This is a genomic window from Pseudonocardia sp. (genome assembly GCF_025465255.1).
GTDB lineage: Bacteria > Actinomycetota > Actinomycetes > Mycobacteriales > Pseudonocardiaceae > Pseudonocardia.
Genome location: NZ_JAODNI010000142.1, coordinates 1 through 48964, shown reverse-complemented (window position 1 = coordinate 48964; position 48964 = coordinate 1). Strand labels below are relative to the sequence as shown.

55 protein-coding genes, 1 tRNA gene and 2 pseudogenes are annotated in these 48964 nt (G+C 73.3%); 28 read left to right on the top strand and 30 right to left on the bottom strand.

The window, feature by feature from the left end; genetic code table 11:
• Together JWP64_RS17690 and JWP64_RS17685 are read right to left on the bottom strand one after the other, a co-directional pair.
• The coding region (locus tag JWP64_RS17690; protein ID WP_297498319.1) for a hypothetical protein at positions 1-594 on the bottom strand (594 nt) is incomplete at its 3' end.
• A 418-nt stretch (positions 595-1012) separates the two neighbouring features.
• A tRNA-Asn gene (locus tag JWP64_RS17685) sits at positions 1013-1085 on the bottom strand.
• A gap of 151 nt (positions 1086-1236) precedes the next feature.
• Between JWP64_RS17685 and JWP64_RS17680 the strand changes: the two genes are divergently transcribed.
• Positions 1237-1425, top strand: a complete 189-nt coding sequence (locus JWP64_RS17680) for a hypothetical protein (RefSeq protein WP_297498316.1) — start codon at positions 1237-1239, stop codon at positions 1423-1425.
• Between the two features lie 463 nt (positions 1426-1888).
• Positions 1889-2164 (top strand): hypothetical protein, encoded by a 276-nt coding sequence (locus JWP64_RS31575; RefSeq protein ID WP_366890145.1) that lies wholly within the window; start codon positions 1889-1891, stop codon positions 2162-2164.
• On the opposite strand, the gene JWP64_RS17670 is transcribed toward JWP64_RS31575, so the two are convergent.
• Genes JWP64_RS17670 through JWP64_RS17655 form a run of 4 tightly spaced genes read right to left on the bottom strand, consistent with a single transcriptional unit; the run spans position 2161 to position 5612 of the window.
• Entirely contained in the window at positions 2161-2928 is a 768-nt protein-coding gene (locus JWP64_RS17670) for a trans-aconitate 2-methyltransferase (protein WP_297498313.1), read from the bottom strand. The two genes, JWP64_RS31575 and JWP64_RS17670, sit on opposite strands and share 4 nt — an antisense overlap.
• 59 nt (positions 2929-2987) lie before the next feature.
• Positions 2988-3500 (bottom strand): hypothetical protein, encoded by a 513-nt coding sequence (locus tag JWP64_RS17665; protein WP_297498310.1) that lies wholly within the window; start codon positions 3498-3500, stop codon positions 2988-2990.
• Positions 3497-5377, bottom strand: coding sequence for a DNA primase (gene dnaG, locus JWP64_RS17660; RefSeq protein WP_297498307.1), 1881 nt, complete (start codon positions 5375-5377; stop codon positions 3497-3499). Before dnaG ends, JWP64_RS17665 begins: the two co-directional genes overlap by 4 nt.
• A 43-nt stretch (positions 5378-5420) precedes the next feature.
• Positions 5421-5612: a hypothetical protein gene (locus JWP64_RS17655; protein WP_297498304.1), complete on the bottom strand. Its 192-nt coding sequence runs from the start codon at positions 5610-5612 to the stop codon at positions 5421-5423.
• Between the two features lie 118 nt (positions 5613-5730).
• Here JWP64_RS17655 and JWP64_RS17650 point away from each other — a divergent pair.
• From JWP64_RS17650 to JWP64_RS17640, 3 genes and pseudogenes are all read left to right on the top strand, one after another.
• Positions 5731-6044 (top strand): annotated as a pseudogene (locus JWP64_RS17650) (sigma factor); the annotation flags it as partial.
• 113 nt (positions 6045-6157) lie between these two features.
• The gene (locus tag JWP64_RS17645) at positions 6158-6904 is read left to right on the top strand and encodes an HNH endonuclease family protein (protein WP_297498301.1); all 747 of its coding nucleotides are present in this window, start codon (positions 6158-6160) and stop codon (positions 6902-6904) included.
• Between the two features lie 29 nt (positions 6905-6933).
• Positions 6934-7626, top strand: coding sequence for a DUF732 domain-containing protein (locus JWP64_RS17640; protein ID WP_297498298.1), 693 nt, complete (start codon positions 6934-6936; stop codon positions 7624-7626).
• Here JWP64_RS17640 and JWP64_RS17635 read toward each other — a convergent pair whose 3' ends face one another.
• The 5 genes from JWP64_RS17635 to JWP64_RS17615 form a co-directional block, all read right to left on the bottom strand.
• Positions 7627-7893 (bottom strand): hypothetical protein, encoded by a 267-nt coding sequence (locus JWP64_RS17635; RefSeq protein ID WP_297498296.1) that lies wholly within the window; start codon positions 7891-7893, stop codon positions 7627-7629. It abuts the gene before it with no gap.
• Positions 7894-7984: 91 nt separating this feature from the next.
• Positions 7985-8404: a YccF domain-containing protein gene (locus JWP64_RS17630; protein WP_297498294.1), complete on the bottom strand. Its 420-nt coding sequence runs from the start codon at positions 8402-8404 to the stop codon at positions 7985-7987.
• A 115-nt stretch (positions 8405-8519) separates the two neighbouring features.
• The gene (locus tag JWP64_RS17625; protein WP_297498290.1) at positions 8520-9824 is read right to left on the bottom strand and encodes a deoxyguanosinetriphosphate triphosphohydrolase; all 1305 of its coding nucleotides are present in this window, start codon (positions 9822-9824) and stop codon (positions 8520-8522) included.
• Positions 9821-10483 (bottom strand): YdcF family protein, encoded by a 663-nt coding sequence (locus JWP64_RS17620; RefSeq protein ID WP_366890148.1) that lies wholly within the window; start codon positions 10481-10483, stop codon positions 9821-9823. Before JWP64_RS17620 ends, JWP64_RS17625 begins: the two co-directional genes overlap by 4 nt.
• Before the next feature lie 113 nt (positions 10484-10596).
• Positions 10597-11634, bottom strand: a complete 1038-nt coding sequence (locus tag JWP64_RS17615) for an XdhC/CoxI family protein (protein WP_297498287.1) — start codon at positions 11632-11634, stop codon at positions 10597-10599.
• Positions 11635-11885: 251 nt separating this feature from the next.
• Between JWP64_RS17615 and JWP64_RS17610 the strand changes: the two genes are divergently transcribed.
• Positions 11886-13256 (top strand): hemolysin family protein, encoded by a 1371-nt coding sequence (locus JWP64_RS17610; protein ID WP_297498279.1) that lies wholly within the window; start codon positions 11886-11888, stop codon positions 13254-13256.
• Complete coding sequence (locus JWP64_RS17605; RefSeq protein ID WP_297498277.1) at positions 13253-14233, top strand: hemolysin family protein; 981 nt, start codon at positions 13253-13255, stop codon at positions 14231-14233. The genes JWP64_RS17610 and JWP64_RS17605 overlap by 4 nt, the downstream gene beginning before the upstream one ends.
• A gap of 238 nt (positions 14234-14471) precedes the next feature.
• On the opposite strand, the gene JWP64_RS17600 is transcribed toward JWP64_RS17605, so the two are convergent.
• A complete protein-coding gene (locus tag JWP64_RS17600; RefSeq protein ID WP_297498274.1) occupies positions 14472-15869 on the bottom strand; it encodes a glycine--tRNA ligase in 1398 nt (465 codons plus the stop codon).
• Positions 15870-15969: 100 nt separating this feature from the next.
• Positions 15970-16320, bottom strand: a complete 351-nt coding sequence (locus JWP64_RS17595; protein WP_297498272.1) for an antibiotic biosynthesis monooxygenase — start codon at positions 16318-16320, stop codon at positions 15970-15972.
• Positions 16321-16419: 99 nt separating this feature from the next.
• Here JWP64_RS17595 and JWP64_RS17590 point away from each other — a divergent pair, with 99 nt between their 5' ends.
• Genes JWP64_RS17590 through JWP64_RS17580 form a run of 3 tightly spaced genes read left to right on the top strand, consistent with a single transcriptional unit; the run spans position 16420 to position 17934 of the window.
• Positions 16420-16803 (top strand): metalloregulator ArsR/SmtB family transcription factor, encoded by a 384-nt coding sequence (locus JWP64_RS17590; RefSeq protein WP_297498269.1) that lies wholly within the window; start codon positions 16420-16422, stop codon positions 16801-16803.
• A complete protein-coding gene (locus JWP64_RS17585; protein WP_297498266.1) occupies positions 16800-17228 on the top strand; it encodes a transcriptional repressor in 429 nt (142 codons plus the stop codon). Before JWP64_RS17590 ends, JWP64_RS17585 begins: the two co-directional genes overlap by 4 nt.
• Positions 17229-17286: 58 nt before the next feature.
• A complete protein-coding gene (locus JWP64_RS17580) occupies positions 17287-17934 on the top strand; it encodes a hypothetical protein (protein ID WP_297498264.1) in 648 nt (215 codons plus the stop codon).
• 169 nt (positions 17935-18103) lie between these two features.
• Here the strand turns inward: JWP64_RS17580 and JWP64_RS17575 are convergent.
• The 3 genes and pseudogenes from JWP64_RS17575 to JWP64_RS17565 form a co-directional block, all read right to left on the bottom strand.
• Positions 18104-18901, bottom strand: a pseudogene (locus JWP64_RS17575) (Bcr/CflA family efflux MFS transporter); the annotation flags it as partial.
• Positions 18902-18908: 7 nt separating this feature from the next.
• Positions 18909-19319 (bottom strand): hypothetical protein, encoded by a 411-nt coding sequence (locus JWP64_RS17570; protein WP_297498262.1) that lies wholly within the window; start codon positions 19317-19319, stop codon positions 18909-18911.
• On the bottom strand, positions 19316-20113 hold the full coding sequence (locus tag JWP64_RS17565) for an isoprenyl transferase (protein ID WP_297498259.1): 798 nt from the start codon (positions 20111-20113) through the stop codon (positions 19316-19318). The genes JWP64_RS17570 and JWP64_RS17565 overlap by 4 nt, the downstream gene beginning before the upstream one ends.
• Before the next feature lie 67 nt (positions 20114-20180).
• Here JWP64_RS17565 and JWP64_RS17560 point away from each other — a divergent pair, with 67 nt between their 5' ends.
• Positions 20181-20414 carry a hypothetical protein gene (locus JWP64_RS17560; RefSeq protein WP_297498256.1) on the top strand — a complete coding sequence of 78 codons (234 nt, stop codon included), beginning with the start codon at positions 20181-20183 and terminating at the stop codon, positions 20412-20414.
• Entirely contained in the window at positions 20411-20833 is a 423-nt protein-coding gene (locus tag JWP64_RS17555; protein ID WP_297498253.1) for a type II toxin-antitoxin system VapC family toxin, read from the top strand. The genes JWP64_RS17560 and JWP64_RS17555 overlap by 4 nt, the downstream gene beginning before the upstream one ends.
• 6 nt (positions 20834-20839) lie before the next feature.
• Here JWP64_RS17555 and recO read toward each other — a convergent pair whose 3' ends face one another.
• The gene (gene recO / locus JWP64_RS17550) at positions 20840-21619 is read right to left on the bottom strand and encodes a DNA repair protein RecO (RefSeq protein WP_297498251.1); all 780 of its coding nucleotides are present in this window, start codon (positions 21617-21619) and stop codon (positions 20840-20842) included.
• Between the two features lie 49 nt (positions 21620-21668).
• Here recO and JWP64_RS17545 point away from each other — a divergent pair, with 49 nt between their 5' ends.
• A complete protein-coding gene (locus JWP64_RS17545; RefSeq protein ID WP_297498248.1) occupies positions 21669-22379 on the top strand; it encodes a DUF2470 domain-containing protein in 711 nt (236 codons plus the stop codon).
• 67 nt (positions 22380-22446) lie between these two features.
• On the opposite strand, the gene era is transcribed toward JWP64_RS17545, so the two are convergent.
• From era to hrcA, 11 genes are all read right to left on the bottom strand, one after another.
• Positions 22447-23373 carry a GTPase Era gene (era, locus tag JWP64_RS17540; protein ID WP_297498245.1) on the bottom strand — a complete coding sequence of 309 codons (927 nt, stop codon included), beginning with the start codon at positions 23371-23373 and terminating at the stop codon, positions 22447-22449.
• 76 nt (positions 23374-23449) lie between these two features.
• Positions 23450-24673, bottom strand: a complete 1224-nt coding sequence (lhgO, locus tag JWP64_RS17535; protein WP_297498242.1) for an L-2-hydroxyglutarate oxidase — start codon at positions 24671-24673, stop codon at positions 23450-23452.
• The gene (locus JWP64_RS17530; RefSeq protein ID WP_297498239.1) at positions 24670-25032 is read right to left on the bottom strand and encodes a cytidine deaminase; all 363 of its coding nucleotides are present in this window, start codon (positions 25030-25032) and stop codon (positions 24670-24672) included. The genes lhgO and JWP64_RS17530 overlap by 4 nt, the downstream gene beginning before the upstream one ends.
• Positions 25019-26440 carry a hemolysin family protein gene (locus JWP64_RS17525; protein WP_297498237.1) on the bottom strand — a complete coding sequence of 474 codons (1422 nt, stop codon included), beginning with the start codon at positions 26438-26440 and terminating at the stop codon, positions 25019-25021. The genes JWP64_RS17530 and JWP64_RS17525 overlap by 14 nt, the downstream gene beginning before the upstream one ends.
• 37 nt (positions 26441-26477) lie before the next feature.
• Positions 26478-27029 carry an rRNA maturation RNase YbeY gene (gene ybeY, locus JWP64_RS17520; RefSeq protein ID WP_297498234.1) on the bottom strand — a complete coding sequence of 184 codons (552 nt, stop codon included), beginning with the start codon at positions 27027-27029 and terminating at the stop codon, positions 26478-26480.
• A gap of 185 nt (positions 27030-27214) precedes the next feature.
• A complete protein-coding gene (locus JWP64_RS17515; protein WP_297498231.1) occupies positions 27215-28240 on the bottom strand; it encodes a PhoH family protein in 1026 nt (341 codons plus the stop codon).
• 172 nt (positions 28241-28412) lie between these two features.
• Entirely contained in the window at positions 28413-28946 is a 534-nt protein-coding gene (locus tag JWP64_RS17510) for an isochorismatase family protein (RefSeq protein ID WP_297498228.1), read from the bottom strand.
• Between the two features lie 86 nt (positions 28947-29032).
• Positions 29033-29848, bottom strand: a complete 816-nt coding sequence (locus JWP64_RS17505; RefSeq protein WP_297498223.1) for an alpha/beta hydrolase — start codon at positions 29846-29848, stop codon at positions 29033-29035.
• A 359-nt stretch (positions 29849-30207) separates the two neighbouring features.
• Positions 30208-30978 carry a 16S rRNA (uracil(1498)-N(3))-methyltransferase gene (locus tag JWP64_RS17500; protein ID WP_297498220.1) on the bottom strand — a complete coding sequence of 257 codons (771 nt, stop codon included), beginning with the start codon at positions 30976-30978 and terminating at the stop codon, positions 30208-30210.
• Positions 30979-31007: 29 nt separating this feature from the next.
• The gene (gene dnaJ / locus JWP64_RS17495; protein WP_297498218.1) at positions 31008-32177 is read right to left on the bottom strand and encodes a molecular chaperone DnaJ; all 1170 of its coding nucleotides are present in this window, start codon (positions 32175-32177) and stop codon (positions 31008-31010) included.
• 59 nt (positions 32178-32236) lie between these two features.
• Complete coding sequence (gene hrcA, locus JWP64_RS17490) at positions 32237-33256, bottom strand: heat-inducible transcriptional repressor HrcA (RefSeq protein ID WP_297498215.1); 1020 nt, start codon at positions 33254-33256, stop codon at positions 32237-32239.
• A gap of 68 nt (positions 33257-33324) precedes the next feature.
• Between hrcA and JWP64_RS17485 the strand changes: the two genes are divergently transcribed.
• The 4 genes from JWP64_RS17485 to JWP64_RS17470 all read left to right on the top strand — a co-directional run bounded on the left by JWP64_RS17485 (position 33325) and on the right by JWP64_RS17470 (position 36533).
• Positions 33325-33510 carry a hypothetical protein gene (locus JWP64_RS17485; protein ID WP_297498211.1) on the top strand — a complete coding sequence of 62 codons (186 nt, stop codon included), beginning with the start codon at positions 33325-33327 and terminating at the stop codon, positions 33508-33510.
• Positions 33511-33631: 121 nt separating this feature from the next.
• Positions 33632-34744: a hypothetical protein gene (locus JWP64_RS17480; RefSeq protein WP_297498208.1), complete on the top strand. Its 1113-nt coding sequence runs from the start codon at positions 33632-33634 to the stop codon at positions 34742-34744.
• On the top strand, positions 34741-35706 hold the full coding sequence (locus JWP64_RS17475; RefSeq protein WP_297498205.1) for an ABC transporter ATP-binding protein: 966 nt from the start codon (positions 34741-34743) through the stop codon (positions 35704-35706). Before JWP64_RS17480 ends, JWP64_RS17475 begins: the two co-directional genes overlap by 4 nt.
• Positions 35703-36533 carry an ABC transporter permease subunit gene (locus tag JWP64_RS17470; protein WP_297498202.1) on the top strand — a complete coding sequence of 277 codons (831 nt, stop codon included), beginning with the start codon at positions 35703-35705 and terminating at the stop codon, positions 36531-36533. Before JWP64_RS17475 ends, JWP64_RS17470 begins: the two co-directional genes overlap by 4 nt.
• 76 nt (positions 36534-36609) lie before the next feature.
• On the opposite strand, the gene JWP64_RS17465 is transcribed toward JWP64_RS17470, so the two are convergent.
• Both JWP64_RS17465 and hemW read right to left on the bottom strand, forming a co-directional pair.
• Entirely contained in the window at positions 36610-37413 is an 804-nt protein-coding gene (locus JWP64_RS17465) for a lipase (RefSeq protein WP_297498199.1), read from the bottom strand.
• A gap of 100 nt (positions 37414-37513) precedes the next feature.
• Positions 37514-38689 (bottom strand): radical SAM family heme chaperone HemW, encoded by a 1176-nt coding sequence (gene hemW, locus JWP64_RS17460; protein WP_297498196.1) that lies wholly within the window; start codon positions 38687-38689, stop codon positions 37514-37516.
• A gap of 1334 nt (positions 38690-40023) precedes the next feature.
• On the opposite strand from hemW, the gene JWP64_RS31570 reads away from it, so the two are divergent.
• The 11 genes from JWP64_RS31570 to JWP64_RS17410 all read left to right on the top strand — a co-directional run.
• Entirely contained in the window at positions 40024-40125 is a 102-nt protein-coding gene (locus tag JWP64_RS31570) for a putative leader peptide (RefSeq protein WP_341337772.1), read from the top strand.
• Between the two features lie 135 nt (positions 40126-40260).
• Positions 40261-41937 carry a nitrite/sulfite reductase gene (locus tag JWP64_RS17455; RefSeq protein ID WP_297498194.1) on the top strand — a complete coding sequence of 559 codons (1677 nt, stop codon included), beginning with the start codon at positions 40261-40263 and terminating at the stop codon, positions 41935-41937.
• A 150-nt stretch (positions 41938-42087) separates the two neighbouring features.
• Positions 42088-42276, top strand: a complete 189-nt coding sequence (locus JWP64_RS17450; protein WP_297498191.1) for an Insertion element protein — start codon at positions 42088-42090, stop codon at positions 42274-42276.
• The gene (locus JWP64_RS17445; RefSeq protein WP_297498188.1) at positions 42273-42977 is read left to right on the top strand and encodes a phosphoadenylyl-sulfate reductase; all 705 of its coding nucleotides are present in this window, start codon (positions 42273-42275) and stop codon (positions 42975-42977) included. Before JWP64_RS17450 ends, JWP64_RS17445 begins: the two co-directional genes overlap by 4 nt.
• Before the next feature lie 61 nt (positions 42978-43038).
• Positions 43039-43941, top strand: a complete 903-nt coding sequence (gene cysD / locus JWP64_RS17440) for a sulfate adenylyltransferase subunit CysD (protein WP_297498186.1) — start codon at positions 43039-43041, stop codon at positions 43939-43941.
• Positions 43941-45221 (top strand): GTP-binding protein, encoded by a 1281-nt coding sequence (locus JWP64_RS17435; protein WP_297498182.1) that lies wholly within the window; start codon positions 43941-43943, stop codon positions 45219-45221. Before cysD ends, JWP64_RS17435 begins: the two co-directional genes overlap by 1 nt.
• A gap of 84 nt (positions 45222-45305) precedes the next feature.
• Entirely contained in the window at positions 45306-46016 is a 711-nt protein-coding gene (locus tag JWP64_RS17430; protein ID WP_297498178.1) for a sirohydrochlorin chelatase, read from the top strand.
• A 243-nt stretch (positions 46017-46259) separates the two neighbouring features.
• Positions 46260-46406, top strand: a complete 147-nt coding sequence (locus JWP64_RS17425; protein ID WP_297498176.1) for a hypothetical protein — start codon at positions 46260-46262, stop codon at positions 46404-46406.
• 89 nt (positions 46407-46495) lie between these two features.
• A complete protein-coding gene (locus tag JWP64_RS17420) occupies positions 46496-47392 on the top strand; it encodes a sulfite exporter TauE/SafE family protein (RefSeq protein ID WP_297498173.1) in 897 nt (298 codons plus the stop codon).
• Positions 47393-47419: 27 nt separating this feature from the next.
• The gene (locus JWP64_RS17415; RefSeq protein ID WP_297498170.1) at positions 47420-48496 is read left to right on the top strand and encodes an ABC transporter substrate-binding protein; all 1077 of its coding nucleotides are present in this window, start codon (positions 47420-47422) and stop codon (positions 48494-48496) included.
• Between the two features lie 5 nt (positions 48497-48501).
• A partial coding sequence (locus tag JWP64_RS17410) for an ATP-binding cassette domain-containing protein (protein ID WP_297498167.1) occupies positions 48502-48964 on the top strand: 463 nt, incomplete at its 3' end.

Here is a 48964-nt window from a genome sequence, read left to right as displayed (position 1 = left end):
TTCGACCCGCTCCCCAGAAGGCGAGCCGGTCAGATAGCCGAGGGGCACGCCGAAGAGATCCGCGAGACGCGCAGCCGCGCCCGCGGCCTGCCCGCCTGCTCCGGCCCGGATCCGCTCGATCGCCTCGCCCAGGCTGTCCCAGTCTTCGGCCTGGCCGATGCCTCGGGTGAGATCTCGAGCCGTCATCGGCTCGCCGCCTCGGGGAAACACGGTCGCTGGTGTCTTGTGCCTCGTCGACGAGAAGCTCATCGAACCGTGCAGCGACTGCCCGGGCGACCACGGGGTACCCCCGAAGCACCTGCAATGACCAGAACACATGGCGTCGTCGAAGGTCGGCCGCCCCGACGCTGCGGTCTGTCTCGTGAGCGACAGCGCCTGCACCTGGCCCGCTGCGGCGACCCGCTCACGCGACCATCCCCGCGGCGGTGTGCCGCCGAAGCAGGGCGTGCCGTCCGGACGGAACCGGAAACCCGACAAGCCTGCTCGGTACCGGCTGTCCCCGGCGAGGACGACATCATCACCGGAATAGTCCTTGTCGACCAGGTGTGGAGCTGTGCGACAGCCCATGACCAGATGCGTGAAGGGGTAGAACACGTAGCGGAGCAGGAACTGGTGCAGCGTCCCGATGAAATGGGCCGTCCCGACGGTCCTACCGAGCTCGCACCGATGACCTGGCGAATCTGCCGGACCCCGACGTTCGTGTACGAGGTCGCGGCAACTCGCAGGCCCTCATCGCTCCGCAACGACCGTCAAGATCGACGGCGAGTGGTACGTCAGCGGCTTCTACACGCTCGCGGACTACGCGCTGAAGGACGCCGGCACCCCCTGGCCGACGACGTCGACCCCGCTGCGAGGCAGCCGCCGGCTTGAGGATCCTCAGCCTGCACACGTGGCCACTTTCGAACGCGTGTGCGAAGGCTACGACGACCGGCAGCCGAATCCAAAGGTGGGAGTAAAGTGGGAGTTGATCTCACTCAGGAGAGCGAAGCGGTAGCGAAACCGCGGGTGGGAGCTCCTCCGACTGGACTCGAACCAGTAACCCTGCGATTAACAGTCGCATGCTCTGCCAATTGAGCTACGGAGGACCGCTGCCTGGAGCGGTACTCCGCTCACCGGCAGGCCGAACTTTACAGCACCCCTCCCGTGCCCCGATCGAGGCCCCCTCCCCCACAGCGCCGCCGCAGGTCGGCTGGGGCAGGATGGCGGTTCCCGCACTTCCCCGCTCCCGGAGGCGTCATGCTCAAGTTCCTGCTGGGTGTCGCGGTCGGCTACGTGCTCGGTGCGCGGGCCGGCCACGAGCGGTACGAGCAGCTCGTCCGCACCTACCAGCGGGTGGCGGACCACCCCGCCGTCCAGGGGGCCGCCGGTGTCGTGCGGGCCCGGGTCGACGAGGCCGTGCACAGCGCGAAGGGCGACCAGCACTGAGCCCCGGCCTCTTCCTCCGCTACGTCGAGATCGACGAGCAGGAGACCGCGGCCGGGTACCCGTTCGGTCTCCCGGTCGTCGCCGCGCTGCGGGGGCGCCGGCTGGAGTTCGACCCAGGGGTCACGTTCCTGGTAGGCGAACGGCTCCGGGAAGTCGACGCTCGTGGAGGCCATCGCCGTCGCCGCCGGGTTCAATCCCGAGGGCGGCTCCCGCTCGTTCGACTTCGCGACGCGGCCGAGCGAGTCCTCGCTGGGCGTCGCGCTGCGGATCGGGCGGGCGCCGGGGCGCGAGCGGAGTTCGTTCTTCCTGCGGGCGGAGTCCTACTACAACGTCGCCACGGAGATCGAGAACCTGAGGCTCGACAGGGTCGACGCCTACGGCGGCGTGTCCCCCACGAACGCTCGCACGGCCAGTCGTTCCTGGACCTGCTCGTCCACCGCTTCCGCCCCGCGGCCTCTACCTGATGGACGAGCCCGAGGCCGCGCTCTCGACCCAGGGCCGCCTCGCGGCGCTGACCCGTATGCACGACCTCGCGCAGCAGGGCTCCCAGCTCCTCGTCGCCACCCACTCACCGATCCTGCTGGCGGTGCCGGGCGCGCGGATCCTGGAGATCGCGACGACGGCCGTCTCCGCACGATCCGCTACGACGACGCCCTGCCCGTGCACAGCACTTGCCGGTTCCTGGCGGACCCCGCACGCACCCTGCGCGCCCTGCTCGAGCACGGGCGGACGCGACTAGGGTTTCCGGGCCACCGCGAAGATCCGACGGAACGGGAACCACGTCGCGCCGTCCCGCTCCCGCGGGTACGCCTCGCGCAGCCGGGGCGCGAGCCGGGCGCTGAACCGTGCGTAGTCCGCGTCGTCGAGCGCGTCCCGGACCGGGCGCATCGCCGTCCCGCTGATCCAGTGCAGGACCGGGTTCTCGCCGGTGAGGCGCTGCACGTAGGTCGTCTCCCAGGCGTCGACGTCGGCGCCGGCTGCGGACAGCAGCGACGCGTACTCCGTCGGTTCGAGCACCGCGCTCTCTCCCCGCAGGAGGACCCGGCCACGCCACTCGTCCTCACCGGCGAGCTCGCGGAGCAGGGCATGGGAGGGCGCGCCGAAGTTCCCCGGCACCTGCATCGCGAACGACGCCCCGGCGGGCAGCGCGGCGATCCAGCGCGGCAGCAGGTCCGGGTGCGACGGCACCCACTGCAGCACGGCGTTCGTCACGACGACGTCCGTCTCCGGGGTCGGCATCCAGTCCACGACGTCCTGCTGCACGGCCTCGACCCCGCTCGCCCGGGCTGCGGCGACCATGTCCGGGGACGAGTCGATCGCGTCGACGACCGCGTCCGGCCAGCGCGCGAACAGCACCGACGTCAGGTGGCCCGGCCCGCACCCCAGGTCGACGACGCGACGCGGGTCCTCGGCGCGCACCCGCGCGAGGAGGTCGTGGAAGGGGCGGGAGCGATGGTCGTCGAAGTCGAGGTAGAGCGAGGGGTCCCAGGTCGTGCTCGTCACCGGTGAAGCACCTCCGCGGGGTCGTGCGCGGAAATCGTCGCCAGGGCGACGGTTTTCGCTCACGGGGCGAGTTTGCGAGCCACATCCTGGGCGAGAGTACGGACGGCGTCCACATCGGTGCCCGGATCGGGGCGGACCTGCAGGACGGTGCCGTCCCGGCCGGGGACCTTGCGCTGGAGGAACCACGCACCGCCGGTGGCCAGGTCCCGGTGGTGCCGCGAGCGGATCGACTCGGTGACGCGGCGGTGCACGGCCTCGGGGACGGAGCCCGGCTCGGCGAGGCGGTAGCGGCGGGGCGGCAGGTCCGTGAGCAGCACGGCGCCGTCGAGATCCTCCTCGACGGCCTCGACGACGCTCAGCGCGCCGTCCCCCCAGGTCGCCTTGCTGACCAGGTGCCAGCCGATCCGCCGCGCCGGCGGGAGCCAGATCCCGCGGTTGGTGACGACGAGGTGGCCCCCGCCCGTCAGCGCCCCGACGGCGACGACGTGCTCCTCGGTCTCGAGCTCGCCCGCGAACCCCTCCGGCAGCTCCGCCTTCCCGAGCAGGCGCGCGAGCAGACTCGGCCGGATCATTGCGCGGCTCCGGACGCCTTGTCCCGCAACGCGATCCGGTACTGCTCCAGCGGGACGAGGTCCCCGAACAGCTCGTTGTAGACCTCGAACTCCTCGACCGGGTTCGTCCGCTGCAGCCGCGACTTCACCTCCGCGATCTGCTGGTCGACGAGCGCGAGCCGGACCCCGGCCAGCACGCTCGCGATGTAGCGGGACTCGTCCGTGGCGGCGTCCCCGTTGCGGCGTCGCGGCAGCTCGAGGGGCTCCACGGCGAGCTCGCTGACCAGCCCGCGCTCCTCCGGCCCGCACTCCGCCGCGGCGGCCTCGATCCACGCCGAGCCTTGCATCCCCGAGCACACGCCGCCGGCGGCCTGGATGCCGCGGTGCACCGCCGCGAAGGCGGGGTGGGTGAAGGCCTGCTCGGGCAGCTCGTCGTAGGGCGGGCCGGCGACGGCGGGGATCTGCAGTGCGGCCTTCAACGCCTCCCGCTGCAGGTGCAGTCGCGGGTCGTCCCGGCTCGGCAGCGGCGCCGACGGGCGGCCCTTGCGGGAGCCGCCCGAGGAGCCTCCGCCCGCGCTCTCCCGCACCCGCCGCACGACCATCGCGATGTCGTCCCAGCTGGTCCAGCCCGCGAGCCGGCGCGCGTACTCGTCCCGCAGGTCCTCGCGGCGGATCTGCGCGACCAGCGGGACGCAACGCTGCAGGGCGGCGACGCGGCCCTCGGCGGTGTCGAGGTCGTGGTCCTTGAGGATCGAGCGGATCGCGAACTCGAACAGCGGCTCGCGGCGGGCGACGAGGTCGCGGACCGCGGTGTCACCGTGGCTCTGGCGCAGCTCGCAGGGGTCCTGGCCGTCCGGCGCGATGCAGACGAAGGTCTGCGCGGCGAAGGACTGGTCCCCCTCGAACGCCTTGAGCGCCGCCGCCTGCCCGGCCGCGTCGCCGTCGAAGGTGTAGATGACCTCGCCGAGGTCGAACGAGTCGTCCCCGAGGAGCCGGCGCAGCACGCTGACGTGCTCGGACCCGAACGCCGTCCCACAGGAGGCGACGGCGGTGGGCACTCCCGCGAGGTGCATCGCCATGACGTCCGTGTACCCCTCGACGACGACCACCTGGCGCCGCTTGGCGATCTCGCGCTTGGCGAGGTCCAGGCCGAAGAGCACGTGCGTCTTGCGGTAGACGGGGGTGTCGCTGGTGTTGAGGTACTTGGCCTCGATCTGGTCGTCGTCGAACAGCCGGCGGGCGCCGAAGCCGACGACGTCCCCGCCGAGGTCCTTGATCGGCCAGAGCAGGCGGCGGTGGAACCGGTCGATCGGGCCGCGGCGGCCCTCCTTCGACAGCCCGGCCTTGGTCAGCTCCTCGAAGGTGAAACCCTGCTTGAGCAGGTGCTTCGTGAGCATGTCCCAGCCGGCGGGCGCGTAGCCGCACCCGAACTGCTCCGCCGCGGCGGTGCCGAACCCGCGGGCGGTGAGGAACTGGACGGCGGGCGCGGCCTCGGGGGTCCTGAGCTGCGCGGCGTAGAACTCGGCCGCGCGCTTGTTCGCCTCGAGCAGCCGGGACCGGGTGCCCCGGTCCCGCTGGACGGAGCTGCCGCCGCCCTCGTAGGTCAGCTTCAGGCCGATGCGGTCCGCGAGCCGCTCGACGGCCTCCGGGAAGCCGACGACCTCCATCTTCATGATGAAGTCGATGACGCTGCCGCCCTCGCCGCAGCCGAAACAGTGGAACGTGCCGTGGGTGGGGCGGACGTTGAACGACGGGGACTTCTCGTCGTGGAAGGGGCACAGGCCCTTCAGCGACCCGGCGCCCGCCCGGCGCAGCGAGACGTACTCGCCTACGACCTCCTCGATGCGGGTGCGGTCACGGACCTCGGAGATGTCACTGTCCCGGATCCGGCCTGCCACGCGGCGGAGTCTAGTTCGTGCCACGCGACGGGTGGGGCGCGCGTCAGCCCTGCGGGGTGAGGATCGCGGGGCGGGTGCTCCCGGCCGCGCGCTGGGCCGGGAGGTGCGGCACGGCGTGGGCCGGCAGGGCCGGTCTCCGGCGGTTCGGGAGGTCGGCGAGCAGGGGTGTGACGGCGAGGACGGCGATCACCAGGATCCCGGTCCAGGCCCCGACGGCGGTGAGGATCTCGTTCATGTCCTCGAGGCTGCCCCGTTTTCCTGTGCGTCACCTCGGCCGGAGGTAGGAATCCCGGGCGAAGCCTCGGCCGTTCGGCCGACCCCGGCACCGGCGGTCGCCGCGCTAGGGTCGCGCCGTGGCGGACGGGTTCGAGGAGCACCGGGCCCATCTCCTGCGGGTCGGCTACCGGATCACCGGCAGCCTCGCGGACGCCGAGGACGCCGTGCAGGACGCCTGGCTGCGCTGGTCCCGCCTCGGCCCTGACGCCCGCGCCGACATCCGGGAGCCCCGTGCCTGGCTGACCACCGCCGTCGGTCGGCTGTGCCTGGACCGCCTGCGCTCCGCCGCCGCCCGCCGGGAGACCTACGTCGGGCCCTGGCTGCCGGAACCCCTGTCACGACCGGCGACGAGAGCGACCCGCTGACCGCCGTCGTCCGGGACGAGAGCGTGCACGATCCATCAGGTGCTGAACCCGGACAAGCTCAGGGTGTAAGGAAACGCATCCGCCCGCGTCCGGCGTGTCACGCACAGTGATCACAGCGCGTCGGCGAGGATCTCGCCTCGTGCGAACGGCCCGAGTGATCCCAGCCCTGCTGATGGTGCTCCTGACGGCGACCGGATGCGCCTCGCTGGCGGACCGGTTCCCTGTCGAGTTCCCGGACGTCTCCGTCGAGACGGCCGCCGCGGCCGCACCGTCCGGCGGGGCCGCCGACGTGCTCGCCACGCTGCCGGTCAAGGGCCGCGCACCGAAGACCGGCTACACCCGGGACGAGTTCGGGCCCGCCTGGGCTGACGTCGACCGCAACGGCTGCGACACCCGCAACGACGTCCTGGCCAGGGACATGACCGGCGAGACCTTCAAGCCGGGCACCCACGAGTGCATCGTCCTCACCGGCACGCTGAACGACCCGTACACCGGGAAGGCGATCCCGTTCACCCGTGGCCAGGGCACCAGCGAGAAGGTGCAGATCGATCACGTCGTCGCGCTGTCCGACGCCTGGCAGAAGGGCGCCCAGCAGCTCGACGCCGCCGCCCGACGCAACCTCGGGAACGACCCGTTGAACCTGCTCGCCGTCGACGGCCCGACGAACAACGCCAAGCGCGACGGCGACGCCGCCACCTGGCTCCCCCCGGTCAAGGCCTATCGCTGCGACTACGTGGCACGCCAGGTCGCCGTCAAGGCCAAGTACGCGCTGTGGATCACGCAGGCCGAGCACGACACGATCGTCGACATCCTCGGCACCTGTCCCGGCGAGCCGGTTCCGGTGGACGACACCGTGCCCGGTCCGGTTCACTCGACGGGGACGTAAGTCCTCACCGGCGGTGCGCGATGTCCCCGGTGACGTCCGCAGAGCGGGGGGAACGGATGGACGCGCAGGGGACCTGGGGGCAGCGCCGGCAGGGTGCGATCCCCGCGCAGCGAGGCGCACCGGACCGGAGCACGCCGGATCAGGGGCCGGGGTACCGCCCGGGCGGGCCGGGCATCCCGCAGCAGCACGTCCCGCCGCAGGGATTGGGCCCCCAGGGGCAGGGCCTGGGTCAGGGCCTGCCGCCACAGGGTGCGATCCCGCACCAGGCCGGTCCCCCGACCGGGTGGCGGCCGCCCGCCGGGCCGCAGTTCGGCCCGCCTCCGCCGGTCCACGGGCGTGCCCCGCACCTCCCGCCGCCGCCGAAGCAGCGGCCGGCATGGATCCTGCCGTCCGTGCTCTCGGGCGTCGTCCTGCTCGCCGGTGGCGCTCTCGCCGGCATCACCACGACGGCGTTGGGCGCGACGAGCGCGCTCACCGCCTCGGCGAACGTCCGCGGGGACGCCGCCTACCTCGCCGCCGTCGCGGACCGGCCCTCGTTCCAGGACTACACCGACACCCAGCTAGTCGATCTCGGGCACCAGGTGTGCACGTCGCTCGAGTCCGGGACGTCCCGCAGCACCCTGGTCGGCTCGGCGGTGTCCGCCGGTGTCGGCGCCCGGGACGCGCTCGTGCTGGTCGATGCCGCGAGCGACTCGTACTGCCCGGCCTACTCGCGCCACTGATCAGCCGGTCCGCACCCGGCACGCCGCGTCGAAGCCCTGCTCGGTGATGCCGAGCGCCTGGTTCGCGCGGGCGCGCATGTTCTCCAGCCCGATCGCCTGGGTCAGCTCGACGACGCCCGCCCGGCCGGCCGGCCGAAACAGCTTCGGGTGGTGCCGGGTCACCGCGAACGGCTCGGGCATGGCGCCGAACCGTCGCCGCGCGAACCGGTAGGCCAGCCGGCCCAGTACTCCGGCGTCCTGTTCGGCCACCGCGGGAATGCGCGCCATCACGTCCTCCTCGATTCGTCCTGACCGGAGGACGGGACCGCGCTCCGGGATGTGACGACGAGTGGCCGGCGTCACCCCCGCGGTGGGGAGCTCAGCGGTGGGCGAGCGGGCGCGGCTCGGCGTAGCCGTACCGCAGCGCGTCGACGGGCGCGATCCGTGCCCCCAGCGGGACGAGCGCGGCGACGGCCAGCTTGAACGACGCGAGGCCGAACGGGATGCCGACGATCGTCACGATCATCGCGATCCCGGCCGCGACGTGGGCGAGCGCCAGCCACCAGCCGAAGAGCACGACCCACAGCACGTTGCCGATCACCGACGGCACCCCGGCGTACCGGTCGTGCGCGATCGTCCGGCCGAACGGCCAGAGCGAGTAGCCCGCGAGCCGGAACGAGGCGATGCCGAACGGGAGGGTGACGACGAGCAGGCACGCGACCACGCCGGCCGCGAGGTAGGCCAGGGCGAGCCACCAGCCGACGAGGACGAACCACAGGACGTTACCGATCGTGCGCACGCCTTCACGATGCCCGTGATCGCCGGTTCGTGCCGCCGGCCTGGCGGATTCTCAGGGGACCCACAGAGTGGTGTGCCCGACGCGACGGCGCGACCCGCCGTCGGTGCGTGAGCCCTCAGCGGGGCAGGCGCGCGTGCCAGGCGACGGCCTGCTGGTCCGTGAGCATCGCGATCTGGTCCACGACGACGCGCAGGTGGGCGGCGTCGTCCGGCGCCGCGGCCCAGTCCTCGGCCCGCACGGGGTCCAGGCTCTCCGGGGCGCCGCGCAGCAGGGCCTCCCCCAGCTCGTGCAGGAGCTCCCGCTGCCGGGCCTGCATCGCGAGCCGCTCCGGGTCGCTCATCACGTACCGCAGCGCGACGGACTTCAGCACGGCCACCTCCGCGGCCGCCCGCGGCGGGACGACGAGGTCCCCGGAGTGCCGGATCAGCGGGGCCTCGCCGTGGACGTCCAGGGTCGCATCCGTGGCGATCCGCACGAACCGGCCGACGAGCTCGCTGGTCAGCCGCTTGAGGGCGACGTGCCCCTCGGTCCGCGCGGTGCCGACGTCGAACCCCCGCACCGCCTCGACGGCCGGCAGCGTCGACAGGTCCGCGGCGACCTCCTCGCACGCCGCCCGGTCGGCACCGAAGTGCCTGCTCGCGAGCTCGGCCAGCGCGCGGCGCTCGGCGGCCGAGCCCAGGGCCGCGAGGTCGATGCGGCCCGAGAGGATCCCGTCCTCGACGTCGTGCACCGAGTAGGCCACGTCGTCCGACCAGTCCATGACCTGCGCCTCGATACAGCGGTGGCCCTCCCGCGCGCCGTCCCGGATCCAGCCGAAGACGTCCGCGTCGTCGGCGTAGGCGCCGAACTTCCGCTCGCCGCCCCGCCGCGGCCACGGGTACTTGCAGGACGCGTCGAGGGTGGCGCGGGTGAGGTTGAGCCCGCCCGCGGTCTCGCCGTGGCCGATCTTCGGCTCGAGCCTGGTCAGGATCCGCAGGGTCTGGGCGTTGCCCTCGAACCCGCCGCAGGCCGCGCCGAACTCGTCGAGGGCCCGTTCCCCGTTGTGCCCGAAGGGCGGATGGCCGATGTCGTGGGCGAGCCCCGCGGTGTCCACGACGTCCGGGTCGCAGCCCAGTTCCTCGGCGATCCCGCGGCCGATCTGCGCGACCTCCAGCGAGTGCGTCAGCCGGGTGCGCGGGATGCCGCTGATCTCGGCGCCCTCCCCCGGCCCGACGACCTGGGTCTTCCCCGCGAGCCGGCGCAGCGCGGCGGAGTGCAGGACTCGGGCGCGGTCCCGGGAGAACGGGCTGCGGCGCTCGCGGCGGACGCGTTCGCCCAGGCCCGAGCCCTTCGGCGGTTCGGGGAGGAGGCGGGCGCGGGCGCGCTCGTCGTAGGAGTCCGCAGCGGGGTGCGAACCGCCCCGTTCGACGGAGAGCGTCATCCGAGCCCGGTGTTCTCGGTCTCCGCCGACGCGTGGGTGAGCCGGTAGTAGAGCAGCGCCCCGGTCTCCCGGAAGATGTAGCGCGCCTGCGTCTCCCGGGTCTGCACGACCGGCCCGCTGCGCGTCGGCGACGTCCAGGCGTCCAGCCCCGCGTCCCGGGCCATGGTGCGGGCGCGCAGCGAGTGCCACGGGTCGCTGACGACGAGCACGCTGCTCCAGCCCTCCTGCCCGGCCCGGGTGGCGACGGACTTGAGGCTGCCGAGGGTGTCCGTGCCCTCGTCGACCATGTCGATCGCCGCGGCCGGGACGCCCCGCGCGGTCAGGTAGCGGCGGCCCGCCTCGGCCTCGGTGTAGAGGTCCCCCGCCTGCTTGCCCCCGACCGTGACGATCCGCGGGGCGAGGCCGTCCTGGTAGAGCGCGAGGGCGTGCCGCAGCCGGGCGGCGAGGACCGGGCTGGGCTCGCCGTCGTACTGCGCGGCGCCGAGCACGACCACGGCGTCGACGGGCCGGTCCCCGTCCACCCGCGCGACCTGCCAGACGCGGAACGCGGTACCGCCCACGATGATCACCGCCATCAGCACCGTGCCGACCAGCAGCCGCCGGATCCAGCACGGCGCGGCGCCGGTGACGGCGCGCGCCGGTGCCGACTCGGGGCCCATCGGCACGGTCTCGCCCTCGGACCAGGGCAGGCGTTCGGTGACGGGATCGGCGTCCGCACTCTCGTAGCGGCGCCGCGGCCTCCCTCGTGCGGCCGGTCGACGAAGGGGCGTGTTCACCCCCCGATCCGTCCCTGTGAGGCGCCCAGCGTGGTGGCGGCGCGGCCCGCCCGGGCCGCGATCACCTCGGCGACGATCGACACCGCCGTCTCGGCCGGGGTGCGCGCGCCGAGGTCCAGCCCGACCGGGCCGTGGATCGTGGCCAGCTGCTCCTCGGACACCCCGGCGGCCAGCAGCCGCTCCCGGCGGGCGGCCTGGGTGCGGCGCGAGCCGAGCGCGCCGAGGAACCCGTGGCCGTGCTCCAGCCCGGCGAGCAGCATCGCGTCGAAGCGGGGCGAGTGGTCAAGCAGGACGACGACGTCCGCGTCCGTGAACGCCGCGACGGCGTCCCGCGCCTCGTCGAGCTCGGTGACGGTGCGGCCGGCCCAGCCGAGCAGCGCGGCCTGGGCGAGCAGCGCCTCGCCGATCGCGCCCGCGCCGACGACCAGCACCGACGGCACCGGCACCCACAGGTCGAGCAGCAGCTCGGTGTCCCCGGCGGTGACGCGTTCGGTGACGGTGCCGCCTCGGCGGAGGAGCCAGCGGGCGGCGTCCGCGCCTTCCTCGTCCAGCTCGGCGGTGCCGAGCGAGCCGTGCACGACGTCCAGCGCGGGGCCGGTGAGGACGAGGGCCGCGGCGCCGTCGAGCGTCGAGAGCAGCGCGGCCGGGCTCGCGTGTTCGAGGGCCTTCCCCAACGCCTCGGCGAGCGGGCCCGGGAGCGGGTGGCCGAGCAGGGTGGCGCCACCCGCGCAGGCGAGCCCGGCCTCGACGGCGCCGGCCTCGGCGACGTGCGCCTCGCGAACCTCCGGACGCTCGGCGGCGGCACTCGCGAGCGGGACGGCGGTGTCGTCCAGCACGCGCCGGTAGAGGACGCCGGAGGTCTCGCCGGAAGAGGTGCCCGCCACGATCTGGCCGGACTCGACCGTGCCGAAACCGTGCCGGCCCAGCACCCGGACCACGCCGATCGAGCCGGCCCCACCCGCGCTCCAGCGGCGCAGGGCGGACCCCAGCTCGCGGAGGGTCTCGGAGGTGGACGGCACGGAGGTCGCGGTCACGAGGATCAGCGTAGCCACCACCCCCGACAGTCCGCGCCGACCTGGCGCCCCGGCGGGTCGCGCGCCGCCCCGGACGTGAAGGACGTCCGGGTGAACCGGCGGGCGCCCGGGGAACCCGCACGGCATGATCGCCGTTTAACCGGACGTACCACCCACTACAGACTCCCCGGAGCCATGGACCCCTCCTGCAGTACCGGCACCGTCCCCCATGGACGGACCTCCCCCACCGCTGACCGTCGCGCGGTGACGTCATGATCGTCCTCAACATCCTCCTCGGCGTGCTCGTCGTCGTCGCGATCACCGCGCTGACCGGGTACTTCGTCGCCCAGGAGTTCGGCTACATGGCCGTCGACCGTTCGCGGTTGAAGGCGAGCGCCGCTGCCGGTGACGCCGGCGCGAAGCGCACCCTGGCCATCACGAAGCGCACCTCGTTCATGCTGTCCGGCGCGCAGCTCGGCATCACCGTCACCGGCCTGCTGGTCGGCTACGTCGCCGAGCCGCTGATCGGCGACGGCATCGGCGAGCTGCTCGGCGGCGTCGGCGTCCCGACCGCTGTCGGCGTCACGATCGGCGTGATCTTCGCGCTGCTGCTCTCCACCGTCGTGCAGATGGTGTTCGGCGAGCTCTTCCCGAAGAACCTCGCGATCGCGCGGCCCGAACCGGTCGCCCGGCGGCTCGCGTTCTCCACGAACCTCTACCTCGGGCTCTTCGGCTGGCTGATCACGCTGTTCGACGCCGCGTCGAACCTGCTGCTCAAGGCCCTGCGGATCGAGCCCGTGCACGACGTCGAGCACGCCGCCACCCCGCGGGACCTCGAGGCGATCATCGACGACTCCCGGGACAGCGGGGATCTCCGCCCGGGCCTGTCGACGCTGCTGGACCGCGTCCTGGACTTCCAGGACCGTCCGGCGCGGGCCGCGATGATCCCCCGCCCGCGCGTGACGTCGGTCCGGCCGGACATCACGATCGTCGAGCTGTCCGACGCGATGGCAGCCGGCCACTCGCGCTACCCCGTCGTCGACGGGGAGGACCCCGTCGGCGTCATCTGCCTGCGGGACCTGCTCGCGATCGACGGCCGGGACGCCGCGACGCTGCGGGTCTCCGAGATCATGCGCCCGGCCGTCATCGTGCCCGCGTCGCTGCCGCTGCCCGCGGTGCTCGACGCGCTGCGCGAGGCGGACGACGAGTTCGCCTGCGTCCTCGACGAGTACGGCGGCCTCGCCGGCGTCATCACCACCGAGGACATCGCGGAGGAGCTGGTCGGCGAGATCACCGACGAGCACGACGTGGGCGTCGACGACGACCCGCACGCCCTGGGCGACGGCTGGACCGTCCCCGGCGCGCTGCATGTCGACGAGGTCGGCCGGCTGCTCGACGCGGACCTGCCCGAAGGCGACTACCAGACCGTCGGCGGCCTGGTCATCGCCGAGCTGCAGCGCCTCCCCGAACCCGGGGACGTCATCACCGTGACCCTGCCCCGCGAGGCGGGCGCGGAGGACGACGAGGACGAGCACCGGCTCGAGATCGAGGTGTGCGAGGTGGAACGGCGGGTGCCGGAGACGGTGCGGCTGCGCCTGGTCACCGTGCCCGCGCCGCGTCGCGAGGCGGAGGAGAGGGCATGAGCGCCGGAGTGATCGTCACGTCGATCGCCCTGGTGGCGCTGTCGGCGTTCTTCGTCGCCGTCGAGTTCGCGCTCGTGGCGGCCCGCCGCTACCGGCTGGAGGAGCTCGCCGACACCAGCGCGTCGGCCCGTGCCGCGCTGCGCAGCGCGAAGGACCTGTCCCTGCTGCTCGCCGGGTCCCAGCTCGGCATCACCCTCTGCACGCTGGGCCTCGGCGCGGTCGCCAAGCCCGCCGTCGACGCCGCGTTGCAGCCGGTGTTCGAGGGCTGGGGGCTGCCGTCGGGCACGGCGGGCGTCGTGTCGTTCGTGCTCTCCCTGATCGTCGTGACGTTCGTGCACCTCGTCGTCGGGGAGATGGCGCCGAAGTCCTGGGCGATCTCGCACCCCGAGCGCTCGGCCACGCTGCTGGCCCTGCCGATGCGCGGCTTCATGATCGTGACCCGGCCGCTCCTGCTGGGGCTCAACGGGATGGCGAACTGGTGCCTGCGCCGGGTCGGCGTCGAACCCGTCGACGAGATGGCGTCCGGCCGCACCCCTGCGGACCTGCGCGAGCTCGTCGACCACTCGGCGCGGGCCGGGGCGCTGGACGACGACCGCCGGAACCAGCTCGTCACCGTGCTGGAACTGGAGGACGCCCCGCTGCGGCAGTTCGTGCACCGCGCGCTGACCGGCGTCTCCGCGGACGACGACGTGGCCCGCATCCGCGAGACCTCGCGGGAGAGCGGGCACCTGCGGCTGATCGTGTGGGACGCCGGCGAGCCCGTCGGGTTCGTCCACGTGCGGGACGCGCTCGGCCGGGAGGGCACGGCCCGGGATCTGGTGCGTCCGGTGCTGCGGCTCAGCGCCGACAAGCCCGTCTACCAGGCGCTCGCGACGATGCGGGAGACCCGCAGCCACCTCGCGCTCGTCGAGGACGGGTCCGAGCTGCTCGGCCTGGTCACCCTGCACGACCTGGTGGACCGGCTGCTGCCGGCCTGACACCACCCGCCCGGGACGTCGGCCTCACGGCCCGCCCTCTCACCGCACTCGAGACGGCCGCAGCCCTCCGGGACGGCTCCGCGTTCCCGGACCGGGCGTTGCAGCGCCACGTCCGCTTCCCTGAGCAGCGCCCCCGGCACGGGTGGCCACGGCATCGGACAGACCCTCGCACGGGCGGCATGATCAGCCCGTGGGACCGATTTCAGCCGGTGACGGCCGAATCGGTCCCACGGAGCGATCAGGCGCCGAGCAGGCGGGTGGCGAGGTACGTCTCGACCTGGTCCAGGCCGATCCGCTCCTGGGCCATGGTGTCCCGCTCGCGGATCGTCACCGCGTTGTCGGTCAGGGTGTCGAAGTCCACCGTGATGCAGAACGGGGTGCCGATCTCGTCCTGCCGGCGGTAGCGGCGGCCGATGGCGCCGGCGTCGTCGAAGTCCACGTTCCAGTTCTTGCGGAGCTGCGCCGCGAGGTCGCGCGCCTTGGGCGAGAGGTCCGCGTTGCGCGAGAGCGGGAGCACCGCGGCCTTGACCGGCGCGAGGCGGCGGTCCAGCTTCAGCACGACCCGCTTGTCGATGCCGCCCTTGGCATTCGGCGCCTCGTCCTCGGTGTAGGCCTCGATGAGGAAGGCCATCATCGAGCGGCCGACACCCGCCGCGGGCTCGATCACGTACGGGCGGTAGCGGGTGCCGCTGGCCTGGTCGTAGAACGAGAGGTCGACGCCCGAGTGGTTCGAGTGCGTCGTCAGGTCGAAGTCCGTGCGGTTGGCGATGCCCTCGAGCTCGCCCCACTCCTGGCCGGTGAACTCGAACCTGTACTCGATGTCCACGGTGCGCTTGGAGTAGTGCGAGAGCTTCTCCTTGGGGTGCTCGAAGTGCCGCAGGTTCTCCGGCGAGATCCCCAGGTCCGTGTACCAGCGCGTGCGCTCGTCGATCCAGTACTGGTGGATCTCCTCGTCGGTGCCCGGCTCGACGAAGTACTCCATCTCCATCTGCTCGAACTCGCGGGTGCGGAAGATGAAGTTGCCCGGCGTGATCTCGTTGCGGAAGCTCTTGCCCATCTGGCCGATGCCGAACGGGGGCTTCTTGCGCGAGGTCGTCTGCACGTTGAGGAAGTTGACGAAGATGCCCTGCGCCGTCTCCGGCCGCAGGTAGGCCAGGCCCTCGTCGCTCTTCACCGGGCCGAGGTGGGTCTCCAGCATCATGTTGAAGTCCTGCGGCGCCGTGTACTGGCCGCGCGTGCCGCAGTTCGGGCACGGGACGTCGGAGAGGTCGTCCTCGGTGGCCGGCTTGCCGGTGCGCTCGGTGTACTCCTCGGCGAGCTGGTCGGCACGGAACCGCTTATGGCAGGAGAGGCACTCGACCAGGGGGTCGTTGAACACGCCGACGTGGCCCGAGGCGACCCACACCTGGCGGGGCAGGATCACCGAGCTGTCGAGCCCGACGACGTCGTCGCGGCCGGTGACCATCGACTTCCACCACTGCCGCTTGATGTTCTCCTTGAGCTCCACGCCCAGGGGCCCGTAGTCCCACGCCGAGCGGGTGCCGCCGTAGATCTCCCCCGAGGCGAAGACGAAGCCGCGGCGCTTGGCGAGCGCGACGATGGTCTCGATCTTGGCGGAACTGGGCTTGCTGGCCACGGAGGTACTCCTGGGAGGGATCAGACGGAACTCACCCCCGCCGGATGCGAGGGGCTTCCCAGACTATCCGCCGCCGAGGTGTGCCCGCCGCGGGGCACCGTCACCGAGAGTGCCGGTCCGGTCCCTCCGCGAGCAGGCTCTCCCGCTCGACGACGACGCCGTCGACGCCCGTCAGCAGGGTCTCGTACGCGGACGGCTCGTCCGCCAGAGCCTCGGAGAGCAGCGGGATGACGTGCTCGCGCACAGGGAAGGGCGACAGCGCCCGGCGGTAGGCGTCGACGGAGTCGAACCGGACCGTGAGCACCCACCGTTCCGGGTCGTCGACGGCGCGTCCCGCCTCGCCGCCCCGGCAGCCCGGCGCGGCGCCCAGCAGCTCGAGGGCGCGGCGGGCCCGGGCGGCGAACGCCGGAGCCTCCGGGGCGGGCACGGCGAAGCGACAGACGAGCAGCACACCGGAACCTTAGTGAAAACGACTACCATGCGAGATGCGGCCCGGCGAGGTCTGTCGAACCACCGCGGGTGCGGCCGCCGCCCACGGGACTGGATGGTCATGCCGATCACCGAGCCGATCGCGGAGCCCGTCTCCGGAGACGAGCACGACGGGCACCCCTGCCCGGACGTGCGCCCCGCCCCCGCTCCGGTCGTCCGCACCCCGGCCACTCTCGCGGCGGCGGGAGACCTGCTGCGCGCGCTCGCCGCCCCGGTCCGGATCGCGATCGTGCTGCAGCTGCTGGAGTCCTCGCGCTGCGTGCACGACCTGGTCGACGCGCTGCAGGTCACCCAGCCGCTGATCAGCCAGCACCTGCGGGTGCTGAAGTCCGCGGGGGTCGTCGAGGGCACCCGGCAGGGCCGCGAGGTCGTCTACTCCCTGGTCGACGACCACCTCGCGCACATCGTCGTCGACGCCCTGGCGCACGTCGAGGAGGACGAGTGAGCACCACGCAGCCGGCGGCGGTCGCCGGGAGCCGTGTGCAGCGCGCGACGAAGCAACGCGCCGCGGTGTCCGCGCTGCTGGACCGGCTCGACGACTTCCGCTCCGCCCAGGAGATCCACGAGGAGCTGCGGCGCACCGGTGAGGGCATCGGCCTGACGACGGTCTACCGGACGCTGCAGGTCCTGGCGGACGGCGGCGAGGTCGACGTCCTGCGCACCGGCTCCGGCGAGGCCGTCTACCGGCGCTGCGAGACCGACGACCACCACCACCACCTGGTCTGCCGGCGCTGTGGCGCGGCGGTCGAGATCGAGGGCCCGGCCGTCGAGAGCTGGGCGCAGCGGATCGCCGAGGAGCACGGGTTCACCGAGCTCAGCCACACCGTGGAGATCTTCGGGCTGTGCCGGCCCTGCGGCGACACCCGGTGACCGGCGTCTCATAACGAGATCTCCGCACGTCTCCCGGGCGGTTAGCGTCCTCCCCGACGTGCGCGACGGTGCGTACGGCGCCGAGCGTGGGGAGGCCGTCATCGTGAGCGACGACGGAGGCAGCATCGGGACCGAGGCCGCGCCCAGCACGGTGCGCGCGCTCGACAGCCCGGAGTCCGGCGAGCTGGCGCAGCTCGCCGCGGTGTTCGAGGACCTGCAGTACGTGCTGCGCTGCTGCGAGCACCTCGTGTCCGCACTGGCCGCGCCGGAGCCGGACCAGGTACTCGTCGAGGCGTTGTGGACCGGGGCGCTCGTCGGCTACGTCCGCTGCTTCTCGGGCCGCACGAAGGTCCTGACCGAGGACGACGTCAAGTCCCTGGACCTCGACGCGGAGATGGCAGGCCTGCACCCGCTGTTCCCGAAGCTGCGGGACCACTACGCGTCCCGGCACGTCAACCCCCGCGAGGCGTTCACGATCGGGATCGCGCAGGCCAACGACGGGCACCCGACGGGCGTCGCGATCGTGTCCGCGCCCCGCCCGCCGGTCGACGACCCGACGGTCCGGGTGCTCGGCCGGATCGCCTACGGCCTCTCCGGGCTCGTCGACTCGAAGATGACCGCCGCTCAGGAGCGGGTGCTCGCGGCCGCCCGGGAGATGACGGCCGCGGACCTGGCCGGTCTCCCCCTGGTGCGCCTGGACGACTGACCGACCTCCGCTGCCTGAGTGGCTCGAGCGCCACTGATCGACGCTTGAGCCACTCAAGCAGCGGCTCGTGCCCGCAGACACCCCGCCCGTCACGGACACCGCGACCGCCACGACGAGCGTCCGCGGCCCCGATCCGCCGGACGAGCGCGGCGCTGAGCCGGCTCGCGAGCGCGATCCCCACCGCGTTGACGGCGAACACGATCCCGTACGCCTGCGCCCCGAGTGCGTACGGCGCACCCTGCAGCACGTAGCTGCCCATGGCGATGTAGACGAACATCCCGCAGCACACCAGCGCCAGGATCAACGTCGGGACCAGGAACGTCCGGTCCCGCAGCACCCCCGCCAGCGCCCGGCTGGTGTCGGCGAACCCTCCGGCGCGAGGACGGGCGGGCGGCAGCGTCTCCCGCTGCGTGAGCGCGGCGAGGAGGAGCACGGCCCCGATCAGCGCCAGCGCCACGAACAGCCCGCGCCAGTCCGTGATCCGCAGCAGCTGGCTCCCGAGCACCGGCGCGATCACCGGCGCCATCCCGCCGACCACCATGAGCAGCGCGAACGCCCGCGCCGCGGCGTCCCCGGAGTAGAGGTCCCGCACCATGGCCCGGGAGACGACGAGCCCGACCGCGCCGGCGAGCCCGCCGATCAGCCGCAGCACGAGCAGCGCCTCGATCGTCGGGGCGAACGCGCACAGCAGGGATGTCACGGCGTACAGGGCGACGCCGACGAGCAGCGGCCGTCGCCGTCCGATCCGGTCGCTGAAGGGCCCGACCAGCAGCTGCCCGACGGCGAGCCCGATCATGCAGACGGACATGGACGCCTGGCCGAGCGCCTCGGTGGTGCCCAGATCGGCCGTGAGCCGGGGCAGCGCGGGCAGGTAGAGATCGAGCGAGAGCGGCCCGAAGGTCGAGAGGCCGCCGAGGGCCAGGACGCGGCCGAGCGGGATCTTCGGCCGTGCGGTCTCCGAGGTCATCGGCGGGTCACGCCGGCTCACCCACCAGCTCCGCCCGCATGCTCGACGCGCTGCTCACCACCAGCATCAGCAGCGTCCCCATCGGCCCCTCGGTCAGGCCGGCGGCCGGGAACGCGTACCGCATCGTGACGTCCCAGCCCGCCTCGCCCCGCACCACGCGCGGGGTGCCGAACAGCCCCTCGCCGACGCCCAGGGCGACCCGGGTGGGGACGTCCTGCGCCGGATCCTCGGCGACGGGCAGGTCCCAGGCGACGACGCAGGTCAGGTTGAGGACCGGCAGGCCCTCCTCCAGCTCCGTGCCCTGGACCACGCACAGCACGCCGCCGTGGGCGAAGGTGAGCGAGCCGTCGTCGTCTGCCTGGACGTCGTGGAAGCGCTCCAGGGCGGCCCGGGCGACGTCGATCATGGGGGCGGTCATCGGGTGCTCGTCTCGGGCGTGTCGAGGGCGCCGCCGAACCGGCGGTCGCGGCGGGCGTAGATCTCGATCGCCTGCCAGATGTGGCGGCGGTCGAAGTCCGGGAAGAGCGTGTCCAGGAAGACCATCTCGGCGTAGGCGGACTGCCAGAGCAGGAAGTTCGACGTCCGCTGTTCGCCCGACGAGCGGACGAACAGGTCCACGTCGGGCATGTCCGGCTCGTCGAGGTAGCGCGCGATCATCCGCTCGTCGATCTTCTCCGGCTTGATCCGGCCGTCCCTGACCTGCTCGGCGATCTGCTTGACGGCATCCGCGATCTCCGCGCGGCCGCCGTAGTTGACGCACATCGTGAGGGTGAGGACGTCGTTGTCCCGGGTCTTCTCCTCGGCGACCTCCAGCTCCCGGATCACCGATCGCCAGAGGCGGGGCCGGCGCCCGGCCCAGCGGACCCGCACCCCCATGGCGTGCATCTCGTCGACGCGGCGGCGGATGACGTCCCGGTTGAAGCCCATCAGGAAGCGCACCTCGTCCGGGCTGCGCTTCCAGTTCTCGGTGGAGAAGGCGTAGGCGGACAGCCACTTCACGCCGATGTCGATGCATCCGCGGGCTACGTCCATCAGCGAGGCCTCGCCGCGCCGGTGGCCCTCGATCCGGGGCAGCCCGCGGGCGTTGGCCCAGCGGCCGTTGCCGTCCATGACGAGCGCGACGTGGTTCGGCACCAGCTCCGGCGGGATGGCCGGGGGCCGGGCACCCGAGGGGTGGGGCGGCGGTGGCTGGAAGGGCCCTGCGGTCGGCACAACAGGAGACCCTACGACCGTGCCGGATCCGGCCGCCTTCCGGCGCCGGTGCAGCTAAAATGCATGCATGCCCGCCATCACGATCCGCAACGTGCCCGAGCAGGTCCGCGCCGAGCTCGCCGCCCGGGCTGCGCGGGCCGGGCGGTCGCTCCAGGAATTCCTGCTGAGTGAGCTCACCGAGCTCGCCGCGCACACCGATCCGGAGGACTGGCTCGCCAGGGTCCGGGAGGACGCCCGAGCCGCCGGGGGGCGCCTGTCCGCCGCCGACATCGTCGAGGCACTCGACGCCGACCGCCGGTGAGCTCCACGGCCCCGGAGCCCACGATCGTCGACTCCTCGGTGATCGTCGCCCTGCTGCTCGACGCCGGGCCGCTCGGGGACTGGGCGGGCGAGACCGTCCGGGGGCGTGCGCTGCACGCGCCGCAGTTGCTGCCGTTCGAGGTCGGCAACGTCCTGCGCCGCCAGGAGCTCGCCGGCACGGTCGGCGCGACCGGCGCGAGGAAGGCCCACCACGCTCTGGGCCTGCTGCGGATCGAGCTGTGGCCGCCCGGGCCGATCGCCGGCCGCACCTGGGATCTGCGCGGCGCCGTCGGCTACTACGACGCGTCCTACGTCGCGCTCGCGGAACTTCTCGACGCCCCGCTGGTCACCCTCGATGCCCGGCTCGTCCGCGCGCCCGGCCCGCGGTGCACGTTCGTGGTCGCGCCCGCCGGGACGTGACGCCGACTATCCGGGAGGTCGGGGGACGGCGGGTTCCCGCCGCTCCGGGGCCCTGCGCTCCACCAACGGCAACGACCGCAGCTGGCGCTCCATGTGCCATTGCAGGTGCGCCGCGACCAGGCCGGACGTGTCCCGGCGGGTGAACGGCTCGGCGGCGTCCGCGACGTCCCAGTCCCCGTGCAACAGGGCGTCGAGCAGCGCGAACGTCTCCGGCGACGGCGTCACCGAGCCCGGCGGGCGGCACCGCTCGCACACCGCTCCCCCGCCCTGCACGCTGAACGCCCGGTGCGGGCCCGGCTCCGCGCACCGCGCGCACTCCGAGATCGACGGCGCCCAGCCTGCGTGGCTCATCGCGCGCAGCAGGAACGCGTCGAGGATCAACGAGGCGTCCCGCTCGCCGCCGGACAGCGCCCGGATCGCCCCGACGAGCAGCAGGTAGACCCGCAGCGACGGTTCGCCGCCCTCCTCGGAGACGATTCGGTCCGCGGTCTCCAGGATCGCGCAGCCGGCGGTGTAGCGGGAGTAGTCCGCGACGACGCCGGAACCGAACGCGTCGACGGTCTGGCACTGGGTGACCACGTCCAGGCTGCGGCCGGCGTAGCACTGGACGTCGACGTGGTTGAACGGTTCGAGCCGCGCGCCCCAGCGGGAGCGGGTGCGGCGCACGCCCTTCGCGACCGCGCGGATCTTGCCGTAGCGCTTGGTGAGCAGCGTGACGATCCGGTCCGCCTCGCCGAGCTTCTGCACGCGCAGCACCACGGCGGTGTCGCGGTACAGGGTGCTCACGCCGACGAGCCTACGACTCCTTCGGGAACGGCGCCGTTAGCCTGGCGGCATGAACGATCCGGAACTGGCCCGCACGCTCGCCTCGCACGCGGCGAGCGGCGTGCTCTCGACGCTGTCGAAGGACCCGGCCGGGTTCCCGTTCGGCTCGGTGGCCGCACTCGCCGTCGACGCGACGGGTTCGATCCTGCTCCGGCTCTCCGACCTCGCCGAGCACAGCCGCAACCTCGCGGCGGATCCGCGGGCGTCCGTGCTGGTCACGGAGGCCGGGGAGGGCGATCCGCTCGCGCTCGCCCGGGTCACGCTCCTCGGGACGGTCCGGGTCCTCGACGGCGCCGAGCGCGACGCCGCCCACGAGGTCTACCGCGCCGTCCACCCGAACGGCGTCTACGCGGACTTCCACGACTTCCGGACCTACCGCCTCGACGTCCGGGCGGTCCGCTACGTCGGCGGATTCGCCCGGATGAGCTGGGTCTCCGCCGCGGACTACGCCGCCGCCGAGCCGGACCCGCTCTTCCCGTACCGCGCCCGGATCGTCGGGCACATGAACGACGACCACGCGGACTCGCTCGTCGCCTTCTGCCGGACCCTGGCGGACCTGCCCGGGACGACACGGGCGCGGATGCTCGACGTCGACCGGCAGGGGTTCGGCATCTCCTCCGACGCCTCGGACGAGCCCGTCCGGATCGGGTTCGACGAGGAGTGCCGCACACCCGACGCCGTCCGGGCCGCGATGGTCGCCCTGGTCCGCCGCCTGCCCTGACCCTGTGCGCGTGAAACCTCGTTCTAGCGAGGTTTCACGCGCCCAACCCGGGTTGACCTGCGAAAACTCAGAAGCCCAGCTTGCGGAGCTGCTTCGGGTCCCGCTGCCAGTTCTCCGCGATCTTCACGTGCAGCTCCAGGAACACCTTCGTCCCGAGCAGCGCCTCGATCTGTCGGCGCGCGTCCGTCCCGACCTGCTTGAGCCGGGCGCCGCCCTTGCCGATGACGATGCCCTTCTGGCTCGAGCGCTCGACGTAGATCAGCGCGTGGATGTCCAGCATCGGCGCGGCCTTGGGGTGCCGGTCCTCGCGCGGGATCATCTCCTCGATCACCACGGCGATCGAGTGCGGCAGCTCGTCCCGGACGCCCTCGAGCGCAGCCTCCCGGATGAGCTCGGCGACGAGGGTCTCCTCCGGCTCGTCGGTGAGCTCGCCGTCCGGGTAGAGCGGCGGCCCCTCCGGCAGCTTCGAGACCAGCAGGTGCCGCAGCTCGTCGACCTGGAAGCCGTCGACCGCGGAGACCGGGATGACGTCCGCGAAGTCCATCAGGTTCGTCAGCTCGGTGAGCCGGGTGACGATCTGCTCCTGGCTCGCCTTGTCGGTCTTGGTGACGACACCGATCACCGGCGTGCGCCCGGCGACGGACTTCAGCTCGTTGACGATGAACTCGTCCCCGCGCCCGACGGGCTGGTCCGCCGGCACGCAGAAGCCGATCACGTCCACCTCGGCCCAGGTCTCGCGGACGACGTCGTTCAGCCGGGAGCCGAGCAGCGTCCGCGGCTTGTGCAGACCCGGCGTGTCGACGACGACGAGCTGCGCGTCCGGCCGGTGCACGATCCCGCGGATCGCGTGCCGCGTCGTCTGCGGCCGCGACGAGGTGATCGCGATCTTCTGCCCGATCAGCGCGTTGGTCAGCGTCGACTTGCCGGCGTTGGGCCGCCCGACGAAGCAGGCGAAGCCGGACCGGAAGTCGTCCGGCCAGGAGAAGCTGGTCATGAGTGCACCTCCGGTGCTTGTGCGCGGAAATCGACGCCCTGGCAACAGTTTTCGCGCACAGGCCCGTCAGCGCGGATCACAGCGCACCCAGCGTCTCGCCCGTGAGCCGGTGCAGGATCTCCCGGCCGATCGGCAGGGCGGCGGTGGCGGCGGGCGACGGCGCATTGAGCACGTGCAGAACCGAGCCGCGGCCCGTCCCCTGGTCCACGAACAGGAAGTCGTCGACGAGCGTGCCGTCCGCCTTCACCGCCTGGGCCCGGACCCCGGCGCCCGCGGGCACGAGGTGCTCGGCCCGGACGTCCGGCAGCATCCGCTGGATCTGCTTGACCATGGCCTTCTTCGACAGCGAGCGGTGCACCTCGCCCAGCCCGTAGCGCCAGTGCTGCTTCACGATCCTGAGCATGCCCGGGTAGACGAGGGACCCGAGCAGCTCCTTGGGCTTGATCGTCCCCCAGGAGTAGCCCTCCCGGGCCAGCGCGAGGACGGCGTTCGGGCCGGCGTGCACGTGCCCGTCGATGCCGCGGGTGACGTGCACCCCGAGGAACGGGAACGCGGGGTCCGGGACCGGGTAGATCAGGCCCTTGACCAGCTGGGCCGCCTCCTCGGTGAAGCCCGAGTACTCGCCGCGGAACGGGATGATCCGGACGCCCGGGTCCGCGCCCGAGGCCTTGGCCAGCTCGTCGCAGCGCAGCCCGCCGCAGACGACCACCTGGGTGCCGAGGAGGTCCCCGCCGTCCGTGCGGACCACGACGTCGTCCGGCCGGCGGACGATGCGGGTCACCGCGCGGCCGAGGTGGACCTCACCGCCCTCCTTGACGATCAGCTCGCCCAGCTTCTCGGCCACCGCGCGGTAGTCGCAGATACCGGTCGACGGCACCCACAACGCCGCGATGCCGCGGACGCCCGGCTCGTGGTCGCGCATGCCCTCGGCGTCGAGGCGGCGGGTCTCCACGCCGTTGGCCCGGCCGCGGCGCTCCAGCTCCGCCATGCGCGGGAGCTCGTCGTCGTGGGTGGCGACGACGAGCTTGCCGCAGACGTCGTGCGGCAGGTCGTGCTCGCGGCAGAACGCGACGGTCTCCGCGCAGCCCGCGACGGCGAGGCGCGCCTTCAGCCCGCCCGGCGCGTAGTAGAGCCCGGAGTGGATCACGTTGGAGTTGTTGCCGGTCTGGTGGTTCGCCAGCTGCGGCTCGCGCTCGACGACGGCGACGCTGCGCCCGGTGCGGACGACCGCGTGCGCGGTGGCCAGGCCGACGATGCCACCACCGACCACGACGACGTCGTACTTGGGGGTGGTGCTCATGCGGAGGCTCCTTCGAGCGTCGTGAGGACGGTGCCCGCCGGGTCGGCGACGATCACGAGGGCGGACGGGGAGAGGTCCCGGACGGCGGCGACGGACGCGTCGTCCGCGGCTCCGGACCCGGTGACGACGGCGGCGGCCTCCAGGCCCGGGGCACCACTGGACACCGCGGCGGCGACGGCCGCCTGCAGCGCCGTGAGCCGCAAGGACGGCAGGTCGACGGACGCGGCGGCGTACGTGCGGCCGTCCGTGTCCCGCACCGCGGCGCCCTCGGCGGCCCCGGTGCGTGCCCGCGACGACCGCGCGAGCGTCACGATCTTGGCGTCCTCGGGGTCGAGTGTGGCGCCCTCACTGCCGGACATCTGATTCCTCCCGCTGCAGGGCCTCGGTGGTCCGGGCCCCTCCGTCCTCGTCGTCGGTCCGGTCGTTCTCGGACCGGTCCTCGTCCTCGTCCTCGTCGTTCTCGTCCGGCGGATCCAGGGGCGTGACCAGCACCGTCGTGATGCGGATCCGGCCCCGCGCGTCCTTGCCGCCCTCGCCGCGCAGGTGCAGCAGGCCCTCCACCTCGGTCTCCGCCCCGGGGAGCGGGACCCGGCCGAGCCGCTGGGCCAGCAGCCCACCGACGGTGTCGACGTCCGCGTCCTCGAGCGCCTCGGCGAGTGCCGCCTCCCGGTCGGTGCCGGCGAACTCGTCCTGGAAGAGCTCCTCGAGGTCCTCCACCGGCAGCCGGGCGGCGAGCCGCAGCGTCCGTCCGTCCAGGTGCTCGACGTCCGGCACCTCGTCGCGGTCGTACTCGTCGGTGATCTCGCCGACGATCTCCTCGAGGATGTCCTCGATGGTCACGACGCCGGCGGTGCCGCCGTACTCGTCGACGACGATCGCCATGTGGATGCGCGTGCGCTGCATCTCGCGGAGCAGCTCGTCGATCCGCTTGGAGTCCGGCACGAAGAAGGCGGGCCGCACGACCTCCGGGAGCGGGGCGTCCGGCCGCTCGTAGCTCGCCCGGACGAGGTCCTTGAGGTACGCGACGCCGATGATGTCGTCGATGCCCTCGCCGAGCACCGGGATGCGTGAGTACCCGCTCTTCAGCGCCAGCCGGACGACCTTCTCGACCGGGATGTCCCGTTCGGCCCAGACCAGGTCCGGCCGCGGCACCATGACGTCCCGGACGATCGTGTCCCCCAGCTCGAAGACCGAGTGGATCATCTGGCGCTCGTCCTCGTCGACGACGCCGCGGGTGCTGGCCATGTCCACGAGCTCGCGCAGCTCGACCTCGGACGAGAACGGACCCTCGCGGAACCCGGGGCCGGGGGTGATCGCGTTGCCGACCAGGATCAGCAGCGACGCCAGCGGCGACAGGACCGTCGCGAGCATCCGCACCGGGACCGCGACGACCAGCCCGACGGCGTAGGGATGCTGGCGGCCGACGGTGCGCGGGCCGACGCCGATCAGCACGTAGCTGACCACGACCATGATCACTGCGGCGAGCAGGACGCCCAGGCCGGGCGGCGTGATCCAGCTGGCGAGGGCGACGGCGAGCAGCACGGTGGCCGCGGTCTCGGCCATCAGCCGGAGCAGGAGCAGCAGGTTGACGTGCCGGGGCCGGTCCGCGACGACCTTCGACAGGGCGCGGGCGCCCGCCTTGCCGCTGCGGACCAGTGCGTCGACCCGGGCCCGGGAGACGAAGGTCAGCGCGGCGTCGGCGGCGGCGAACAGCCCGGCCAGCGGAACCAGGACGATGGCGATGACCAGGAAGCCGACGGCGTTCATCGGGCGGGGTCCCGGTCGCCGGTACTCGGGGCGTCGCTCATGGGGTCGCGGGGCGGTCGTCCTCGAGGCCGACCGTGCCGAGCAGCCGGGAGTCGTTGCGGCGCTGCGCCTCCCGGGCGGCGGTGCGCGCGCGGTCCGTCCGCCAGTCCGCGAGGAGCTTGTTCTGCAGCGCGAACATCTCGCGCTCCTCGTCCGGCTCGTGGTGGTCGTAGCCGAGCAGGTGCAGGACGCCGTGCACGGTGAGCAGGTGCAGCTCGTCGTCCAGCGTGTGCCCGGCCAGCTTGGCCTGGTCCTTCGCGAACGCCGGACAGAGCACGACGTCCCCGAGCAGCGCGGGGCCGATGTCCGGCGCGTCCGGGCGGCGCGTGTCCTCCGCGAACTCGTCCATCGGGAACGCCATGACGTCCGTGGGCCCGGGCTCGTCCATCCACCGCTCGTGCAGCTCGGACATCGTCTCCAGGGTCACCGCGGTGATCGCGAGCTCGACGGCCGGGCTGACCTGCATGACGTCGAGCGCGTACCGGGCGACGGAGACGATCAGCGACTCGTCCACGGCGATGCCGGACTCGTTGACGATCTCGATGCTCACTGACCAACCTCGGGGATCACGGCTACCTCTGCTTCGGGTGCCGGGGCCCCCGGCACTCACCGGTGCGAGGGTAGTCGCCGCGGGGCGGGAGGGGTCCCGACCCCCACCCGGCACAGGTTTCCCGGTCCTCGCACAGGTCCGGACCTGTGCGAGGACGCCACTTCCTGTGTCAGGTCGCCGGTCGCTCAGCGGCGCCGCGAACGCCGGTCCTGCGGCGGTCCGGTCCGCGGCGCCGCGCTGCGCAGGTCGGGCCGCTGCGAGGCGGCGTCGAAGCGGGCGTAGGCGTCGACGATGTCCCCCACCAGCCGGTGCCGCACGACGTCGCTGCTGGAGAGCTCCGCGAAGTGCACGTCGTCCACGCCGAAGAGGATGTCCTGCACGACCTGCAGCCCCGACCGCGCGCTGTTCGGCAGGTCGATCTGCGTGACGTCACCGGTCACGACGATCTTCGAGCCGAACCCGAGCCGGGTGAGGAACATCTTCATCTGCTCGGGCGTGGTGTTCTGCGCCTCGTCCAGGATGATGAACGCATCGTTGAGCGTGCGGCCACGCATGTACGCGAGCGGCGCGACCTCGATGGTCCCCGCGGCGATGAGCTTGGGAATCGACTCGGGGTCGAGCATGTCGTGCAGCGCGTCGTAGAGCGGGCGCAGGTACGGGTCGATCTTCTCGTAGAGCGTGCCGGGCAGGTAGCCGAGCCGCTCCCCCGCCTCGACGGCCGGCCGGGTCAGGATGATCCGGTTGACCATCTTGGCCTGCAGCGCCTGCACGGCCTTGGCCATGGCGAGGTAGGTCTTGCCGGTACCGGCGGGGCCGATGCCGAAGACGATCGTGTGCGCGTCGATCGCGTCGACGTAGCGCTTCTGGTTGAGGGTCTTCGGGCGGATGGTCTTGCCGCGCCGGGACAGGATGTCCAGGCTCAGCACCTCCGCCGGGGACTCGCCGCGGATCGTGGCGGTGGCGGGGTCGTCCTCGGTGAGCATCTCGACCGTGCGCCGGACGGTGTCCGAACCGACGTGCTGGCCGCGCTCGGCGAGGGTGATCAGCTCGGTGAAGACGCGCTCCGCGAACGCGACGTCCGCCGGGACACCGGTGAGGGTGAGCTCGTTACCGCGTACGTGGACATCCGCCTCGAGCAACTCCTCGGCGGTGCGCAGGCTCTCGTCGTGGGAGCCGAGCAGCGCGAGCAGGGCGGTGTCCGGGACGGCCATGCGGGACTGGACGGAGTCCGGCTGTGTCTCAGGTGTCCGGGTCTCAGGGGTCCGCTGGCTCTCGGGAATCCGCTGGGTCAACTGCTTCGTCGCCTGCTCTCGGTCTCATGACGGGGACGGCATCAATGGTACCGGCCGGTACCGACACTTCGCCGCGCATTCTCCGAGCGGCTCAGCGGATGAGTTTCTGCACGTCCCGGAACTGGGGATGGGTGCTGGCGCCCATCCATTCGAACAGCACCATCTCGGTCGTGACGACCTCGGCGCCGTGTTCGCGGGCCCGCGTCAGCGCCGCGTCCCGGTTCACCGGGACCCGGGACCCGACCGCGTCGGCCACCACGACGACCCGGTGCCCCTCCTCGCGCAGCCCGATCACGGTCTGCAGCACGCAGACGTGCGCCTCCGCCCCGGCGACGACGATCTCCTTCGTCCCGGGTGGCAGCAGCATCGCGAACCCGGGCTCGCCGACCGCCCCGAACGCCGTCTTGGGCAGCACCAGCTGGGGATACGCGGCCAGCTCGGGAACGGTCGGGCCGAGGCCCTCCGGGTACTGCTCGGTGGCGGCGACCGGCACGCCGAGCAGCCCGGCGCCCTCCGCGAGCCGCACCGCGTTCGCGACGACCGCCTCGCCGCCGGAGATCGCCGGCATCAGCCGTTCCTGCAGGTCGACGAGCAGCAGCAGGCAGCCCTTGGCCGATATCAACATCGTTGTCCTCCCGGATCGGCCCCTAGTTTCCCGCGCCCGGGGCGTTCCCGGCACCGAGTCGTCGGTTTCCGTGTCGGACGCCGGGGCTACAGCAGGCGGGCGAGGGCCTCGGTGCAGACGCGCCAGGCGTCGGCGGCCGGGTCGATGACGGCGAAGTGGTCCGCGCCGTCGAGCGTGACCAGTTCCGCGGGGTCCCCCGCGGTCTGCGCGCGCTCGACGTACCGGCGGCTCTGGCGCAGCGGCACATTGCCGTCCGCCGTCCCGTGCACGCAGATCACCGGCACCCCGACGGGCAGCCGCTCGGCCGGCGAACCGAGGGCGTAGCGGCCCGGGATCCGGGCGGGCGGGCCGCCGAGGAGGTCGGTGGCCGCGCCGCCCCCGAGGGCCGCGCCGTCGACCAGGTCGAGCACGCCCGCCTGGCTGACCGCCCCGCGCAGCACGACCCGCGGGGAGGCACCGGGCGCACCGGCGGGCAGGCCCGGGCGGGCGACGAGCCACGCGACGAGGTGCCCGCCCGCGGAGTGCCCGAGCCCGACGACGCGGGCCGGGTCTAGGCGGGGTTCGCGCAGGTCGGCGAGGTGGTCGACGGCCGCGGCGACGTCGTCGAAGGTCGCGGGCCAGCCGCCCTCGTCGGGACCGCCGCCACCGGAGATCCGGCGGTACTCGACGTTCCAGGCCGCGTACCCGGCGTCGGCGAGGTCGATCGCGAGCGGGCGGCCGAGCTCGAGGCCGTAGCTGCTGCGCCAGAAGCCGCCGTGCACCACGACGACCGTGCCGCGCACCGGGCCGTCGCCGGCGGGGAGGGAGAGCTCCGCGAACTGGCTCGGCCGGTCCCCGTACGCGATCCGACGGGGCGCGGGGGCGCCGGCGGCGGGCCGCGGGTCCGAACTGCGGGCGGTCATGAGCGAGGCCGATCGGAGGAGGGGGAGCAGGCCGCGTCGGGAGAGGAGCACACGTGACGTTCGTAGCGCAAGACGCGTGGGATCGTCCGGATGCAGCACGGATGTACCGCGACTCGGTGACGGAAATACCGCGACTCGCGGGGAACGGGGAGGACCACGTCGCGGCGGACTTGGGGGGACAATCACCGCGACGTGGTGGCCACCGGCCGAGGGGGGCTCCTCCGGCGGCCTCGTGGACGCGAACGGCCACGAGCCTCTCCCGCCACATGGCAGGCGCGGCCCGACGATAGTCCCTACCGGCCGCCGAGCGGGGACCTTCCGGACTCGGAATCGATACGGCCGTGCGTGTCGCGCGGGGGCTAGCGGGAGGGCTCGGCGAACGGGTCGGGGCGCGCGGTCCAGCGGTCCGTCAGCGCCCCGATCGCCCCGAGGGCGACGGCCGCGGCGGTGGACGCGCGCAGAACGTCCGGGCCGAGCCGGACGGTCCGGGCACCGGCGGCGACCAGCGTGTCGAGCTCGGCGTCGGAGATCCCGCCCTCCGGCCCGACCACCAGCAGGACGTCCCCGCTCGCAGGCAGGTCGGAGGCGCGCAGGACGTCGTCCGCGCTCTCGTGGAGGACGAGCGTCCGCTCGACCTCGCCCACGCGACGGGCGAGCTCGGCCGTGGAGACGGGCGCGGACACCGTGGGCACCCAGGGGCGCCGGGCCTGCTTCGCCGCCTCCCGCACGGTCGAGCGCCAGCGCGCGAGCGCCTTCTCCCCGCGCGGGCCCTGCTCCCACTTCGCGACACAGCGCGCGGCCCGCCACGGAATCACCCCGTCGACGCCCGCCTCGGTGGCGGTCTCGACCGCGAGCTCGCCGCGGTCGCCCTTCACCAGGGCCTGGGCGAGCAGCACCCGCGGGGCCGGCGGATCGAGGCGGACCGCATCGAGGACGTCGAGCTCCAGGGAGTCCTTACCCGCCTCACCTGCCGCGGCGCGCGCCAGCCCGCCCCGGCCGTCGGCGAGCAGCACGATCTCGCCCGGGCGGATCCGCTTCACCGTGGCCGCGTGCCGGCCTTCCGCACCGGTCAGGGTGTGCGCTCCGACCTTCGGCAGTTCCTCGACCAGGAAAAGGGGCGCCGTGCTCATGCGCCGGCCGTCCGGGCCACGAGCTCCACTCAGCGACCGCCGAAGGAGTCCCGCAGCCGGGAGAACAGCCCGTGCCCGTTGCGCGCCCCGACCGCCAGGTCCGGCTGCTCCTCGCCGCGGAGCTTCGCCAGCTGGCGCAGCAGCTCGGTCTGCTCCTTGTCCAGCTTGGTGGGCACCGTGACGTCGATGTGCACGATGAGGTCCCCGTACCCGTCGATCCTGCCGGTGGAACGCAGCCGGGGCATGCCCTTGCCGCGCAGCGTCCGCATCGCGCCGGCCTGGGTGCCGGGCTCGATGTCGAGGTCCTCGAGCGCGCCGTCGAGCATCGGGAGCGGCAGCGTCGCGCCGAGCGCGGCGGCCGTCATCGGGAGCGGCAGGGTGACGTGGAGGTCCGTGCCGTCGCGCTGGAAGACCTCGTGCGGCACCTCCTCGACCTCGACGTACAGGTCACCGGCCGGGCCACCGCCCGCGCCGACCTCGCCCTGTCCGGCCAGTCGGACGCGCATCCCGTCGGCCACGCCGGCGGGGATCCGCACGCCGACGCTGCGCCGCGAGCGCACCCGGCCGTCCCCGGCGCACTGCCGGCACGGCTCCGGGATGACCTCGCCGAGGCCGCGGCACGTCGGGCACGGGCGTGAGGTGACGACCTGGCCGAGGAACGAGCGCTGCACGCTCTGGATCTCGCCGCGGCCGTCGCAGATGTCGCACGTCTGCGGGGAGGTGCCGGGCGCGCAGCCGGAGCCGGAACACTCCGAGCAGAGCACCGCGGTGTCGACGGTCAGCTCGCGCTGCACGCCGGTCGCGCATTCCTCGAGGGTGAGCTGCATCCGGATCAGCGCGTCCGCACCGGGCTGGACCCGGCTGCGCGGGCCCCGGCCGCGGCCGCCCCCGGCGCCGCCGAAGAAGGCGTCCATGATGTCGCCGAAGCCGAAGGCGCTGAACGGGTCTCCCCCGCCGGCGCCACCGCCGCCGCCGCGCCCGTTGTCCAGCGGGTCGCCGCCGAGGTCGACGATGCGCCGCTTCTCCGGGTCCGTCAGCACCTCGTAGGCGGTGCTGACCTCGCGAAACTTTTCCTGCGCCCCCGGTTCCGGATTCACGTCGGGATGGAGCTCCCGGGCGAGCCTGCGGTACGCCCGCTTGATCTCGTCGGGACCCGCGCCCTGTTCGACGCCCAGGATCCCGTAGTAGTCGCGTGCCACCCTCGAATTCCCCATGATCCTTCAGCTCGACAGCTCGTATCCCGACCGCGCGGAGAAGCTCAGCGCCCCGTCAGGATCTCACCCACGTAACGGGCGACGGCATGCACCGCCGCGATGGTTCCCGGATAGTCCATCCGGGTGGGCCCGACAACGCCCATTCCGCCCAGCACCGTGCCCGGCCCGTAGCCGATCGACACGACCGAGGCGGTGTGCAGGTCCGAGGACTCGTTCTCCTCGCCGATCCGTACCGTCACCAGGCCCGGGTCCTTCGCCGAGGCCAGCAGTTTCAGCACCACGACTTGCTCCTCGAGCGCCTCGAGGATCTGCCGCATCGACCCCGGGAAGTCCGCGGTGTTGCGGGTCAGGTTGGCCGTGCCGCCGAGCACCAGCCGCTCCTCGGGGTGCTCCACCAGCGTCTCGATCAGGACCGTGGACAGCGTCACCACGACGTCCCGCAGCTCGCGCGGCGCGGACTCCGGCAGCTCCGCCACCTCGGCGGACGCGTCCGCGAGCTTCCGCCCGACCAGCGCTCCGTTGAGGAGCGAGCGCAGCCGTCCGACCTCCTCCTCGCCGACGACCTGCCCGAGATCGACCACCCGCTGGTCCACCCGGCCGCTGTCGGTGATCAGCACCAGCATCAGCCGCGCGGGCGTGAGCTGGACGACCTCGAGATGGCGGACGGTGGAGCGGGTGAGCGTCGGGTACTGCACCACGGCGACCTGACGGGTGAGCTGGGCCAGCAGCCGGACGCTGCGGCGCAGCACGTCGTCGAGGTCGACCGCGCCCTCCAGGAACGACTGCACGGCCTTGCGCTCGGGCCCGGACAGCGGCTTGACCGAGGCCAGCCGGTCGACGAAGAGCCGGTAGCCCTTGTCCGTCGGGATGCGGCCGGCGCTGGTGTGGGGCTGGGCGATGAGCCCGTCCTCCTCCAGCGCGGCCATGTCGTTGCGCACGGTGGCGCTGGAGACGCCGAGATTGTGCCGCTCCACGATCGCCCTGGAGCCCACGGGCTCCTGGGTGGACACGTAGTCCGCGACGATCGCCTGGAGGACGGCGAAGCGACGTTCGTCCGAGTTCACCGGGCACCTCCTCGCGAAAATCGGGGACCGCAGACGGTCACCCACGTCATCGGTATGCGCTCCAGTCTATGCGGACGCAACCGCGTACCGCCCGGATCGCGAGGTGTGACCCGCTCGACGTCCGCGCCCGCGACCGGGCAGGATCCGCAGCCGTGCTGCTGCGCCGCGACAGGCTCAAGGAGCTGGGGCTGACGGAGAGCCTGGAGGTCGGCTTCCGGCTCTCCGCCCGCGGCCGGGCCCATCTCAGCCGGTGACGAGGGCGTCGAGCTTGGTCCACGAGCTCTCCCAGCCGAGCGCGGGTAGCTGGCTCACGCGTCGCTCGTCAACAGCCTGACCACACCCGGGTCACACGCAGGGCGCGGCATGGTCGGCGCGATGGGTGGTCCGCCTCGGTTCAGCCGGCGCTGGGTGTTGGTGGCCGCCGGCTCCGCCGCCCTGCTCGGAGCCGGACCCGCGGGCGGGCTGCTGCCCGTCGGCGCGGACCTGCCCGCCGAGGACCTCCGCGCCCGGGTCCTCGCCGGCCATCCGCCCTTCACCGGCCTCGCGCGCAGCACCGGGCGCCTCGGCCTCCCCGAGATCCCGCAGCTGCAGTCGACGACCGCCCTGCTGACCGGCACGACCACGATCCGCTCCTACCGCGCGGGCCCCGACCGCTGGCGCGTCGACGAGCTGACGCCGGCCGGCGAGCGGGACACCTACCACCGCGACGGTGTCGAGTACGTCTGGGACTTCGGCGCGAACCAGCTCACGACCGTCTCCGGCAGCACTCCGGTCCGGCTCCCCCGCCCGGCCGACCTCGACCCGCCCGAGCTGGCACGCCGGCTCGTCGGCCTGACCAGGTCGGATCCGGTCTCGACCATCCCGGGCCGGCGGGTCGCGGGCATCGGCGCCTCGGGGTTCCGGGTGACGCCGGGCGACCCGGACACGACGGTCGCCCGGATCGACGTCTGGCTGGACCCGGACTCCGGGCTGCCGCTGCGCGTCGAGGTCGCCGGGCGCACCGATCCGGGCCTGCCCGTGCTGTTCACCGAGTTCCAGGAGGTCTCCCTGACCGCGCCCGACGACCGCACCCTCACCCCCGCCCTCCCGCCCGGCGCGGGCTCGGTGACCGCGGACGCCGCGGACCTCGCCGGCGCCCTGCGCCAGCTCGACGCGCCCGACCCGCCTGCCCGGCTGGCGGGCCGCGACCTCGTCCCGCTGGGGGACGCCACTCTGCCGGGCGTCGGCCTCTACGGCTCCGGGGTCGCCGGGTTCGCGCTGGTCCCGGCCAGCCGCGGCATCGCGGACCGGGTCATCGAGGGCGCGGCGATCGCGGGCGGCGTGGCCGTCGAGGTGCCGGTCGGGCGCGCGGTGCGGGTCAGCTCGCCGCTGATCACCGTCGTGGCCCGCGGGGGGATCCGTCGGGGCGGGAGGCTGCTGGTCGGGACGGTCGCGCCCGCGGTGCTGGAACAGGCCGTGCGCGAGCTGCCGGCGAGGGGCCGGCCGTGATCATCGCGACCGCCGGGCTCACCAAGCGCTTCGGCCGGGTGACCGCCGTCGACGGCGTCGACCTCCGGGTGCCCGAGGGCGTCCGGTTCGGCCTGCTCGGGCCCAACGGCTCCGGCAAGACGACGACGGTCCGGATGCTGCTCGGGCTCGTCCACGCGACGTCCGGCTCGATCGAGGTGTTCGGCGAAGCGATGCCGCGCCGGGCCGCGAACGTGCTGCCGCACGTCGGGGCGCTGGTGGAGGGCCCGGCCGCGTGGGGCCACCTGTCCGGGCGGGCGAACCTGCGGCTGCTCGACGCCGCCGGCCGCGGGGGCCGTCTGCGGGACCGGCGCCGCCGCGTCGAGGACGTGCTGGAGCAGGTCGGGCTCGGCGGGGTCGACCGCCGCCCGGTGCGTGCCTACTCCCTCGGCATGCGCCAGCGCCTCGGCATCGCCGCGGCCCTGCTGCGCGGCCCGCGCCTGCTCCTGCTCGACGAACCCACGAACGGCCTCGACCCGCGCGGGATCCAGGAGATGCGGTCGCTGCTGACCGAGCTGAACGAGGCCGGGACGACGGTCGTGCTGTCCAGCCACCTGCTCAGCGAGGTGGAGGCGCTGTGCACGCAGGTCGGGATCATGGACTCCGGGCGGCTGGTGCTCGACTCCCCGCTCGACGCCCTGCGCACGCCGACGGGCCGGATCCTGCTGACGACGCCCGACCCGGCGTCGGCCCTCGGGCTGCTCGACGGGCGGGTCCTGTCCCGGGTCGGGAACGAACTGGTCGTGCGGGGCGACGACGCGGCGGAGCTGAACGCGCGGCTCGTCGCCGGCGGGGTGCGGGTGAGCGGGCTGGGCGCGGAGAGGCGGACGTTGGAACAGGTGGTGCTGGAGCTGACCGGACCGGGAGCGGACCGGGTGGACGGGCGGCCGCCGCCCGCCGACGACCCGACCGGCCCGATCCCGATCCCCGGGGGCGAGCGGTGATCGGCGTCGAGCTCCGGCTGATGCTGCGCCGGCGCCGGGTCTGGTTGTGCTGGATCCTGCTCTGCGCCCTGCCGACGCTGGTCGCGATCCTGCTCGCCGCCACCCGCCTCACGCCCCCGCCGGGTAGCGGCGGCGCTTTCCTCTCCGCCGTCGTGACCAACGGGCAGATCTTCCCGGCCGCCGCGCTCGCACTCGTCCTGCCGGTGTTCCTGCCGATCACCGTGGCGATCGTCTCCGGGGAGGCGATCGCGGGCGAGGCGACGGCCGGGACCCTGCGCTACCTGCTCGTCCGGCCCGTCGGGCGGCTACGGCTGCTCACCGCCAAGCTGATCTCCGTCGCGGTCTACGTGCTGCTCGCGGTGCTGCTGGTGACGGTCGTGTCCTACGTCGTGGGGGTGCTGGCGTTCGGGTTCGGGCCCGACGCGTCGCTCGGCGGAGGGGGCGGCATCCCGTCGCTCTCGGGCGCGACCCTGACGCCCGTGGACGTGGTGGTCCGCACCGGCGTGACCGTCGGGTACCTCGCGCTCTGCATGCTGGCCCTCGGGGCGATCGGGCTGTTCTTCTCGACGCTCACGGACTCTCCGCTGGCCGCCACGCTCGGGGTGCTGGCGGTCGTCGTGGCGAGCGCCGCGCTGACCCCGCTCGACGCGGCCTCGGCGATCCAGCCGTACCTGCCGACGACCCACTGGCTCGCCTGGATCGACCTCTACCGGGACCCGATCCTCTGGGACTCGGTCCACCGCGGCCTCCTCGTCGAGGGCGGCTACGTCGTCGTCGCGTTCGGCGCGGCGTGGGCCAACTTCGCGACGAAGGACGTCACCAGCTGACCTGTGCGCGTGAAACCTCGCTAGAGCGAGGTTTCACGCGCACGACCCCCGTTGACCTGCGAGGACCCCCACGGGGTCAGCCTGCGGGTGCGGCTCCGCAGCCCGCACCCGCGACGTCGACGGGCCCGGTCCCGATCGCCCGCAGCACCAGGCCGGTGACGGTCGCGTCTCGCGGCAGGTTCGAGTGCCCCACCCGGGCGCCCGGGCAGACGTCCTGGACCCGGACGTTCGTCGCCCCGTCGAGGCAGGCGGTCTCCGGCGGCGTCGAGGTCTCGTCGTCGGCGGTCCAGATCGAGAGCCAGGGCACGGCCGCGCCGACGTCCGCCCGGTCCAGCTCGGTGACCTCCGCCGACCCCGGGGCGAGCTGGCGGCACGCGACAGGGCAGGCGTCGGGGGCCTGGGCGATGGCGAGGGCGGCGAGCGACGTCCCGTGCAGCGGCGACCCCATCGTGACGACGCGCCGGGCCTTCGCCGCGCCGTCGTCCCGGGAGATCCACAGCCCGGTGACCACACCGCCGGCCGAGTAGCCGACCACGTCGACGGACGGGGCGCCCGCGGCGAGGGCGGCGTCCGCGGCGGCGTCGAGCACGTCGACCTGGGCCGACAGGCCACCCGTTCCGTCGCCGACGAGCGTGAGCACCTGCGCGTCCCGGCCCGTGGCCTCGATCCGGGAGGCGAGCTGGAGCAGGGAGTCCCGGCTGCCGCCGTAACCGGGGACGAGCAGGACCGTGCCGGGCCGGTCCTGGGCGGGCCGGGCGGCGGGGCCGACCTCGCCGACGTCGCCGCCGGACGACCCCGCGACCCGGGCGCCGACGAGCACCACCGCGACGAGCACGACCAGCGCCAGGATCGCGGCGAGCAGCCGCCGCCGCGGGCTCACCGCCTCCCCCGCGAGTCGGTGTTTTCGGTCGTCCGAAACGCCCATCCCGGATGGCCCACGTCGTGCGGTTCGGACGACCGGAAGTGCCGACTCGCGGGGGTCATGCGCGCGCGGCCTCGGCCTCGGAGGCGAGGAGGAGGTCCTGCACGACGCGGTCCGCGAGCAGGCGGCCGGGGCGGGTCAGGACGGCGCGGCCCTGCCGCAGCACGGCGGGGTCGAGCAGGCCCTGGTCCGCGACGCGGCCGGCCTCGGCACGGGCGGCGTCGTCGAGCAGGTCCAGCGGGAGCCCGGACGCCAGCCGCAGCCGCAGCATCACCCGTTCCGTGTGCTGCTCGTCCGGGGTCAGCTCCTCGCGGTCCAGCTCCGGGGAGAGGCCGTCGGACAGCATCGACGCGTAGCGCGCGGGGTGCTTGACGTTCCACCAGCGCGTCCCGGCGAGGTGCGAGTGGGCGCCGGGGCCCGCGCCCCACCAGTCCCCGTCCAGCCAGTAGCCGAGGTTGTGCCGGCACTCCGCCTCGGGCGAAAAGGCCCAGTTGGAGACCTCGTACCAGCCCAGTCCGGCCGCGCTCAGCAGGTCGTCGATCAGCTCGTAGCGCTCCGCGGCGACGTCGTCGTCCGGGGCGGGCAGCTCGCCGCGCTTCACGCGGCGGGCCAGCGCGGTGCCGTCCTCCACGATCAAGGAGTACGCCGAGACGTGGTCGACGCCCGCGGTGAGCACCGCCTCGACGGAGGCGCGCAGGTCGTCCGTGGTCTCGCCGGGCGTCGCGTAGATGAGGTCGAGGTTGACGTGCTCGATCCCCGCCCGGCGCGCCTCCTGCGCGGCCTCGACGGCGCGGCCCGGCGTGTGCCGGCGGTCCAGGATGCGCAGCACGTGGGGCGCCGCGGACTGCATCCCGAGGGAGACCCGGGTGAAGCCCGCGTCCACGAGGCCCGCGAAGAACTCCGGGGAGGTGGACTCGGGGTTGGACTCGGTGGTCACCTCGGCGTCCGGAGCGAGCCCGAACTCGTCGCGGATCGTGTCGAGGACGGCACCGAGGCGCCCGGCGCCGATCAGCGACGGCGTCCCTCCCCCGACGAACACGGTGTCGACGGGCCGGTCCCCGACCGTGCGGTGGGCGAGCGCGAGCTCCCGGCGGACCGCCTCCAGCCAGCCGTCCGGTGAGGCGCCGGACCCGTCCAGTTCGGAGGCCGTGTAGGTGTTGAAGTCGCAGTAGCCGCAGCGGGACGCGCAGAACGGCACGTGGACGTAGATGCCGAAGGGCGTCGCAGGGGTCACGACACCACGGTAACCGCGTCCGGAGGTGGCGAGGCGCGTCCGGGATCAGTGGCGGGAACGGCCGCGCTGCGTCCCATCCGGAACGGACGGCGGGCTCGGCTTCCCTCCACTCCCTTCCGTTGCTCTTCGGAGCCGGGAGCCCAGACCACCGCGCGACGGACGACCCCTCCGCCACGACGACGCCCGCGGGACGGTGGTCGCCCCGCCCGTCCGCCCGACCGCGACGTGCGCCCGAAGCGCCCTTCGCACCTCCTCCGGATCGAATCCGGCGATCGGGAAGTGCCACTCCTCGCTCGCCGCCCGAGGATCTCGCTTCGAGGCCCGCCGTGCCCCGAGTCCGGTCGGGTGCGTTCCGAGCAGGAGATCGAATCTCAGAACCGGCTCCGCGCCGAACCGGCCGGTGTCGATCACCGTGACGGTGGCCAGGTCCCCCCAGGCGATGCGGAGCAGGTCCCGACCTCGGGCCGGGTCGACCCCGATGCCGTGCTCCGACAGATGCAACCGACGGCGCCGCCGCGACACGACACGGCACACCGCGGGGACCGCCGCCCCCACGCACCAAAGGGTTCCGAACGCAAGGAGCCCCGGGCCGTAGGCGTGCAGACCGGTGCTCCCCACCGCGTCACCGAGCATCAGCATCGCGAGGCCGGGAACGGCGAAGGGCACGGCCAACGCCAGCCGCTGCCCGGCGTACTCCGCGAGCCGGAAGGGGCCGGGGCCGAGGGTCACGTCGTGTCCGCGCACCCGCCGATCATTGCGGCCGGGGCTCGCCCCTGGGGTGGAACAGGGAATCAGTTCACGATCGCGAACGCGCACTGGACCTCGGTCTCCGACCGGACGAGATCGGTACCGGTGGCTCACGAACAGCCCGCCCCGCCCTTCGACGTCGGGCGATCGGCCGAGTGCGGTGCTCGCCGGGGCGATCGGCCGGGCGCCGGCCGTCGTCCTGCGGCGACGGCTCGGCGTCGCAGCGGCCCGGCGCCCGATGGACGACGCGGCGGGGGTGTGGGACCGAGGTCGTCGTGTCGCCGCGTCGACAACGGCGCCCGTCGCGACTGCGCCGGCTCCGAGCAGCCCGAGCCCGACCGCCGCCGCGGCAAGCGGACGCCGCCGCGCAGCCGGGCGCTCGCGCCCCAACCGGTCGGCGACGGGGGTGGTCCCCGGACCGGCCCGGTGCCGAGCAGGTATGACTCCTCCGCCGTGGTCGTCAAACGCCGATCCGTCGGTAGTGCCCACCCCGGCGCGTCCCAACCACGGGCCCCGGTTGTGAATCCTCTCCCAGCATCCGGGCATGCGCTGGCCGTTGGTCCGGACAGCGTGGCACCCTGTTGGGCGTGACCGCGCTGACTCTGCACCTGCGGGCGCCTGGCCTCGTCGCCCGGCGCCACGTGGACCTGCATCGGGTGAGCAGCGCGCTCTGTCGACTCTCGCGCTGAGCGCGCACGCCGTCGACCTCGTCCTTCCAGACCCATCCGGCGCCGGATCCCTCACCGCGACGACGCTTCCGAACGGCGTCGCGATGAGCCCAGGCCCCGCTTGTGTTCGATCCCAGACACGGGAGCTCCCACCACATGCCCCCCACCACCCCTGCACCCGCCAAGCGCAAGCGCGGCGAAGGCCAGTGGAAGCTCGGCTACCGCGAGCCGCTGAACCCGAACGAGCGCAGCAAGCGCGACGACGACGGGCTCAACGTGCGCGCGCGGATCGAGAACATCTACGCGAAGGGCGGCTTCGACTCGATCGACCCGGCCGACCTGCGCGGCCGTTTCCGCTGGTGGGGCCTGTACACCCAGCGGAAGCCGGGGATCGACGGCGGCCGCACGGCCAGCCTCGAGCCCGAGGAGCTGGACGACCGCTACTTCATGCTGCGGATCCGCTGCGACGGCGGCGCGCTCACCACCGAGCAGCTGCGTGTCCTCGGTGAGGTCAGCCAGCAGTACGCCCGGGACACCGCGGACATCACCGACCGGCAGAACATCCAGTACCACTGGATCCGCGTCGAGGACATGCCGGCGATCTGGGAGAAGGTCGAGGGCGTCGGCCTGCTGACCACCGAGGCCTGCGGGGACACCCCGCGCGTGATCCTCGGCTCCCCGGTGGCCGGCATCTCCGCGGACGAGAAGCTGGACCCCGAGCCCGCGATCCGGACGATCCTGGACCGCTACATCGGCAGCAAGGAGTTCTCGAACCTCCCGCGGAAGTTCAAGACCGCGATCTCGTGGCAGCAGGACGTCGCGCACGAGATCAACGACATCTCCTTCGTGGGCGTCGACCACCCGGAGCACGGCCCGGGCTTCGACCTCTGGGTCGGCGGCGGGCTTTCCACCAACCCGAAGATCGCGCAGCGGCTCGGGGCGTGGGTGCCGCTCGACGAGATCCCGGACGTCTGGGCCGGCGTCATCTCGGTCTTCCGGGACTACGGCTACCGCCGGCTGCGCCACCGCGCCCGCATCAAGTTCCTGGTCGCGGACTGGGGCGTGGAGGAGTTCCGCCGGGTCCTCGAGGAGGAGTACCTCGGTCGCAAGCTGATCGACGGTCCGGCTCCCGAGGTCCCCGAGGTCCCGATCGACCACGTGGGCGTGCACAAGCAGGTCGACGGCCGCAACTTCGTGGGGCTGGCCCCGGCGTCCGGACGCGTCTCCGGCAGCACGCTGATCTCCCTGGCCAAGGCCGCCGAGACGGCCGGCTCGAAGCGCGTCCGGCTGACGGCGCAGCAGAAGGTCGTCGTCCTCGACGTCCCGGACGCCGCCGTCGACGCGCTGAAGGCCGAGGCGGACGCGCTGGGCCTGCAGGCCGAGCCGTCGCCGTGGCGGCGCTCGACCATGGCCTGTACCGGCATCGAGTTCTGCAAGCTCGCGATCGTCGAGACCAAGGAGCGGGCGATCCGCCTGGTCGAGGACCTGGAGAAGCGGCTCGCGGACATCCAGGGCGACCTCGACACCCCGGTCTCGATCCACCTCAACGGCTGCCCCAACTCCTGCGCCCGCACCCAGGTGGCGGACATCGGCCTCAAGGGCATGATCGTCCCCGACGCGGACAAGAACCAGGTCGAGGGCTTCCAGGTCCACCTGGGCGGCGGGCTCGGCCTCGACGCCGGGTTCGGCCGGAAGCTGCGCGGGCTCAAGGTCACCAGCGCCGAGCTGGGTGACTACGTCGAGCGCGTCGTGCGGACCTACATCGCGCAGCGCGAGCCCGGCGAGCGGTTCGCCACCTGGGTCCTGCGCGCCGACGAGGGCGATCTCAAGTGACCGAGCTTGCGAGGTCACCATTCGGCACAGCACCCCGGGGCACGGGGCCGACGAGCGTCAGCGAGGAGGGCCTGTGACCGAGCTCGCGAGGTCACCATTCGGCGCAGCACCCCGGGGCACGGGCCCGACCAGCGTCAGCGAGGAGGGCCTGTGACCGAGCGGGTCGTCCCCTACCACTGCCCGTATTGCGGAGAAGAGGACCTGCGCCCCGCCGCGCGCAGCGAGAAGGTCCCCGGCGCGGCCTGGTGGTGCTCGAGCTGCCTCCGCACGTTCGTCGTGACCTTCGTCGGGATCGGCGTCCCGGAGACGGCACCGGAGAAGCTAGGAGCGGACTCATGAGCGTTGCCACCGAGACCGACCTCAGGGCCGTCGCCGAGCGCGGCGCCGCCGAGCTGGGTCCGGCCGCCACGGCCCAGCGGCTGCTGGCGTGGGCCGCCGAGACCTTCGGCTCCCGGATGATCGTCGCGTCGAACATGCAGGACGCGGTGCTCGTCGACCTCGCCGCCAAGGCCCGGCCCGGCGTCGAGATCCTCTTCCTGGAGACGGGCTACCACTTCGCCGAGACCATCGGGACGCGGGACGCCGTCGAGCAGGTCTACGACGTGAAGATGGTCAACGCCGAGGCCAGGCAGACCGTCGCCGAGCAGGACGCGAACGAGGGCAAGGACCTCTTCGCGCGGGAGCCGAACCGGTGCTGCGCGCTGCGCAAGGTCGCGCCGCTGCAGGACACGCTGGCGGGCTACGACGCCTGGGTCACCGGCGTCCGCCGCGTGGAGGCCCCGACCAGGGCGAACACGCCGCTGATCACCTACGACGAGAAGTTCGGCCTCGTCAAGATCAACCCGATCGCCGCCTGGAGCGACGAGGAGATGCAGGCCTACATCGACGAGAACGGGATCCTCGTGAACCCGCTCGTCGACGCCGGCTACCCGAGCATCGGCTGCGCCCCCTGCACCGCCAGGCCGGCCCCCGGCGCGGATCCGCGTTCCGGTCGCTGGGCGGGCACGGGCAAGATCGAGTGCGGGCTGCACGTCTCATGACCCGTGCGCGGAAGACCTCGCCCGAACACCGTTATTCACGCACGAGCACCGGAGGTGCAGCTTGACCGCGCCCGCGCTGGACGCGCTCGACGCGCTCGAGTCGGAGTCCATCCACATCTTCCGCGAGGTCGCGGGCGAGTTCGACCGGCCGGTGATCCTCTTCTCCGGCGGCAAGGACTCGACGCTGTTGGTGCACCTGGCCGTGAAGGCGTTCGCGCCCGCGCCGGTGCCGTTCCCGCTGCTCCACGTCGACACCGGGCACAACTTCGACGAGGTCATCGACTTCCGGGACTCGCTCGTCGAGCGCCTGGGCCTGCGGCTCGAGGTCGCGAAGGTCCAGGACTACATCGACGACGGTCGCCTGGTCGAGCGCGCGGACGGCACCCGCAACCCGCTGCAGACCCAGCCGCTGCTCGACGCGATCGTCGAGAGCAGGTTCGACGCGGTGTTCGGCGGCGGCCGCCGGGACGAGGAGCGCGCCCGCGCCAAGGAGCGCATCCTCAGCCTGCGGGACGCCTTCGGCCGCTGGGACCCGCGCAAGCAGCGCCCCGAGCTGTGGAACCTCTACAACGGACGGCACGCCCCGGGCGAGCACGTCCGCGTCTTCCCGATCTCCAACTGGACCGAGCTCGACGTCTGGCGCTACATCCAGCGGGAGAACATCGAGCTGCCGACGATCTACTACGCGCACGAGCGCGAGGTCTACAAGCGCGACGGCATGTGGCTCGCCGAGGGCCCGTGGGGCGGCCCTCGCGGCACCGAGCAGCTCGAGCAGCTCTCGGTCCGCTACCGGACGGTCGGCGACGGCTCGTGCACCGGCGCCGTCCAGTCCACCGCCACCACCCTCGACGAGATCATCGCCGAGGTCACCGCCTCCCGGCTCACCGAACGCGGCGCGACCCGCGCGGACGACCGCATGTCCGAGGCCGCCATGGAGGACCGCAAGCGTGAGGGCTACTTCTGATGACTAGGGATCTGCTCCGGTTCGCGACGGCCGGCTCCGTCGACGACGGCAAGTCCACTCTCGTCGGGCGGCTGCTCTACGACACCAAGTCCGTCCTCGCGGACCAGATCGAGGCCGTCCAGCGCGCCTCGGTCGACAAGGGACTGTCCACGCCGGACCTGTCGCTGCTGGTCGACGGCCTGCGCGCCGAGCGCGAGCAGGGCATCACGATCGACGTGGCGTACCGCTACTTCGGCACGCCGACCCGGGAGTTCGTCCTCGCGGACACCCCCGGGCACGTCCAGTACACGCGCAACACCGTCACCGGCGCCTCCACCGCCGAGCTCGCCGTGCTGCTCGTCGACGCCCGCAACGGCATCGTCGAGCAGACCCGCCGGCACGCCACGGTGCTCGCGCTGCTGCGCGTCCCCCGGCTGGTGCTGGCGATCAACAAGATCGACCTGGTCGGCTACGACGAGGCCGTCCTGACGGCGATCGCGAAGGACTTCGCCGGGCTCGCCCGCTCGCTGGGCTTCCCGGACGAGGCCGTGCAGACCATCCCGGTGTCCGCGCTGGTCGGGGACAACGTCGTCGAGCGCTCGGCGCACACGCCCTGGTACGACGGGCCGACGCTGCTCGGGCACCTCGAGTCCGTCCCGGTCGTCGGGCCGGAGGTCGCGAAGCCCTTCCGCATGCCCGTCCAGTACGTGATCCGCCCGCGCACCGAGGCGCTGCACGACTATCGCGGCTACGCGGGTCAGGTCGCGTCCGGCTCGGTGCGGCCCGGTGACACCGTCGTGGTCCTCCCCGAGGGCCGCCGCACGACCGTCACCAGGGTCGACACCGCGGACGGGCCGCTGGACGCCGCCACCGCGGGGCGCAGCGTCACGATCCTGCTCGCGGACGACATCGACATCTCCCGTGGCGACATGATCGTCGCGGCGGACGCCGAGCCGCGGGTCACCAGCGTGATCGACGCGACGCTCTGCTGGCTCGCCGAGAAGCCGCTGCGCGCGGGAGCCCGGCTGCTGCTCAAGCACGGCACCCGGACCACGCAGGTGATCGTCGGGGCGCCGGAGTGCCGGATCGACACGGACACCCTCACCGAGGTCGAGGCGGAGACGCTGGAGCTCAACGACATCGGCCGCGTCACCCTGCGTACGGCGGACGCCCTGCCCGTCGACGACTACGCGGACGTCCGCGCCACCGGCAGCTTCCTGCTGATCGACCCGCCGACCGGCAACACGCTCGCCGCGGGTCTCGTCGGCACGCCTCTGGCGCTCACCCCGCTCACCTCGTAGGCGGCCGCCATCCCGACCCCCCACGCCTCGCGAGCCGGGGTCCCGGGCCCCGCGAGTCGGGGCCCGGGGCCACGCGAGTCGCCGGTGCTGGTGCCGGTCGCGCACGGCAGCCGGGATCCGCGTTCCGCCTCGACGATCGCCGCGCTGCTCGACGTCGTGCGGTCCCGCGCGCCCGGGCTCGACGTCCGGCCCGCGTTCCTGGACTTCGACCACCCCCGCCTCGACGACGTGCTGGCCGCTCTCGATCGGCCCGCGGTCGTCGTGCCGCTGCTCCTGGGCGCCGCGTACCACGCCCGGGTCGACATCCCGGCCGTCGTCGCGCAGGCCCGGCGCCCGGGGCAGGACGTGCGGGTCTCCGACGTGCTCGGCCCGGACCCGGCGTTGCTCGACGTCGCCGCGGAACGGCTCGCCCGGCTCGGCGTCGCCCCCGGGGACCCCGGCCTCGGGATCGTCCTCGCGGGCACCGGCTCGTCGCATGCCGCCGCGAACGCCACCGTCCACGACCTGGCCCGACGCTGGCCCCTCGCGGCCGCCGCGTTCGCCACGGCCGCGCCGGACGTCCCGACCGCGATCGCCGATCTCCGCCGACGCGGCGCCCGCCGGATCGCGGTCGCCTCCTGGTTCCTCGCCCCCGGACGCCTGCTCGACCGCGTCCACACCCGGGCGGCGGGCGCGCCCGTCGCGGAGGCCCTCGGCGCCCACGCGGCCGTCGCGGACGTCGTCCTGTCCCGGTACCGCGCGGCCGCCGCCCGTCCCGCGATCAAGGCCGATACGGCGCTCGCGGAGATCATCTGATCCCGTTCCGCCCTTGCCGGTGGAACGGACGGTCGGAAACGTCCGGGCCGAACGTCTGAGACACCCACCACGCCGAATCCCGCTGCGCGAGCGGCGAACCGGCGTCACCCGCCCGTCACCGCGGCGTCATCGCAGTTCACGCGGCCCGCCGTTGATCACACCGTTACGTCCGGACATTTCGCGGCGCTCCCGCATCACGGACGCCCAGTTGTTCCTCGGGCGCCCACGTCGCACGATTGGGTCATGTTCGCCGCCGCGCTGCACCAGCAGCCCGCCCGACCCGGTTCCCGCCGGGCCGGCGCGTTCGCGGTGACCCCGCTGCGGGCCACGGACCTGGAGCTGTTCTGGCCGTCGCGCCGCGGCCACGCGTTCGACGAGTTCTGTCGCTGAACCTTCCCGCCCCGGTCGTCGTTCCCTGACGCCGTGGTGCGCCCGCGCGCCCGAACCACGTCACCACCACGCGAGAGATCTCCGTCCTCATGCGCACGCTCATCGTCTTCGCCCTCGTCGGGCTGGGTGCCCAGCTCGTCGACGGCGCCCTCGGCATGGCCTACGGGGTCACCTCGACCTCGCTGCTGCTGATCGCGGGGGTGAACCCGGCCGCGGCCAGCGCGTCGGTGCACCTCGCGGAGGTCGGGACGACACTCGCCGCCGGCGCCTCGCACTGGCGCTTCGGCAACGTCGACTGGAAGCTCGTGCTCAAGCTGGGGGTGCCCGGCGCGGTCGGTGCGTTCCTCGGTGCGACGGTGCTCTCGGCCCTGTCCACGGACAGCGCGGCCCCGATCATGTCCGGGATCCTGCTGGCGCTGGGCGTGTACATCCTGCTGCGCTTCTCGGTGAGCCCGCCGAAGGTCGGGGCGGCCCGGGTCTCGCCGCACCGCGCGAAGTTCCTGTCCCCGCTCGGCCTGCTCGCGGGCTTCATCGACGCCTCCGGTGGCGGCGGCTGGGGTCCGGTCGCGACCCCCGCGCTGCTCACCGCCGGCAAGACTGCGCCCCGCACGGTGATCGGCTCGGTCGACACGTCGGAGTTCCTCGTCGCGGTGGCCGCCGGCGGCGGCTTCCTGCTCGGCCTCGGCAGCGCCGTGCTGGACCCGTGGACGATCGGCGGGCTGTTCCTCGGCGGCGTGATCGCCGCGCCGATCGCAGCGTGGCTCGTCACCAGGATCCCGGCGCCCGTGCTGGGCACCGCGGTCGGCGGGATCATCGTGTTCACCAACGCGCGCACCGTCCTGCGGGCCCTCGACCTCCCCGGACCGGCCACCGCCGCGATCTACGTGCTGATCCTCGCGGCGTGGGCCACGGCGGTCACCGTCGCGCTCCGGAAGCTGCGGGCGACGGCCGCCGCCACCGAGCGCGAGCTCGTCGCCACCACCTGACTCCCCTTCCTCGAGAAAGCACAGGCCATGCGCCTCCGATCCCGGATCCCCGCCCTCCTCGCCGCGACACTCGCCGTCGTGTCCCTCGCCGCGTGCTCGCGCGCGCAGGACGACACCACGGCCGCACCCGCCGCCACCTCCCCCGCCGCCGAGCTGCGCCTGGGCTACTTCCCGAACATCACCCACGCCCCTGCGCTGATCGGCGTGGACCAGGGTCTCTTCGCCGCCGAGCTCGGCTCCACGAAGCTCACCCCGCAGACCTTCAACGCCGGCCCCGACGAGGTCAGCGCGCTGCTCGGTGGCTCGCTCGACGCCGGGTTCATCGGCTCCAGCCCGGCCATCAACGCGTTCGCCAAGTCCAACGGCCAGGCGGTCCGGTTGATCGCGGGCTCGACGTCCGCAGGCGCCCAGCTCGTCACGTCGCCGGACATCACCTCGCCCGAGCAGCTCAAGGGCAAGACCATCGCGACGCCCCAGCTCGGCAACACCCAGGACGTCGCACTCAAGAAGTGGCTCAAGGAGAACAACCTCGAGATCGGCGACGGCCCGGACAAGGTCACCGTCCAGAACATCGACAACCCCCGCACACTGGACCTGTTCAAGCAGGGCCAGGTCGCGGGCGGCTGGCTCCCCGAGCCGTGGAGCTCCCGTCTCGTCGACGCCGGCGCCGAGGTCCTCGTCGACGAGAAGAGCCTCTGGCCGGACGGCAAGTTCCCGACGACGGTCCTGATCGTCCGCACCGAGTACCTCCAGCAGCACCCGGACACCGTCCAGGCCCTGCTGCGCGGCGAGCAGAAGGCGATCGACTTCGCCACCGGCCAGCAGGAGCAGGCGAAGACGGTCACCAACGAGGCGATCAAGAAGATCACGAACTCGTCGCTGAGCCCCGCCGTCCTGAACCGGGCGTTCACCGAACAGCAGTTCGACAGCGACCCGCTCGCCGCGACCTTCCCGCAGCTGTCCAAGGACAGCGTCACCGCGGGCGCCACGCCGACCGAGACGAACTTGGCGGGCTTCGTCGACGTCACCGCGCTCAACGCCGTCCGCACGCAGGCCGGCCAGCCCACCGTGGACGCGGCGGGCCTCGACAAGGCACAGGGATGACTCGGATGACCGCAGTGATCGAGAACGCGACCGCCCGGCGCACCTCCGGCGAGCCGGCCGTCACCCTCGCCGGCGTCGGCAAGACGTTCGGCTCGGGCGCGTCCGGGGTCACCGCGCTGCACGGGATCGATCTCCAGGTGCGGCCGGGCGAGTTCGTCTGCCTGCTCGGGGCGTCGGGCTGCGGCAAGTCCACGCTGCTCAACCTGGTCGCGGGGCTGGACGAGCCGACGTCCGGGAACGTCGCGCTGACGACGTCGCGGCCGTCGTTCATGTTCCAGGAGCCCGCACTGCTGCCGTGGCTGACCGCGGGCCGCAACGTCGAGCTCCCGCTGCGCCTGGCGGGACGGTCGCGACGCGAGCGGAAGCGCCGGGCCGAGGAGCTGCTCGAGCTCGTCCGGCTCGACGGGCTGGGGTCGAAGCGGCCGCACGAGCTCTCCGGCGGGATGCGCCAGCGCGTCTCCCTGGCTC

Bases quoted from the DNA above. Each gene is read 5' to 3' on its own strand.
- JWP64_RS17620 (WP_366890148.1), bottom strand. From the start codon at position 10,483: ATGGGCCCCGAGTCGGCACCGGCGCGCGCCGTCACCGGCGCCGCGCCG.
- JWP64_RS17425 (WP_297498176.1), top strand. From the start codon at position 46,260: ATGTTCGCCGCCGCGCTGCACCAGCAGCCCGCCCGACCCGGTTCCCGC.
- JWP64_RS17455 (WP_297498194.1), top strand. From the start codon at position 40,261: ATGCCCCCCACCACCCCTGCACCCGCCAAGCGCAAGCGCGGCGAAGGC.
- JWP64_RS17610 (WP_297498279.1), top strand. From the start codon at position 11,886: ATGATCGTCCTCAACATCCTCCTCGGCGTGCTCGTCGTCGTCGCGATC.
- JWP64_RS17605 (WP_297498277.1), top strand. From the start codon at position 13,253: ATGAGCGCCGGAGTGATCGTCACGTCGATCGCCCTGGTGGCGCTGTCG.
- JWP64_RS17655 (WP_297498304.1), bottom strand. From the start codon at position 5,612: ATGAACGAGATCCTCACCGCCGTCGGGGCCTGGACCGGGATCCTGGTG.
- JWP64_RS17515 (WP_297498231.1), bottom strand. From the start codon at position 28,240: ATGGCCGTCCCGGACACCGCCCTGCTCGCGCTGCTCGGCTCCCACGAC.
- JWP64_RS17530 (WP_297498239.1), bottom strand. From the start codon at position 25,032: ATGTCCGGCAGTGAGGGCGCCACACTCGACCCCGAGGACGCCAAGATC.
- JWP64_RS17570 (WP_297498262.1), bottom strand. From the start codon at position 19,319: ATGACCGCCCCCATGATCGACGTCGCCCGGGCCGCCCTGGAGCGCTTC.
- JWP64_RS31575 (WP_366890145.1), top strand. From the start codon at position 1,889: ATGGACGAGCCCGAGGCCGCGCTCTCGACCCAGGGCCGCCTCGCGGCG.
- JWP64_RS17415 (WP_297498170.1), top strand. From the start codon at position 47,420: ATGCGCCTCCGATCCCGGATCCCCGCCCTCCTCGCCGCGACACTCGCC.
- JWP64_RS17420 (WP_297498173.1), top strand. From the start codon at position 46,496: ATGCGCACGCTCATCGTCTTCGCCCTCGTCGGGCTGGGTGCCCAGCTC.
- JWP64_RS17625 (WP_297498290.1), bottom strand. From the start codon at position 9,824: ATGACGCTCTCCGTCGAACGGGGCGGTTCGCACCCCGCTGCGGACTCC.
- era (WP_297498245.1), bottom strand. From the start codon at position 23,373: ATGACCAGCTTCTCCTGGCCGGACGACTTCCGGTCCGGCTTCGCCTGC.
- JWP64_RS17480 (WP_297498208.1), top strand. From the start codon at position 33,632: ATGGGTGGTCCGCCTCGGTTCAGCCGGCGCTGGGTGTTGGTGGCCGCC.
- JWP64_RS17445 (WP_297498188.1), top strand. From the start codon at position 42,273: ATGAGCGTTGCCACCGAGACCGACCTCAGGGCCGTCGCCGAGCGCGGC.
- JWP64_RS17680 (WP_297498316.1), top strand. From the start codon at position 1,237: ATGCTCAAGTTCCTGCTGGGTGTCGCGGTCGGCTACGTGCTCGGTGCG.
- JWP64_RS17590 (WP_297498269.1), top strand. From the start codon at position 16,420: ATGCCGATCACCGAGCCGATCGCGGAGCCCGTCTCCGGAGACGAGCAC.
- JWP64_RS17435 (WP_297498182.1), top strand. From the start codon at position 43,941: ATGACTAGGGATCTGCTCCGGTTCGCGACGGCCGGCTCCGTCGACGAC.
- JWP64_RS17505 (WP_297498223.1), bottom strand. From the start codon at position 29,848: ATGACCGCCCGCAGTTCGGACCCGCGGCCCGCCGCCGGCGCCCCCGCG.
- lhgO (WP_297498242.1), bottom strand. From the start codon at position 24,673: ATGAGCACCACCCCCAAGTACGACGTCGTCGTGGTCGGTGGTGGCATC.
- JWP64_RS17665 (WP_297498310.1), bottom strand. From the start codon at position 3,500: ATGATCCGGCCGAGTCTGCTCGCGCGCCTGCTCGGGAAGGCGGAGCTG.
- JWP64_RS17485 (WP_297498211.1), top strand. From the start codon at position 33,325: ATGCGGACGCAACCGCGTACCGCCCGGATCGCGAGGTGTGACCCGCTC.
- JWP64_RS17560 (WP_297498256.1), top strand. From the start codon at position 20,181: ATGCCCGCCATCACGATCCGCAACGTGCCCGAGCAGGTCCGCGCCGAG.
- JWP64_RS17510 (WP_297498228.1), bottom strand. From the start codon at position 28,946: ATGTTGATATCGGCCAAGGGCTGCCTGCTGCTGCTCGTCGACCTGCAG.
- JWP64_RS17500 (WP_297498220.1), bottom strand. From the start codon at position 30,978: ATGAGCACGGCGCCCCTTTTCCTGGTCGAGGAACTGCCGAAGGTCGGA.
- JWP64_RS17525 (WP_297498237.1), bottom strand. From the start codon at position 26,440: ATGAACGCCGTCGGCTTCCTGGTCATCGCCATCGTCCTGGTTCCGCTG.
- JWP64_RS17635 (WP_297498296.1), bottom strand. From the start codon at position 7,893: ATGGCGCGCATTCCCGCGGTGGCCGAACAGGACGCCGGAGTACTGGGC.
- JWP64_RS17545 (WP_297498248.1), top strand. From the start codon at position 21,669: ATGAACGATCCGGAACTGGCCCGCACGCTCGCCTCGCACGCGGCGAGC.